Annotated in this window: 55 protein-coding genes, 1 tRNA gene and 1 pseudogene (2 of these 57 only partly in view); 31 read left to right on the top strand and 26 right to left on the bottom strand. The window is 64.5% G+C overall.

Features of this window, described 5'->3' with window-relative positions:
- The 7 genes from RCH11_RS05175 to RCH11_RS18160 form a co-directional block, all read left to right on the top strand.
- Positions 1-681: the 3' portion of an ABC transporter substrate-binding protein gene (locus RCH11_RS05175; protein ID WP_327055929.1), read on the top strand. The gene continues 1,080 nt to the left of window position 1, outside the view; only the last 681 of its 1,761 coding nucleotides appear in the window; the start codon falls outside the window, past its left edge; it ends in the stop codon at positions 679-681.
- A 77-nt stretch (positions 682-758) separates the two neighbouring features.
- Complete coding sequence (locus RCH11_RS05170) at positions 759-1,784, top strand: ABC transporter permease (protein WP_327055928.1); 1,026 nt, start codon at positions 759-761, stop codon at positions 1,782-1,784.
- 13 nt (positions 1,785-1,797) lie between these two features.
- Positions 1,798-2,829 (top strand): ABC transporter ATP-binding protein, encoded by a 1,032-nt coding sequence (locus RCH11_RS05165; protein ID WP_327055927.1) that lies wholly within the window; start codon positions 1,798-1,800, stop codon positions 2,827-2,829.
- A complete protein-coding gene (locus RCH11_RS05160; protein WP_327055926.1) occupies positions 2,829-3,815 on the top strand; it encodes an ABC transporter ATP-binding protein in 987 nt (328 codons plus the stop codon). Before RCH11_RS05165 ends, RCH11_RS05160 begins: the two co-directional genes overlap by 1 nt.
- A gap of 4 nt (positions 3,816-3,819) precedes the next feature.
- The gene (locus tag RCH11_RS05155; protein WP_327055925.1) at positions 3,820-4,377 is read left to right on the top strand and encodes a hypothetical protein; all 558 of its coding nucleotides are present in this window, start codon (positions 3,820-3,822) and stop codon (positions 4,375-4,377) included.
- A gap of 168 nt (positions 4,378-4,545) precedes the next feature.
- Complete coding sequence (locus RCH11_RS05150; protein ID WP_327055924.1) at positions 4,546-4,719, top strand: hypothetical protein; 174 nt, start codon at positions 4,546-4,548, stop codon at positions 4,717-4,719.
- Between the two features lie 83 nt (positions 4,720-4,802).
- Entirely contained in the window at positions 4,803-5,096 is a 294-nt protein-coding gene (locus tag RCH11_RS18160; protein WP_442789005.1) for an ABC transporter ATP-binding protein, read from the top strand.
- A 179-nt stretch (positions 5,097-5,275) separates the two neighbouring features.
- Here RCH11_RS18160 and RCH11_RS05145 read toward each other — a convergent pair whose 3' ends face one another.
- The gene (locus RCH11_RS05145) at positions 5,276-5,656 is read right to left on the bottom strand and encodes a hypothetical protein (RefSeq protein ID WP_327055923.1); all 381 of its coding nucleotides are present in this window, start codon (positions 5,654-5,656) and stop codon (positions 5,276-5,278) included.
- A gap of 247 nt (positions 5,657-5,903) precedes the next feature.
- Here RCH11_RS05145 and typA point away from each other — a divergent pair, with 247 nt between their 5' ends.
- The 6 genes from typA to RCH11_RS05115 all read left to right on the top strand — a co-directional run bounded on the left by typA (position 5,904) and on the right by RCH11_RS05115 (position 12,446).
- Positions 5,904-7,811: a translational GTPase TypA gene (gene typA, locus RCH11_RS05140; RefSeq protein WP_327055922.1), complete on the top strand. Its 1,908-nt coding sequence runs from the start codon at positions 5,904-5,906 to the stop codon at positions 7,809-7,811.
- Between the two features lie 42 nt (positions 7,812-7,853).
- Positions 7,854-8,300 carry a hypothetical protein gene (locus RCH11_RS05135; RefSeq protein WP_327055921.1) on the top strand — a complete coding sequence of 149 codons (447 nt, stop codon included), beginning with the start codon at positions 7,854-7,856 and terminating at the stop codon, positions 8,298-8,300.
- Between the two features lie 117 nt (positions 8,301-8,417).
- Positions 8,418-9,617 (top strand): PIG-L family deacetylase, encoded by a 1,200-nt coding sequence (locus RCH11_RS05130; RefSeq protein ID WP_327055920.1) that lies wholly within the window; start codon positions 8,418-8,420, stop codon positions 9,615-9,617.
- On the top strand, positions 9,614-9,940 hold the full coding sequence (fdxA, locus tag RCH11_RS05125) for a ferredoxin (RefSeq protein ID WP_327055919.1): 327 nt from the start codon (positions 9,614-9,616) through the stop codon (positions 9,938-9,940). Before RCH11_RS05130 ends, fdxA begins: the two co-directional genes overlap by 4 nt.
- A gap of 2 nt (positions 9,941-9,942) precedes the next feature.
- Entirely contained in the window at positions 9,943-11,052 is a 1,110-nt protein-coding gene (gene dapC / locus RCH11_RS05120; RefSeq protein ID WP_327055918.1) for a succinyldiaminopimelate transaminase, read from the top strand.
- A 92-nt stretch (positions 11,053-11,144) separates the two neighbouring features.
- Positions 11,145-12,446, top strand: a complete 1,302-nt coding sequence (locus RCH11_RS05115; protein WP_327055917.1) for a citrate synthase — start codon at positions 11,145-11,147, stop codon at positions 12,444-12,446.
- 322 nt (positions 12,447-12,768) lie between these two features.
- On the opposite strand, the gene RCH11_RS05110 is transcribed toward RCH11_RS05115, so the two are convergent.
- Together RCH11_RS05110 and dapD are read right to left on the bottom strand one after the other, a co-directional pair.
- A complete protein-coding gene (locus tag RCH11_RS05110; RefSeq protein WP_327056192.1) occupies positions 12,769-13,233 on the bottom strand; it encodes an endonuclease domain-containing protein in 465 nt (154 codons plus the stop codon).
- A 690-nt stretch (positions 13,234-13,923) separates the two neighbouring features.
- Complete coding sequence (dapD, locus tag RCH11_RS05105) at positions 13,924-14,859, bottom strand: 2,3,4,5-tetrahydropyridine-2,6-dicarboxylate N-succinyltransferase (protein ID WP_327055916.1); 936 nt, start codon at positions 14,857-14,859, stop codon at positions 13,924-13,926.
- Between the two features lie 40 nt (positions 14,860-14,899).
- Here dapD and dapE point away from each other — a divergent pair, with 40 nt between their 5' ends.
- Positions 14,900-16,003, top strand: a complete 1,104-nt coding sequence (gene dapE / locus RCH11_RS05100) for a succinyl-diaminopimelate desuccinylase (RefSeq protein WP_327055915.1) — start codon at positions 14,900-14,902, stop codon at positions 16,001-16,003.
- A gap of 308 nt (positions 16,004-16,311) precedes the next feature.
- Entirely contained in the window at positions 16,312-16,488 is a 177-nt protein-coding gene (locus tag RCH11_RS05095; RefSeq protein WP_327055914.1) for a DUF3117 domain-containing protein, read from the top strand.
- Between the two features lie 27 nt (positions 16,489-16,515).
- On the opposite strand, the gene RCH11_RS05090 is transcribed toward RCH11_RS05095, so the two are convergent.
- Entirely contained in the window at positions 16,516-17,142 is a 627-nt protein-coding gene (locus RCH11_RS05090) for an O-methyltransferase (RefSeq protein WP_327055913.1), read from the bottom strand.
- Between the two features lie 65 nt (positions 17,143-17,207).
- On the opposite strand from RCH11_RS05090, the gene RCH11_RS05085 reads away from it, so the two are divergent.
- Positions 17,208-17,600, top strand: coding sequence for a twin-arginine translocase TatA/TatE family subunit (locus RCH11_RS05085; protein WP_327055912.1), 393 nt, complete (start codon positions 17,208-17,210; stop codon positions 17,598-17,600).
- A 52-nt stretch (positions 17,601-17,652) separates the two neighbouring features.
- Positions 17,653-18,333 carry an SDR family NAD(P)-dependent oxidoreductase gene (locus RCH11_RS05080; RefSeq protein ID WP_327055911.1) on the top strand — a complete coding sequence of 227 codons (681 nt, stop codon included), beginning with the start codon at positions 17,653-17,655 and terminating at the stop codon, positions 18,331-18,333.
- 189 nt (positions 18,334-18,522) lie between these two features.
- On the opposite strand, the gene RCH11_RS05075 is transcribed toward RCH11_RS05080, so the two are convergent.
- The 3 genes from RCH11_RS05075 to RCH11_RS05065 are packed head-to-tail and all read right to left on the bottom strand — an operon-like array spanning position 18,523 to position 21,453.
- Positions 18,523-19,653 carry an Mrp/NBP35 family ATP-binding protein gene (locus tag RCH11_RS05075; protein ID WP_327055910.1) on the bottom strand — a complete coding sequence of 377 codons (1,131 nt, stop codon included), beginning with the start codon at positions 19,651-19,653 and terminating at the stop codon, positions 18,523-18,525.
- Positions 19,650-20,153 (bottom strand): DUF1003 domain-containing protein, encoded by a 504-nt coding sequence (locus tag RCH11_RS05070; RefSeq protein ID WP_327055909.1) that lies wholly within the window; start codon positions 20,151-20,153, stop codon positions 19,650-19,652. Before RCH11_RS05070 ends, RCH11_RS05075 begins: the two co-directional genes overlap by 4 nt.
- A complete protein-coding gene (locus RCH11_RS05065) occupies positions 20,137-21,453 on the bottom strand; it encodes a magnesium transporter MgtE N-terminal domain-containing protein (protein ID WP_327055908.1) in 1,317 nt (438 codons plus the stop codon). Before RCH11_RS05065 ends, RCH11_RS05070 begins: the two co-directional genes overlap by 17 nt.
- Positions 21,454-21,499: 46 nt before the next feature.
- Here RCH11_RS05065 and RCH11_RS05060 point away from each other — a divergent pair, with 46 nt between their 5' ends.
- A complete protein-coding gene (locus RCH11_RS05060) occupies positions 21,500-21,991 on the top strand; it encodes a general stress protein (protein WP_327055907.1) in 492 nt (163 codons plus the stop codon).
- Between the two features lie 39 nt (positions 21,992-22,030).
- Here RCH11_RS05060 and RCH11_RS05055 read toward each other — a convergent pair whose 3' ends face one another.
- Positions 22,031-23,503, bottom strand: coding sequence for an aminopeptidase P family protein (locus RCH11_RS05055; RefSeq protein WP_327055906.1), 1,473 nt, complete (start codon positions 23,501-23,503; stop codon positions 22,031-22,033).
- A 62-nt stretch (positions 23,504-23,565) separates the two neighbouring features.
- Positions 23,566-23,817, bottom strand: coding sequence for a hypothetical protein (locus RCH11_RS05050; protein ID WP_327055905.1), 252 nt, complete (start codon positions 23,815-23,817; stop codon positions 23,566-23,568).
- Between the two features lie 184 nt (positions 23,818-24,001).
- Here RCH11_RS05050 and RCH11_RS05045 point away from each other — a divergent pair, with 184 nt between their 5' ends.
- Positions 24,002-24,640, top strand: a complete 639-nt coding sequence (locus RCH11_RS05045; protein ID WP_327055904.1) for a TetR/AcrR family transcriptional regulator — start codon at positions 24,002-24,004, stop codon at positions 24,638-24,640.
- Here RCH11_RS05045 and RCH11_RS05040 read toward each other — a convergent pair.
- Positions 24,637-25,650 carry an endonuclease/exonuclease/phosphatase family protein gene (locus RCH11_RS05040; protein ID WP_327055903.1) on the bottom strand — a complete coding sequence of 338 codons (1,014 nt, stop codon included), beginning with the start codon at positions 25,648-25,650 and terminating at the stop codon, positions 24,637-24,639. The two genes, RCH11_RS05045 and RCH11_RS05040, sit on opposite strands and share 4 nt — an antisense overlap.
- A gap of 33 nt (positions 25,651-25,683) precedes the next feature.
- On the opposite strand from RCH11_RS05040, the gene RCH11_RS05035 reads away from it, so the two are divergent.
- A complete protein-coding gene (locus RCH11_RS05035) occupies positions 25,684-26,535 on the top strand; it encodes a PHP domain-containing protein (protein ID WP_327055902.1) in 852 nt (283 codons plus the stop codon).
- On the opposite strand, the gene RCH11_RS05030 is transcribed toward RCH11_RS05035, so the two are convergent.
- The 7 genes from RCH11_RS05030 to RCH11_RS05000 form a co-directional block, all read right to left on the bottom strand.
- Positions 26,532-27,113, bottom strand: a complete 582-nt coding sequence (locus RCH11_RS05030) for a hypothetical protein (protein WP_327055901.1) — start codon at positions 27,111-27,113, stop codon at positions 26,532-26,534. The genes RCH11_RS05035 and RCH11_RS05030 overlap by 4 nt on opposite strands.
- A gap of 45 nt (positions 27,114-27,158) precedes the next feature.
- Positions 27,159-27,329, bottom strand: coding sequence for a hypothetical protein (locus RCH11_RS05025; protein ID WP_327055900.1), 171 nt, complete (start codon positions 27,327-27,329; stop codon positions 27,159-27,161).
- Between the two features lie 141 nt (positions 27,330-27,470).
- Positions 27,471-27,692 carry a hypothetical protein gene (locus RCH11_RS05020; protein ID WP_327055899.1) on the bottom strand — a complete coding sequence of 74 codons (222 nt, stop codon included), beginning with the start codon at positions 27,690-27,692 and terminating at the stop codon, positions 27,471-27,473.
- Positions 27,689-28,084 carry a hypothetical protein gene (locus RCH11_RS05015; RefSeq protein WP_327055898.1) on the bottom strand — a complete coding sequence of 132 codons (396 nt, stop codon included), beginning with the start codon at positions 28,082-28,084 and terminating at the stop codon, positions 27,689-27,691. The genes RCH11_RS05020 and RCH11_RS05015 overlap by 4 nt, the downstream gene beginning before the upstream one ends.
- The gene (locus RCH11_RS05010) at positions 28,081-28,542 is read right to left on the bottom strand and encodes a hypothetical protein (RefSeq protein ID WP_327055897.1); all 462 of its coding nucleotides are present in this window, start codon (positions 28,540-28,542) and stop codon (positions 28,081-28,083) included. Before RCH11_RS05010 ends, RCH11_RS05015 begins: the two co-directional genes overlap by 4 nt.
- Before the next feature lie 7 nt (positions 28,543-28,549).
- Positions 28,550-28,867: a type VII secretion target gene (locus RCH11_RS05005; RefSeq protein WP_327055896.1), complete on the bottom strand. Its 318-nt coding sequence runs from the start codon at positions 28,865-28,867 to the stop codon at positions 28,550-28,552.
- A 195-nt stretch (positions 28,868-29,062) separates the two neighbouring features.
- The gene (locus RCH11_RS05000) at positions 29,063-30,532 is read right to left on the bottom strand and encodes a DEAD/DEAH box helicase (protein ID WP_327055895.1); all 1,470 of its coding nucleotides are present in this window, start codon (positions 30,530-30,532) and stop codon (positions 29,063-29,065) included.
- Positions 30,533-30,723: 191 nt separating this feature from the next.
- On the opposite strand from RCH11_RS05000, the gene RCH11_RS04995 reads away from it, so the two are divergent.
- A complete protein-coding gene (locus RCH11_RS04995; protein WP_327055894.1) occupies positions 30,724-31,443 on the top strand; it encodes a ferritin-like fold-containing protein in 720 nt (239 codons plus the stop codon).
- Between the two features lie 27 nt (positions 31,444-31,470).
- Here the strand turns inward: RCH11_RS04995 and RCH11_RS04990 are convergent, their stop codons facing one another.
- From RCH11_RS04990 to RCH11_RS04980, 4 genes and pseudogenes are all read right to left on the bottom strand, one after another.
- The gene (locus tag RCH11_RS04990) at positions 31,471-31,911 is read right to left on the bottom strand and encodes a VOC family protein (protein WP_327055893.1); all 441 of its coding nucleotides are present in this window, start codon (positions 31,909-31,911) and stop codon (positions 31,471-31,473) included.
- A 45-nt stretch (positions 31,912-31,956) separates the two neighbouring features.
- Positions 31,957-32,148: pseudogene (locus RCH11_RS18155) on the bottom strand (NAD(+)--rifampin ADP-ribosyltransferase); the annotation flags it as partial.
- Between the two features lie 21 nt (positions 32,149-32,169).
- Positions 32,170-32,460, bottom strand: coding sequence for a hypothetical protein (locus tag RCH11_RS04985; RefSeq protein WP_327055892.1), 291 nt, complete (start codon positions 32,458-32,460; stop codon positions 32,170-32,172).
- A gap of 3 nt (positions 32,461-32,463) precedes the next feature.
- On the bottom strand, positions 32,464-32,688 hold the full coding sequence (locus RCH11_RS04980) for a DUF3107 domain-containing protein (protein WP_327055891.1): 225 nt from the start codon (positions 32,686-32,688) through the stop codon (positions 32,464-32,466).
- A 108-nt stretch (positions 32,689-32,796) separates the two neighbouring features.
- On the opposite strand from RCH11_RS04980, the gene RCH11_RS04975 reads away from it, so the two are divergent.
- The gene (locus RCH11_RS04975; RefSeq protein ID WP_327055890.1) at positions 32,797-35,961 is read left to right on the top strand and encodes an ATP-dependent DNA helicase; all 3,165 of its coding nucleotides are present in this window, start codon (positions 32,797-32,799) and stop codon (positions 35,959-35,961) included.
- On the top strand, positions 35,954-39,175 hold the full coding sequence (locus tag RCH11_RS04970; protein WP_327055889.1) for an ATP-dependent helicase: 3,222 nt from the start codon (positions 35,954-35,956) through the stop codon (positions 39,173-39,175). The genes RCH11_RS04975 and RCH11_RS04970 overlap by 8 nt, the downstream gene beginning before the upstream one ends.
- Before the next feature lie 183 nt (positions 39,176-39,358).
- Here RCH11_RS04970 and RCH11_RS04965 read toward each other — a convergent pair whose 3' ends face one another.
- Positions 39,359-40,219: a LysR substrate-binding domain-containing protein gene (locus RCH11_RS04965; RefSeq protein WP_327056191.1), complete on the bottom strand. Its 861-nt coding sequence runs from the start codon at positions 40,217-40,219 to the stop codon at positions 39,359-39,361.
- Between the two features lie 128 nt (positions 40,220-40,347).
- On the opposite strand from RCH11_RS04965, the gene RCH11_RS04960 reads away from it, so the two are divergent.
- Complete coding sequence (locus RCH11_RS04960; protein ID WP_327055888.1) at positions 40,348-41,679, top strand: MFS transporter; 1,332 nt, start codon at positions 40,348-40,350, stop codon at positions 41,677-41,679.
- A 10-nt stretch (positions 41,680-41,689) separates the two neighbouring features.
- Here RCH11_RS04960 and RCH11_RS04955 read toward each other — a convergent pair whose 3' ends face one another.
- Complete coding sequence (locus RCH11_RS04955; protein WP_327055887.1) at positions 41,690-42,283, bottom strand: hypothetical protein; 594 nt, start codon at positions 42,281-42,283, stop codon at positions 41,690-41,692.
- 207 nt (positions 42,284-42,490) lie between these two features.
- Positions 42,491-43,486 carry a phosphotransferase gene (locus tag RCH11_RS04950; RefSeq protein WP_327055886.1) on the bottom strand — a complete coding sequence of 332 codons (996 nt, stop codon included), beginning with the start codon at positions 43,484-43,486 and terminating at the stop codon, positions 42,491-42,493.
- Positions 43,487-43,566: 80 nt separating this feature from the next.
- On the opposite strand from RCH11_RS04950, the gene nudC reads away from it, so the two are divergent.
- Genes nudC through RCH11_RS04935 form a run of 3 tightly spaced genes read left to right on the top strand, consistent with a single transcriptional unit; the run spans position 43,567 to position 47,644 of the window.
- Entirely contained in the window at positions 43,567-44,577 is a 1,011-nt protein-coding gene (nudC, locus tag RCH11_RS04945) for an NAD(+) diphosphatase (RefSeq protein WP_327055885.1), read from the top strand.
- Positions 44,571-46,262, top strand: coding sequence for an ATP-dependent helicase (locus RCH11_RS04940; protein ID WP_327055884.1), 1,692 nt, complete (start codon positions 44,571-44,573; stop codon positions 46,260-46,262). The genes nudC and RCH11_RS04940 overlap by 7 nt, the downstream gene beginning before the upstream one ends.
- Positions 46,259-47,644 carry an MFS transporter gene (locus tag RCH11_RS04935; RefSeq protein ID WP_327055883.1) on the top strand — a complete coding sequence of 462 codons (1,386 nt, stop codon included), beginning with the start codon at positions 46,259-46,261 and terminating at the stop codon, positions 47,642-47,644. The genes RCH11_RS04940 and RCH11_RS04935 overlap by 4 nt, the downstream gene beginning before the upstream one ends.
- On the opposite strand, the gene RCH11_RS04930 is transcribed toward RCH11_RS04935, so the two are convergent.
- Together RCH11_RS04930 and RCH11_RS04925 are read right to left on the bottom strand one after the other, a co-directional pair.
- Complete coding sequence (locus RCH11_RS04930) at positions 47,634-48,413, bottom strand: hypothetical protein (protein ID WP_327055882.1); 780 nt, start codon at positions 48,411-48,413, stop codon at positions 47,634-47,636. The two genes, RCH11_RS04935 and RCH11_RS04930, sit on opposite strands and share 11 nt — an antisense overlap.
- A 66-nt stretch (positions 48,414-48,479) precedes the next feature.
- Complete coding sequence (locus RCH11_RS04925) at positions 48,480-49,859, bottom strand: zinc-dependent metalloprotease (RefSeq protein ID WP_327055881.1); 1,380 nt, start codon at positions 49,857-49,859, stop codon at positions 48,480-48,482.
- A 103-nt stretch (positions 49,860-49,962) separates the two neighbouring features.
- Here RCH11_RS04925 and RCH11_RS04920 point away from each other — a divergent pair, with 103 nt between their 5' ends.
- The 4 genes from RCH11_RS04920 to RCH11_RS04905 form a co-directional block, all read left to right on the top strand.
- Positions 49,963-51,081 carry a YlbL family protein gene (locus tag RCH11_RS04920; protein ID WP_327055880.1) on the top strand — a complete coding sequence of 373 codons (1,119 nt, stop codon included), beginning with the start codon at positions 49,963-49,965 and terminating at the stop codon, positions 51,079-51,081.
- A 76-nt stretch (positions 51,082-51,157) separates the two neighbouring features.
- The gene (locus tag RCH11_RS04915; protein WP_327055879.1) at positions 51,158-54,064 is read left to right on the top strand and encodes a UPF0182 family membrane protein; all 2,907 of its coding nucleotides are present in this window, start codon (positions 51,158-51,160) and stop codon (positions 54,062-54,064) included.
- A gap of 36 nt (positions 54,065-54,100) precedes the next feature.
- Positions 54,101-54,177, top strand: a tRNA-Met gene (locus RCH11_RS04910).
- Positions 54,178-54,520: 343 nt separating this feature from the next.
- Positions 54,521-57,269 carry the 5' portion of a DEAD/DEAH box helicase gene (locus RCH11_RS04905; protein WP_327055878.1) on the top strand. 2,084 nt of this gene lie beyond the right edge of the window, so 2,749 of the gene's 4,833 nt are visible here — the first part of the coding sequence; it begins with the start codon at positions 54,521-54,523; the stop codon falls past the right edge of the window.

Below are 57,269 nucleotides of genomic sequence, written 5' to 3'. Positions count from 1 at the left end.
GATAAAGCCGGAGTGGTCAAGGCGTCGGGTGGTTCCAAGTGGGGAACTGCGAACGGAACCACCGTCTCCTCGGCGATCCCTGGGTTCCAGGAGACCGCGCTGAACAAGATCAATCCGAGCGGGGACATCAGCAAGGCCAAGAAGCTGCTCGCGGGGAAGACACCCGAAATCCGCTACGCCTTCCCTGACACCTCGACGGTCGCCGAACAGGTCGCCGCTGTTCTCCAGCAGGGCTGGGAGAAGGCCGGTTTCAAGGTGACGCTGGTTCCGATAGCGAAGGACGCCAAGCCCGGCTACTACGTCCAGGTGGGAACCGATCCGAAGCCAATCGATGCGTTCTTCGCCGGATGGGCCGCTGACTGGCCTTCGCTGTTCGCGGTCATTCCGCCGATCGTGCAGTCGAACCCGAAGGGCGCCACGTTCGGCGTCGGCTTCAACTACGGGTTCTACGGCAACTCGAAAGTGGACGGCCTAATCAAGCAGGCGAATAACGCCACCGACCCGACCAAGCAGCAGAAGTTGCTCAACGAGGCCAACGAGGCGGCAGCCGCAGACGGGGCGTTCGTGCCCCTGGCAAACCAGAACAACTACTTCATCTACGGGTCGAAGGTGGGCGGGTTCCTTCCGGACGTCGCATCCAGCTACTACCCCGACCTCGGCGGAATGTACGTCAAGAAATAAGTAGCAGCATCTGAAACGGGGTGGGCGCGCCACGGTGCGCCCACCCTATTCCCCGACACAGAAAAGCAAACTTCCACGTGATCGCTTTCGCCATCCGCCGTATCCTCGTCGGCATCGTCCTCCTGTTGGCGATGGTCCTCGTGGTATTCGTACTGTTTTTCGCTGCAGGTAACCCGGCTCGCGATGTGTGCGGCAAATACTGCACCCCACAGAAGCTCGCCAATATCACCCAGGTCTACGGCTACGACAAGCCGATCACCTATCAGTTCGGGCAATTCGTCAAGGGCCTTGCGGTCGGCCGTGATTATCCCGTGGATGATAAGTACCGCGAAGCGCTTCAGAAGTCGAATCCCAGCCTCGTCATTCACTGCGACGCACCATGTCTCGGCTACTCACTGCGCAGCGCCATCACGGTAAATGATGCGATCGCGAAGTACGCTCCGGTCACGATATCCATCGCCGTCTATGCATTCATTATCTGGATTGTCTTCGGGGTGCTCTTCGGCGTGATCGCGGCGGTGTTCAAGGGCAAATGGCTGGACCGCGTCATCGTTGGAGTGACCTTGGTGGTGTACGCGTTACCAACGTTCTTTGTCGGCACCTTCTTGCTTCAGTTCATCGCAATTCGCTGGAAGCTCTTCCCGTATCCTCGCTACGTCTCGATCGCCGACGGCGGTGTGTTTAACTGGCTGATCGGTTTGACTCTGCCAGCGATGACGCTCGCCCTCTTCTACATGGCTGCGTACGTGCGGATCACCCGAGCCTTCGTGCTCGAGTCGCTCTCCGAGGACTACATCCGTACCGCGCGGGCGAAGGGCTTGACCGAGCGAGTAGTGCTCTTCAAACACGGGTTACGCGCCGCGCTCACGCCGCTCTTGTCGATGGCGGGACTCGACTTTGCGGCCCTCTTGGCTGGCGCGGTCATCACCGAGGCTGTGTTCAGCTACCAAGGGCTCGGCTTGCTCGCCGTCATCTCAAACCGGAACTCGGACCTTCCCATCCTGATCGGTCTTGTCATCGTGGCGGGTGCGGCTGTGCTCGCGGCGAACATTATCGTCGACATCCTCTACGCCTTCGTCGACCCGCGCGTTCGCCTCAGTTAGGGCAGAAATAATTATGAGCAGAGCATTCCTGTCCGTCGAGAACCTCTCGGTCAATTTTCCGACGTCCGACGGAATCGTTCGTGCCACGGACGACCTGTCGTACACGCTCGAGCGCGGCCAAACGCTGGGCATCGTGGGCGAATCCGGTTCGGGCAAGTCCGTATCGTCCTCCGCCATCCTCGGTCTGCATCGCAACACGAACGCGCACGTCAGCGGCGGGATCTGGTTCGGTGGCACGAATCTCCTCGCCCTCAGCGATGACGAGATGCGGGAGCGTCGCGGCAAAGAAGTCGCCATGATCTTCCAGGATCCGCTGTCCGCCCTGCACCCCTATTACCGCGTCGGTGATCAAATCTCCGAGGCGCACCTCGCGCACAACCGTGTTTCGAAACGTGCGGCGCGGGCGCGGACGATTGAGATGCTGGCCCGCGTGGGAATCCCGCAGCCGGATCGTCGTGTCGACGATTACCCTCACCAGTTCTCGGGCGGCATGCGCCAGCGCGTGATGATTGCAATGGCGCTGATCAACGACCCGGTGCTGCTAATCGCGGATGAGCCGACCACCGCGCTGGACGTCACGGTCCAGGCGCAGATTCTCGATTTGCTGCAGGACCTGCAGAAAGAGTTCGACACTGCGCTGATCATGATCACGCACGACCTTGGCGTAATCGCCGAAATTGCAGACGATGTGCTCGTGATGTACGCGGGTCGTGCAGTCGAATACGGCTCGGCTCGCGCACTGTTGAGTCAGCCCGCGATGCCGTACACCTGGGGTCTCATCCAGTCGATCCCAGATGTCAGTCGCTCGGTTGACCTGCCCCTGCGGCCGATCCCCGGCAACCCGCCGAGCTTGCTCAACCAGCCCGCGGGCTGTCCGTTTTACGCACGCTGCGAGTACTCGAAGTTCGTGGCGGATAACCGATGCGCGACCGAGCTGCCGGAGCTCGCCCCCGCGTCCTACGGGCATCTCAAGCGGTGCCACTTGAAGGAAGAATTGTCCGTTTACGATACCCAGCTCGCCGTCGTCGAAACTGGAGCCAACTGATGGCAACTCCCCTCCTCGAGGTCAAGGACCTCGTCATGCACTTTCCTGTCAAATCCCGGAGCGTGATCTCGCGCACCGTCGGCCATGTGAAAGCGGTCGACGGCGTCTCGTTCACGGTCGCAGCCGGGCAATCTCTCGGCCTGGTGGGTGAATCCGGATGCGGTAAGACAACAACTGGTCGCCTCATCACTCGGCTTCAGAAGCCCACGAGCGGGCAGATCCTTTTCGAAGGTCGGGACATCGCTCAAGCGGGACCGCGCGTGCTCAGGCCGCTGCGCCGCGAAATCCAAATGATCTTCCAGGACCCGTACACCTCGCTCAATCCTCGCCAGACGGTCGGAGAGATTGTGGGGGCACCTCTGGTGATTCACAAGCTGGTGCCTTCGAACAAGCGCCTGTCGCATGTTCAGGAGCTGCTCGAGGTCGTTGGGCTCAATCCCGAGCACTACAACCGGTACCCACACGAGTTCTCGGGCGGTCAGCGTCAGCGTATCGGTATCGCGCGGGCTCTCACCCTTCAGCCCAAGCTCCTGGTGGCGGACGAGCCGGTCTCCGCGCTCGATGTGTCGATTCAGGCGCAGGTCATCAACCTCATGCAGGATCTGCAGCGCGAGTTCAACATTGCGTTCCTCTTCATTGCACATGACCTCTCGATCGTGCGGCATTTCTGCCCCGAGATCGCGGTCATGTACCTCGGCAAGATCGTCGAGAAGGCGCCGCGTGAGGAACTCTATGAGCACCCGAAGCACCCGTATACGAAGGCGCTTCTCTCGGCGGTGCCGAATATCGAGCAGGCGATACTAGGCGGCCGTCGGGAGCGTATCCGTCTTTCGGGAGACGTTCCATCGCCGATCAATCCGCCGTCCGGGTGCCGCTTCCGCACCCGGTGCTGGAAGGCGCAAGATATTTGTGCGACCGAGGAGCCGCTCCTGCGGAGGGTGGGCGCGGGCGCAGACGAGGCTGCCTGCCATTTTCCCGAGCAATAAACCAGTGGCGCGTCCGGCCTCAGCTCCTCGCTACACCTTTAGGGCGGCATCGGCCGTCATCACCTTCTGGGTGGGTATCGCGGCGCTCGTCGTCATCGTCGGGAGTCCGGTCGTGAATCGGGACTGGAGCGTCCTCAGCTTCACCCTCGGTCCTTCGCTAGTGCTTGCGTGGGTGCTCTGGATTGCCCTCTATCGTCCGGCGGTGCACTACGACGACGCCCGCGTCGTCGTAGTCAACATCGGGCGTCGGCACGTGCTCCCATGGGGGCATGTCACCAACGTGCGGCAGGGGATCGGCATGATCTTCGAACTGGACGCCAGCAAGCCGGTCGTCGCCTACGGCGTGCCCGCTCCGCGTCAAGCCGGCAACATCGCGAGCACCATCGATCGGCGCACCCGCCCAGCTTTCGACCTCAACCGGGATGCGGATCTGCTCGACGGAGTCCGACGCTCGGCGACTCCGAGTTCCGACCCCGTCGTATCGAGGTGGGAAGTGGTGCCACTGTCGATCGGAGCAGTACTGGTGATCGGTCTCATTATCGAGGTCGCCCTCGGTCTTTAGATGCGCGGTCTTCTCGGCAGCGAGTTGGGAATCATTTTCCAGGATCCGCTACCGTCACTGCACCCGTTCTACTCGATCGGTGCGCAGATCAGCGGGGTCTCTACCTGGTTCACAACAGGGTTTTGAAGCGCGACGCGCGAGTCGAAGCGATCCGGATGCTCGACAAGAGTGCTCATTGGTAAGCCGCGGCTGCTCGTTGCCGACGTGCCGATGACCGCGCTCGATGTGACCGTGCAGGCTCAGATTCTCGAGCTGATCAAGGAACTGCACTCCGCCGTGATTTCGGTCACGCAAGATCTCGCTGTTGGTGCGGAGACCTGCGACACGGCACGGATCACGTAGGGCGGGCAGTGCGTGGAGGATGAGCCTGTCGATGAGTTTTTTATGCGCCGGAAATGCCCTACACCTGGTGACTGCTCCGCTCCATGCCGAGAATGGACCGGGACAGTCAGACCAGGCTCACGCCGATACCCGGTCAGCTGCCGTCGCTGATCAACGTCCCGACGGGCTGCGTCTTCAACATCCGGTGCCCGGGGTCTCGAAGTATTTCCCGGGTGGGGACAGCGGGCTTTTCGGCCGCCGTGGTGAGTCGATCAAAGCGGACGACGGATGCGGTAGATCCAGCACCGGTCGTGTTGTCAGCGAGCTACTCGAACCCAGGTCTGGTGAGATCAGCTTCAAGGGGCGGGATAGCGCCGGCCTCAAGCCGCGGGAAATGAAGTCCCATCGGAGCGGCGGGACCGCATTCTTCCCACTGGGCCTACCGAGCCCGAGTAATCCGCCATCGGGCTGTGTTTTTCACACCCGCTGCCGCACCGACGCGCCGGCATTGGAGGAGAAGTCGCCCGGACGCCAGGTCAATTGTCACTTCGCGGCTTCGCGAGCCGGCCTGACGGCGCTACTGAAAACGGTGCCGCAGAAGATCCTCGATGAGCTGATCGTGCCCCTGCAGTTCGCCGGTCGATTCGCAGGTCTTCTTTCCCAGGAAGACCGACCACGCGACATCCGTGGGAAGGAACGGCTCGAGCGCATACGCCGTCGTGAACATCGAGGAGGCGAAGGTGATGCTCGCCCGGGTGGGGGCGGTGAACCCGGGGGTCTGCGCCCTGTTTGATCCGTCCAATCCGCGTCTCGTCGCCGGATACACGACGATCAAGACCTCGGCGCCGCTCGCGGTCAGCAGCTCGGCATCCTGCAGAAAATCGACGCGGTGGTCTGGGCGGATGGCTACGGGGTTCCGCTCTGCCAGTTTCCGGCGGTCACCGCACTCAACAACCACGTGACGGGAGCCTCGCCGTCATCGCTCTCGCCGAACCTGCTGTGGAATGTCTGCGACTGATCGCCGGTTGGTCAAGAGGCGGCCAGGATCCGATCCCTGCAGAGGGAGCCTGCACGAGGTAGACTAGGGAGTGCGGAGCACCACTGACGTGATTCTGCCGTCACGATTGCACCCGAATGCGGTTCTCCCGCACGGCGGTTCTGTTGCTGGCCTCCCTCCTTCTCGAGACAAATCTGGACGTATACCTATGGCAATCGCCACCCGTAATGACCTGCGCAACGTAGCGATCGTCGCTCACGTCGACCATGGCAAGACCACACTGGTGGATGCCATGCTGCGCCAGACCAACTCTTTCGCGGCACATGCGCATCTCGAAGAGCGCGCCATGGACTCGAATGATCTCGAGCGCGAAAAGGGCATCACAATCCTCGCGAAGAACACCGCGGTCTCCTACTCCGGCGTCCACGCTACCGATGGCCCGATCACCATCAACGTGATCGACACCCCCGGCCACGCCGACTTCGGCGGAGAGGTCGAACGCGGTTTGAGCATGGTCGACGGCGTCGTTCTGCTCGTCGACGCGAGCGAGGGCCCGCTGCCGCAGACCCGTTTCGTGCTGCGCAAGGCACTCGAGTCAAACCTGCCCGTCATCCTGCTGGTGAACAAGACGGACCGTCCGGATGCCCGCATCGACGAGGTCGTCACCGAGAGCCAGGACCTCCTGCTCGGCCTGGCCAGCGACATGTCTGACGACTATCCCGACCTCGACCTCGACGCAATCCTCAACGTGCCGATCGTCTACGCCTCCGGACGCAACGGAGCCGCCAGCTGGAATAAGCCCGAGAACGGCACGCTGCCCGACAACGAGGACCTCGAGCCGCTGTTCGACGCGATCCTTCAGCACATCCCTGCGCCGCGCTTCGACGACGAGCACCCTCTGCAGGCGCACGTCACCAACCTCGACGCTTCCCCGTTCCTCGGTCGCCTTGCCCTGCTGCGTGTCTTCAACGGCACCATTAAGAAGGGCCAGACCGTCGCCTGGGTCAAGCACGACGGATCTGTGCACAACGTCAAGGTCACCGAGCTGCTCATCACGCGCGCCCTCGACCGTTTCCCGACCGAATCCGCGGGGCCAGGGGACATTGTCGCCGTCGCCGGCTTCGAGGACATCACGATCGGTGAGACGCTCGCCGATCCCAATGACGTACGCCCGCTGCCGACCATCACGGTCGACGACCCGGCCATCTCGATGACCATCGGCACCAACACCAGCCCGATGATCGGCAAGGTCAAGGGCCACAAACTCACCTCCCGAATGGTGAAGGACCGCCTCGACCGCGAGCTGGTCGGTAACGTGTCGATCAAACTCGTCGACATCGGACGCCCGGATGCCTGGGAGGTTCAGGGCCGTGGCGAATTGGCCCTCGCCATCCTCGTCGAGCAGATGCGACGCGAAGGCTTCGAGCTCACCGTCGGCAAGCCGCAGGTGGTCGTCAAGCGGGTCGACGGCAAGATTCACGAGCCCTTCGAGCACCTCACTACTGATGCCCCGGAGGAGTACCTCGGCGCCATCACGCAGCTCCTCGCCTCGCGCAAGGGCCGCATGGAAGGCATGTCGAACCATGGCACCGGTTGGGTTCGCATGGAGTTCGTCGTGCCGTCTCGCGGACTGATCGGCTTCCGCACCGAATTCCTCACCATCACCCGCGGGTCGGGCATCGCCAATGCCGTATCGCACGGCTATGAGCAGTGGGCCGGCGAGATCACCACACGCGTGAACGGCTCGATCGTGGCCGACCGCGCGGGTGTCGCCACCCCGTTCGCCATGGTGGCCCTTCAGGAGCGCATGTCGTTCTTCGTCGAGCCGACCCAGGAGGTCTACGAGGGCATGGTCGTCGGTGAGAATTCGCGAGCCGACGACATGGATGTGAACATCACCAAGGAAAAGCAGCTCACCAACATGCGCCAGTCCACCTCGGACACGTTCGAGCGGATGACGCCGTCGCGCAAGCTCACGCTCGAGGAGTGCCTCGAGTTCGCCCGCGAAGACGAGTGCGTCGAAGTGACCCCGGAGTTCGTGCGCATCCGCAAGGTCGAGCTCGCTGCCGGTGACCGCGCCCGCCGCGTGTCGCGCCTGAAGAAGCAGAACGCGTAACTGCACTTGGGTGAGACATGTCCCCGGCCTTAGGCTGAAGGCATGTCTCACTTGGTTAAGCGCATCACGGTTCCCATTGCCCTCGCGCTGGCACTGCTGGCGGGCCCGGCGCTTGCTGGATGCTCGGTACAGAACCTCGTTCACGATGTCACCGGGGGCAAAGTAGACGTTCCGGGAAAGAGCGTGCCGAAGGATTTCCCGGGCGAGGTGCCGCTTTCCTCCGGCGAGGTGCTTTCCGGCGCCGGGGTGGGAGACGCGAAATCGAAGATCTGGAACGTGAGTGTGCGCGCCAAGGGCAACACGGCTATCGATGAGGTGCTCACGACACTCACCTCCGCGGGCTTCACCTGCAAGACGCTGACCGCGACCACGGCGGATGGTGGTGCACTCGTCGGAGACAAGGGCAAGCTCAACGTTGCCGTCGTCGAGATCAAGGACGATAAGGGCTTCGTGCTCAACTACACCGTCACGAGGGGCGACGGCAAGTAGAGCCGATCATTCCAGCGGCACTGCGCCCCGTTCGCTTCTCCACCCGATTCGTGGGTATCGCGAAGTCGCCCGGCGCCCGATGTCAGCCCGGCATCCTCTCTGGGGTAAATTCGGCAGGTGGAATCAGATCGCAATACCGGTGACCCCTTCCCGGTCGAGCGCGTGCTCTTCGTTCACGCACACCCCGACGACGAGAGCATCACGACCGGTGGCACGATGGCGCTGTTGGTCGAGCGAGGGTCGCAGGTCACCCTTGTCACCTGCACTCGCGGCGAACGGGGGGAGGTAATCCCTGCCGATCTGGCCGGGCTCGAAGGAGACGGGGCCGCCCTCGCCACCGTTCGCACGGAGGAGTTGGCAACAGCGCTAGCGGCGCTCGGCGTCGTCGATCATCGCTTCCTCGGCGACCCCGATGCCCGCTGGATCGAACGCGAGCCGCGACGCTACACGGACTCCGGCATGCGCTGGGGAGACAACGGTGCCGAGCCCGCTGAGTCTCTCGCGGCAGATGCCTTTTGCGCCGCAGATTTCGGGGAGGTTGCCGCCGATCTGGCGGCAGTGATCGACGCCGTGAAGCCGGGGGCTGTGATCAGCTACGACTCTCATGGTGGCTATGGGCATCCGGATCACGTCAGGGCGCACGCCGCCGCCCGGCGCGCTGCCGATGTCATGGGAGTTCCGTTCTGGACTGTCGACACCGATGTCGAAAGCTCGTCCCTGCGCGTCGACATCTCCGCCGTGCTCGACCGCAAGACCGCCGCACTCGCCGCTCATCGCACCCAGATCGTGGTCGCGGGGGACCGGTTCTCGCTGTCGAGCGGGCCCAGCCGCCCGATCGATCGCACGGAGGGCTTCACGCGTCTCCACGCCGCAGCGCCGGGCGCGGTGCCATGGAAAGACCAGGGCGTGGCGATCAGGGGTGCCGCGTGGGTTCTCTCCGCCATCGTGGGGGCGTCGCTCGGCGGGGTCGCGGTGGTCAACCACCAGTTCGCGCCGCAGATTCTCGGTGGCACGCCACCGGTCGGCGTCATCATCTCCTTGCTCATCATCGCCGCGCTGCTGGTCGGTCTCCGCATCGTCTTCTCCGGGCGTGCAGAGACCGGATGCGCCGCTGTGGGGCTCCTTGTCGCCATCGGCCTGCTCTCGGTGCGATCGACCGGGGGGTCGGTGCTCGTGCCAGCCAACGCGGCCGGGTACGTCCTTACTTACGGTTCTCTCGTGATCGCGGGTCTCGTACTCGCGTGGCCGAAGTTCGGTACCTTTTCGCGGGATAGGCTGGGATTCAGGACTGAATCGAAAGGATCGACCCGAACGTGACATATGTCATCGCCCTCCCGTGTGTGGATGTCAAAGATCGAGCGTGCATTGACGAATGTCCCGTCGATTGCATTTACGAGGGTGACCGCATGCTCTACATCCACCCCGATGAATGCGTCGACTGCGGCGCGTGTGAGCCGGTCTGCCCGGTCGAGGCCATCTATTACGAAGACGACGTACCGGAGCAGTGGGCCGAGTACTACAAGGCGAACGTGGAGTTTTTTGACGACGTCGGCTCCCCGGGCGGAGCGGCGAAGATCGGCGTGATCCACAAGGATCACCCCATTATCACCGCACTTCCACCCCAGGTTCCCGCGGCGTAGCGGTGGCCTTCAGCCTGCCCGACTGGCCCTGGGATGCCCTCGCACCTTATGCGGCTCGGGCCAGGGCGCATCCACAGGGTGTAATCGACCTGTCCGTCGGATCCCCTGTCGATCCGACTCCAGCGATCATCCGGGAGTCGCTCTCGGCGGCGACGGATGCCCACTCCTATCCGCTGACCGCCGGAACTCCGGCACTCGCCGAAGCGATCGTCGACTGGTTCGGTCGTCGTCGAGGGGTCGGAGACCTCAGCGTCGCAAACGTGATGCCGACGATCGGCTCGAAGGAGTTTATCGCCGGGCTCGCACTCTGGCTTGGGCTCGGCCCGGGGGACATTGTGGTCCAGCCCTCCCTTGCCTATCCCACCTACGCGGTTGGCGCTGCGCTCGTGGGCGCAACCGTTTTTTCGAGCGATGATCCGGTCGAGTGGCCGGAAAGCACGCGGCTCATCTGGATCAACAGCCCCGGTAATCCGGACGGACGCATCCTCTCGGTGGAGCAGCTGGCCGCGGCAGTCGCCCGTGCGCGCGAAATCGGTGCTGTCATCGCCAGTGACGAGTGTTACGCCGAGCTCGGCTGGGACGACGAGTTCGACGCGACTGCGACTCCGAGCATCCTCGATCCTCGGGTCACCGCGGGGGATCACGCCTCAGTGCTGTGCGTCTGCTCGCTCAGCAAGCAGTCAAACCTCGCGGGTTACCGTGCCGGCTTCGTGGCGGGCTCCAGCGCCCTCATCGGGAGGTTGCTCGCGGTGCGCAAGCATCTCGGCATCGTTCCGCCAGCGCCCATCCAGGCGGCGATGATCACCGCCTTGGGTGACGACACCCACGTGCGTGCCCAGAAAGCCCTGTATCGCTCACGGCGGGACCGTCTCCGGCCCGCGCTCGAACGCGCCGGATTGCGCATCGAGCACAGTGAAGGTGGCCTCTATCTCTGGGCCACATCGGGGCAAGACGCGTGGGCCACGGTGGGTCACCTGGCCGATCTCGGTATCCTCGTCGTGCCTGGCACGTTTTATGGGGCAGGGACGTCGCAGCACGTGCGGGTGGCCCTCACCGCTTCCGACTCAGCGATCGATTCGGCCGTGGATCGGCTGGCCTCCGCCCAGTTTTAGCGACTCCCTCTAATTAACGGACTAATTCCTTGGTTGATGCGGCTGTCGACTCCGGTGTCAACCCTGTGGCGGGAGCCAATTAGGCTGTAGTCGTGAACGCTGCCGCCAATGACCCTGCCGCCGACAAGGCCACCCTCCACTTTCCGGGCGGTACCGCCGAGTTCCCGGTTGTGATGAGTGTGGATGGCGCATCGGCGATCGACATCTCTACGTTTACGCGCCAAACGGGGTACACGACTCTCGACCAGGGCTTCGTCAATACTTCGGCAACAAAGAGCGCGATCACCTACATCGATGGCGACAAGGGCATCCTGCGGTATCGCGGTTACGCGATCGAAGATGTCGCCGCCAACTCCACCTATCTCGAAGTGGCCTGGCTGCTCATCTACGGCCAGCTGCCTTCTGTCTCGGAGCTCGAGGAGTTCGAGGACCGCGTGCGTCGCCACACCCTCCTGCACGAAGACCTGCGCCGCTTCTTCGACGCCCTCCCGCTCAATGCCCACCCGATGTCCGTGCTGTCGAGCGCTGTCTCGGCCCTTTCCACGTTTTATGAAGACTCGCTGAGCGTGCACGACCCGGAGCAGGTCGAGCTGTCCACCATCCGTCTGTTGGCCAAACTGCCGGTCATTGCGGCCTACGCCCACAAGAAGAGCCTCGGTCAGGCGTTTCTCTACCCGGACAACTCGCTGAACTTCACCGACAACTTCCTCAAACTCAACTTCGGCACGATGGCAGAACCGTATGAGGTAAACCCGGTGGTCGCGAAGGCGCTCGAGCGACTGCTCATCCTGCACGAGGACCACGAACAGAACGCGTCCACCTCCACGGTGCGACTGGTCGGCTCGACCGAGGCCAATATGTTTGCGTCCATCTCGGCCGGTATCAACGCCCTCTATGGCCCGCTACATGGTGGGGCCAACGAGGCCGTGCTCAAAATGCTCGGTGAGATTAAGGAGTCGGGCGAGTCGGTGGAGAAGTTCGTCGAGCGCGTCAAAAACAAGGAAGAGGGCATCCGTCTAATGGGCTTCGGCCACCGGGTGTACAAGAACTTCGACCCTCGCGCCAGGCTCGTCAAGGAAAGCGCAGACGAGGTGCTTGCTGCCCTTGGTGTGAAGGATGACCTGCTCGACATTGCCAAGGAACTCGAGGCCGTCGCCCTTGCCGACGACTACTTCATCGAGCGCAAGCTTTACCCCAACGTCGACTTCTACACCGGCGTGATCTACAAGGCCATGGGATTCCCGCCGCGGATGTTTACCGTGCTCTTCGCGATCGGGCGCCTGCCCGGCTGGATCGCACACTGGCGTGAGATGAACAATGACCCGTCCACCAAGATTGGTCGCCCGCAGCAGCTCTACGTGGGAGAGCCGCGCCGGGACTGGCCAGCGCGCTAGGAGTCTGTGCGTCTGTCGCTTCATGCTCTCCCGCGGCCCCGGATGCCCCGCACGCTGTGAGCCTGGTGCGCGCCGTTGCGCTGTATTCCGTCGCAACTGTCGCCGTCGCGCTCGGCGCCGTGCGCTCGCGCTGTTGCGCTCGCGCCGTGCGCTCGGCGTCGTTGCGCTCGGCGTCGTTGCGCTCGCCCCGTTGCAAATGCAGGATCGCACGAGACAGTTGCGGCTGGTGAGCCTCATCCGCCCCACCAGTCACACGGCATCCTGCATTTCACACTGCACACGTGACGGCCGGCCTTCGAACCGGCGCATGTCTGACCGTTTTCTAGGCGTGCAGGCGGTGATCCCCGTGGCCGACCGCGGCAAGGATCGCCGCCTCGACCGAGGGCCAGTTGTGCATTACCTGGCTGTAGCTGAAGTGCAGCACCCGGTAGCCGAGTGCAGTGAGCCGCGCGTCCCGGATCCGATCCCGTTCGAATGCCGACGGGTCTGAGTGGTGCTCTCGACCGTCGACTTCCACGACGAGTCTCTCGCCGATCACCAGGTCCACGCGCAGCCCCGGTGCAAGTGTCACTTGAATTCGCACGCGCAATCCCACTGCACGGCATCGAAACCGACTGAGGGACTCGATAATCGATTCGGATCGCCCGTCGACATCCGCCAGTTGTAACCGAAGTCTCAGAGGTAGGTTCGCCAATTCACGCAACCACGCTCCACGACTGATCAGGCCCGCATGAAGCGCACTATCGACCGCTGCCACGACGTATTCGGGTGATTCGCAATGGCACATGTCAAGGAGGCAGGTCAACGGTGACTCCACGAATGCGCTTCCCGCGCGGGGAGGTCGCCAGTGGATGACGGCGCCAGCTTTGGGCGTGAGTCGGCGACCCATGTCGGAAGGGTCACGAAGACGGGATGCAGTGGGGGAAACGGCAATGTGAATTACCCCGGTTGAGCGCATCGAGAGGCCGAAAAAGGCCGCACCGCTCACGCAGGTGAGTCGCCCACCCACACGCCACGCCGCGAGGTTGTCCGTGGGCTCGAATGACGAGGCATACCACCCTTGCCGCACGCGCACGATCGTGCCCCGGTGAACAGCTGCTGCCAGGGCGCGGCCGGTCCATCCCATTCGGAGGAGTCGGAAGGTGGGTGCCACTCCGCCGAGTGAACGAATGCAGGCGAGGAGTTCCATGAAGACGAGAGTGGGGTGCTTGCGTGCGCTTCTTCATTCGGCGCGGGATATCTGTGGAGAGCCTGCTTTCACCAAGATTGGGGGAGGAGCCGTCGTTGGTTCAATTTCGTGCGAAATGCAGGACTCCCCGTGACAGGTGTGGCACTTGAGGCTCAGCCGTATCATCCGTCACGGCGAGTCCTGCATTTCGTGCAGGGCGAGCAAGTGCAGGCATTCAGGCGTGCAGGCGTGCAGGCGTGCAGGCATGCAGGCATGCAGGCGGGCGGCACGCGCACGGCGACGTCAGGCTCAGGCGTGCAAGGCGGCGTTCAGCTGGATGCCGCGGCCACTACGCGCGAGCACCTCGACGGCGCCCGTGAGGGAGTTGCGCCGAAACAACAGGCCGGGCACGCCGGAAAGCTCAACGGCCTTCACCGTGCGAGGAGCCTCCCCGAGCACGGTCAGCTTCGTGCCAGCCGTGAGGTAGAGCCCAGCCTCGACGACCGAATCGTCGCCGATCGAAATGCCGATGCCAGAGTTCGCACCGAGTAGCGCCCGCTTGCCCACCGTGACGCGCTCGGTGCCGCCGCCCGAAAGCGTACCCATGATGGATGCGCCACCGCCGACATCCGATCCGTCGCCGATGACGACGCCCTGCGAGACCCGCCCCTCGATCATCGACGATCCGAGCGTGCCCGCGTTGAAGTTGACGAAACCCTCGTGCATCACGGTGGTGCCGGGAGAGAGGTGGGCGCCGAGGCGCACGCGCGAGGCATCCGCGATGCGCACCCGGTCGGGCGAAACGTAGTCGGTGAGACGCGGAAACTTGTCGATCGAGTGCGCTGCGATCCCGAGTCGCTGCAGGGTGAGACGTTGGTCGGCGTAGTCGAGCGGATGCACCGGGCCGGCGTTCGTCCAGGCCACGATCGGCAGATGGGCGAAGAGCCCGTCGAGGTTGATCGTGTTCGGCTGCACGACGAGGTGGCTGAGCAGATGGAGGCGGAGGTAGGCGTCGGGGGTGGACGCCGGCGCGGCATCAAGCTCGATCTGGACCATCGCGAAGTCGATCGTGACGTTGCGCCGCGCATCGCGGCCCACGACGGAGGCGAAATCCGCCGGAGCGATGTGCGGATCGCGCCCAGCGGGGAACGAGCCAAGCGCGGGAGCGCGGAACCAGGTGTCGAGCACCGTACCGTCGCCGGCGATGGTCGCGAGTCCGTAGCCCCAGGCTGCTCGATCAGTCATGGCTCAAGATTAGCGAGCGGGTGACTTATAAACTGACCGCATGCCCGCCGCCGACACCTCCGTTCCCGTGATCGACTTGACGGCATCCTCGATCGACATCACCGGTCAGCTCTGTGACATCGAATCGGTCTCGGGCGACGAACGACGCATCACTGACGCGATCGCGGCCGCTCTCGCCCCGTTCGACCACCTCGAGATCATCCGGGATGGCGATGCGATTGTCGCCCGCACATCCCACGGTCGCAGCCACCGCGTGGTGATCGCTGGGCATACGGATACCGTTCCGCTCAACCACAACCTGCCGACCCGGTTCGAATCCGAGGCCGGCGTCGACTACCTCTGGGGACGCGGCACGGTCGACATGAAGGCGGGGGTGGCAGTGCAGCTCAAGCTCGCTGCTGAACTCGTGGATACCGCCGTCGACCTCACCTGGATCTGGTACGACAACGAGGAGGTGGCCTCCGACCTCAACGGTCTTGGTCGACTCGCCGCACACCATCCCGGGCTGCTCGCCGGCGATTTCGCGATTCTCGGAGAGCCGACGAACGCTCTCATCGAGGGGGGCTGCAACGGTACGATGCGTGTCGAGCTTCGCACCTCCGGCGCGCGCGCCCACTCGGCCCGAGCCTGGGTCGGCGTCAACGCGATCCATACTGCGGCACCGATCCTCGACATCCTCGCCGCGTACGAGCCCCGGTCGATCGAGGTCGATGGCCTCGTCTATCGCGAGGGCCTCAACGCCGTCGCCATCGTCGGCGGAGTGGCCGGCAATGTGATCCCCGACGAGTGCGTCGTGACGGTGAACTACCGGTTCGCGCCGGACAAGATCGGCAGAGAGGCGGAGGCCTATCTCCGTCAGGTATTCATCGGCATCGACCTCGTGGTCACCGACAGCGCGGACGGCGCCCGTCCCGGCCTCGACGCCCCGCTCGCGCAGCAGTTCCTGGCAGCGGTCGGCGGGGAGGCCAGGCCAAAGTACGGGTGGACGGATGTCGCTCGCTTCTCTGCCCTCGGCATCCCGGCGATCAATTACGGGCCTGGCGACCCACTCCTCGCCCACGCGGACGACGAGCGCGTGCCCGTCGCCCAGATCACGGAGTGTGAACAGTCACTGCGGGCGTGGCTCGAGCAGCGCCGATTCTGACAGCGCCGATTCTGACAGCGCGAATGCTTCGGGAGTGATCACCACCAGCCTGCTGCTGTACGTTCCAGGAATCCAAACGGCGAGCCCCTGGTCTGGCGCGCATCCGTCGTCTCTCGCCTTCGCCCAGTACTGAAACAGCCTCTGGCACTACATCGTCGCGGTGAGCGGATTTCCGGCGAAGCTTCCGCGGACGGTGGGTCGACGGGTACGACTGGACACCCCCGTAAACGTGTGGGGGGAGCCCCCGTTTTCAGGTTAGCGCCCAGTTGCGGGATAATAGAAAGTCATTCCACGAAAGGGGATCCATCATGGCAGCCATGAAGCCGAGGACCGGAGACGGACCAATGGAGGCTGTTAAGGAGGGTCGCCTCATTATCGTGCGCGTGCCGCTCGAAGGTGGGGGCCGCCTCGTCGTTTCGGTCAACGATGCCGAGGCAAAAGAGCTGCACGACGCGCTTGCCGGGGTAGTCGTCGCGGCAAACTAGGTCCGCTGCGCTGCCCGGCCAAGCCGTCTACAACTTGGTGAGCTGGAGAAGGCCGTCACCCACCGGTGACAGCGCGCTAATCACGGCGGGAGATTCGGCGATCTCCGCGAGAAGCGATCGAAACCTGGTCACCGTGTCGTCTCGCTGCGCCGGGTCGGCCACGCGGCCGCGCCAGAGGGCGTGAGCGACAAGCACAGTACCTCCCGTGCGTACGAGCCGTAGACCGTGCTCCACATACTGGATCACGGACTGCGGGTCGGCATCCACCAGGACCACGTCGTAGGACTGCTCGTTCATCCGGGGCAGCACGTCGATGGCACGTCCCGCGATGAGCCGAACCCGGTTCGCCGGGATACCCGCTTCGAGGAACGCTTTTTTCGCGGACTGCTGGTGGTCCAGTTCGAAGTCGATAGAGGTGAGGGTAGCGTCGGGGGCACCCGAGAGTAGCCAGAGTCCGCTCACGCCGACGCCGGTGCCGATCTCGATGATGTTCGTTGCGGCTGTCGCGGCGGCGATCACTGCGAGCTGGGCACCCATCGCCGGGCTTACCGCATCGATTCCGAGTTCGATCGAATGCAGTCTCGCTTGCGCTATTTCGGCGCGTTCGAGGATGAAATCCTCTGCGAACTTCCAGCTCAACTCTTTGTCTGCCAATTTTGCTCCTCGTTCACAGCCCAGCGTAGGCGAGGGTTTGCGGCTGGGAGCGTTAGTCTGAACGGGTGTTCGGCGGCCTGACTATCGACAAGTTCCTCGTGATCCTCGTGATCGCGGTCTTTCTGCTTGGCCCGGAGCGCATCCCGCACTACGCCGCTCAGCTCGGTCGCCTGGTGCGAAGCATCCGCGACATGGCGGATGGCGCCAAGGAGCGGTTGCGCGAGGAGATGGGTCCGGACTTCGATGACGTGGACTGGAAGAAACTCGATCCCCGCCAGTACGATCCGCGCCGTATAATCCGGGAGGCGCTTCTCGAGGACCCCAACGATCGGGTAGACGTGCCGCTGACCATCGTCCAGCCGAGCGGCGAATCTGCCTACGCGAAGCGCAAGCGACTGATGGCGGAGAGCGGCGGTGCCCTTCCGGCAATTGCTCCCTTCGACACCGAGGCGACCTGACCAGCCCATCGACATCCGGCGCGGTCCCAGATTTGGCCCCTAGAGTCCTGCTATGACTGAATTAGAAGGATCTGTCGTACTCGTCGTCGGGGCGTCTGGGGTGTTGGGCGCGGAGATCGCACGACTTCTCGAAACAAAGGGCGCGACGGTGGTGCGCGCCGGACGCAATCCAGATCACTTGGCCGGTCCGGACACCTTGCTTGGCGACCTCACCGACGAAACCGCAGCCGCGACCCTCGTCGCCGCGGCTGTGAGCGCCCACGATCGGCTCGACGGAGTCGTCATCGCCGCGGGCGTTGTGGCATTCGGTCCTGCCAGTGAGGTCACGGATGAGACGCTCCGTCGGCTCTTCGAAGTCAATGCCCTCGCGCCGATTCGATTGATCCGAGAGGTGTCACCGCATCTCGCAGCATCCGCCACCGCCGGTGGTAAACCCTTCATCGTGACAATGAGTGGAATCGTGTCCGAGACTCCGACGGCGGGACTCGCGGCCTACTCTGCCGCGAAGGCGGCGTTGGCGGCCTTCGTGCAGGCCGGATCCCGCGAGCTGCGTCGCTCGGGCATCCGGGTATTGGACGCCCGTCCCGGGCACACCGAGACCGGCCTCGCGACACGGGCAATCGCCGGGACTGCCCCGGCATTCCCGCCAGGCCTCGATCCCTCGGCTGTGGCGCAACGGATCGTCCGTGGAATCGTTGACGACGAGAAGGACCTGCCAAGCGGCGCGTTCTGAGTGGTGCAGCTACCACCCGTGTCGGCCTTGGCGCAGCGCGGTGCCTGAACGGCGGGACAGCGTTCGCACCCATCAGCGCGGCCACGAGTGACACCCGCGCCGAAACTTGCGGGCGCACGTGTCACCGAGCGACGCAAAGCGTGCGGTCGGGAGTCGGGAGCTGGTGCCGGATGCCGGTCGGCCAGTTGGTCAGCTGACGCTGAACCCGAGCTTTCGGCCAGCAAGGCCCCGTCCGCGGCCGGCGAGCTGGTCCGCCACCGCGAGAATGGCCACGGATGCCGCATCCCGCGGGTCTGTCAGCACGATCGGTCTCCCCGCGTCGCCCCCTTCGCGCAGTGCGACGCTCAGCGGTATGGCGGCGAGTACGGGCACTGGCTGTTCCTGGCCGACCGAGAGTCGCGCCGCGACATCCGCCCCGCCGCCCGAGCCGAAGAGCTCAAGTATTGAGCCGTCGGGTTGAACCAGCCCGGACATGTTCTCGATGACGCCGATCACCCTCTGGCCCGTCTGGCGCGCAACGGTCGCGCTTCGTTCGGCTACCTCGGCCGCAGCCCCCTGCGGGGTGGTGACGACAATGACTTCGGCGTGCGGCAGCAACTGTCCGAGTGAGATTGCCACGTCGCCGGTGCCCGGAGGCAGGTCAAGCAGCAGAATATCCAGGTCACCGAAGTACACGTCCGTGAGAAACTGCTGGATCGTGCGGTGCAGCATCGGCCCACGCCAGGACACGGCGGCGCTGTGCTCCACGAACATTCCGATCGAGATCACCTTCACGCCGTAGTTGATGGGCGGAAGGATCATCTCGCCCACCTTCGTGGGCTTCGCTCCGGAGAGCCCGAGGATTCCCGGAATCGAGAACCCGAAGACGTCAGCGTCGACGAGGCCAACAGCCAGTCCGCGCGCCGCGAGCGCGACGGCGAGATTTGCCGTGATCGTCGACTTGCCGACACCCCCCTTGCCGCTCGTTATGGCGATGATTCGGGTGAGCGAATCCGGCCCGAATTGCAGGTCACGCGATCGTCCACCCCGCAGCTTCTCGGTGAGGGCCGTGCGTTGCTCTCGTGTCATTATGCTGACATCAACCGTCACTGACGTCACGCCGGGCACGGATGCTGCGGCCTGACGCACGTCGCGCTCGATGGTCTGAGCTGCGGGGCATCCCACGATCGTCAGCGTGAGGCCGACCACCACGGCTCCAACCGCTGAAGCGGTGATGCTCCCGATCATGTCCAATTCGGTGACCGGCTTGCGGAGTTCGGGGTCGATCACCCGGGAGAGGGCGTTCCGCACCTCTTGGTCGAGGTCGGTGGGCGCGCTCACCCTGCGGTACCGCCCTGCTTCCGATCCCTGTCCAACTCCTCGAGAATGGCCCGAAGCTCAGCACGAATGAAGTCCTTAGATGCGAGTTCGCGCACCGCGAGCCTCAGCGAGACGACCTCGCGAGCGAGGTATTCCGTGTCGGCGATGTTGCGTTCTGCGCGCTGGCGATCCTGCTCGAACTGAACCCGGTCACGGTCGTCCTGGCGATTCTGCGCCAAGAGAATGAGCGGCGCGGCGTAAGAAGCCTGCAGCGAAAGAATGAGCGTGAGCAGCGTGAAGTTCGTGATGCGCGGGTCGAACTGCGTGCCCGAGGGCGCATAGCTGTTGAAAGCTAGCCAGATCGCGACGAATGCGGTCATTCCGAGAAGGAAATAGGAGGTACCCATCGCGCGGGCGAAGCCTTCGGAAAATCGACCAACGCGATCCTGGCCGCCCATGCGGGGAACGAAGCGATTACGCAGCCCCTTTGGGGTGTCGAGAGAGTCAGATCGACGAGCCATTGAGTGACCTCCTTGCGGCAGATGGGACTACGGGGATCGTGCTGGTGTCGGCAGTCGCCGGCGCAGGATCGTCGTCGTGACTTCGCCAGTCATCGGGCAGGAGGTAGTCAAGGACATCGTCAATGGTCACCACCCCGACCAGTCGGTGGTTGTCGTCGACAACCGGGAGGGAGACCAGGTTGTAGCTCGCAAGGGTGCGGGCGACTTCTGCGGCGGACGCGCTCGCCTTGACCGGTTCGAGCTTCTGGTCGAGCAGGGTACCGAGACGTTCCATGGGCGGGTAGCGCAGCATCCGCTGAAAATGAACCATTCCGAGGAACTGGCCGGTCGGCGGTTCGTAGGGCGGGAGCGTCACGCAGACGGCTGCGCCGAGGGCTGGCGCGAGTTCGTGGCGGCGAATCAGGGCGAGGCCCTCGGCCACGGTGGCGTCGGCAGAGACGATGATCGGCTCCGGCGTCATGAGACCCCCGGCGGTGTCCGGCGCATAGGCGAGAAGCATTCGTACGTCTTCGGCCTCTTCGGGCTGCATGAGGTCGAGCAACACTTCGCCCCGCTCGTCGCTGAGTTGCGCGATGAGGTCGGCCGCATCATCCGGCTGCATCTGATCGAGCACATCGGCGGCACGGGCGTCGTCGAGCTGGTTGAGGATGTCGACCTGCTCGCTTTCCGGCATCTCTTCGAGCACATCGGCGAGGCGTTCGTCGCTCATTTCCTCCGCGACCTCGAGCATCCGCTGCTCTGGCAGGTCCAGCATCGCATTGGCGAGGTCGGCCGGCAGCAGATCTTCGTAGGTGGCGAGAAGCTGGGTGGCAGATTGCGGGGCGCTTGTGGAGCGCTCGCGCACGCCGGCCCAGGAGGAGAACACCGTCTGCCCCTTGGCAAACGGTGAGGCGCTGGTCTTGGGCCGACGGAGGAAGAGCTCGGTGACGGCCCACTCGCCGGGACCGCTCGCCTCGATCGCCACATCCTCGATTGTGGCACTGCCCGACTTGTCGACGAGGGTGACCTCGCGGCCGAGCATCTCGGCAATCACCCGAACTTCGCCGCCGCGCTGTTCGAATCGACGCATGTTGATAAGTCCGGTGGTGATGACCTGGCCGGAACCGAAGCTCGTCACCCGGCCGATCGACAGGAAGACACGACGCTTGCCCGGCACCTCCACGATCAGGCCGACGACGCGGGGCGGTTCCTTCTGCCGGTACACCACCAGCACGTCGCGCACCCGCCCGACCTTGTCACCGGCGGGGTCGAAGACGGAGCACCCGGCCAGTCGGGCGACAAAGACTCTTGCGGCGCTCACAGATCTAACTTAGACCGTGCGGACGCACGGAGAGGATAATGGAGTCATGACCAACCAAAGCCCTCTCGCACGCCGTGGCCGTCTCATCCCGACCCTCCCGAAGGGCGATGTGCTCGGCACGTATGACTCATACTTCGACGCCCAGGCGGTGGTCGACCGTCTTGCCAAAGCGGACTTCCCGGTCAAGCAGGTCTCAATCGTAGGAAGCGATCTCAAGACCGTCGAACGGGTCACCGGCAAGCTCACGTATGGGCGTGCAGCGGGTGCGGGAGCGGCAAGCGGCGCGTGGTTCGGACTCTTCATCGGCGTGCTCTTCACCTTCGGCGGCACCAGCACGGTGGTGCAGTACGTGATCGCGGCGATCATCATCGGTGCCGGCTTCGGCGCTCTCTTCGGTGTCGCGGCAACAGCCGTCACCCGCCGCACGCGCGACTTCACATCTACCCACCAGGTGCTCGCCAGCCGCTACGAAATTGTCGTGGACCCCAATCTGCTCTCAAAGGCACAGGACGTATTGTCGCGGCCCGCTGCAAGCTAGCGGGAGCGTACCGACCCCGAAGGCAACGCGGCCGCTCGGTCAGCGCAGCCAGGCCTCCACGTCATCCGCGGTGCGAGGGATTCCGATCGACAGGTTCTCTGCGCCCGCCTCGGTGACCAGGATGTTGTCTTCGATACGTACCCCGATGCCACGGAACTCCTCGGGCACAGTGAGGTCGTCGGGCTGGAAATAGAGCCCTGGCTCGATGGTGAACACCATCCCGGCCTCGAGCACGCCGTCGAGATAGAGGTCGCGCCGGGCCGCTGCGCAGTCGTGCACGTCGAGGCCGAGATGATGCGAGGTACCGTGAACCATGTACCGCCGGTGAAACTGGTTCTCCGGCTTCATCGACTCCTCCGCACTCACCGGCAGAAAGCCCCACTCTGCGGTCTTCTTGGCAATGACTCCCATGGCGGTCGCATGGATTTCACGGAAGCGGATGCCGGGTCGTACGATCGCAAACGCGGCATCGGCTGCCTCGCGCACGGTTTCATACACGAGCCGCTGGGTCTCGCTGAACACTCCGCTCACGGGAAGAGTGCGGGTGATGTCCGCGGTGTAAAGGCTGTCGAGTTCGATGCCGGCATCCATCAGGATCAGGTCACCCGGCACGACCGCGCCGTCGTTACGAGTCCAGTGCAGGATGCAGGCGTGCGCTCCCGAGGCGGCGATCGTGTCGTATCCGACCGCGTTACCCTCCGCGCGTGCGCGACGATTAAAGGTTCCCTCCACGAGGCGCTCACCACGCTCATGGGCCACGATGGCCTCACGATCTGCGATCACGTCATCGAAGCCCTTCTTGGTGGCGGTGACAGCGCGGCGCAGTTGCTCGATTTCGTAGGCGTCTTTGACCAGGCGGAGTTCAGAGAGGTCACGGGCGAGTGCGGTGTCGGCGTCGATCTCGAGGCTCTCAGCATCCGCCGAGAGCAGTCGACGTCCGTCGACCTGGTCGGTGAGATCACGATCGCCCTCGCGCAGGATTATCGTATCGGCGTCGACGGTGTCGAGCACTCGCTCGAAGTCCGCCAGGTCAACGGTGAGCAGGCCGAGGTCGTGCGACACCTGGGCTAGCGAGGGACGGGGACCCGTCCAGAATTCGCCGATCTCCGGGTTCGCATAGAACTCGTCAGAGTCGCGGCCAGCCGCCTTGCGGAAGTACAGAGTGGCGTCATGGCCCGCCACCGTCGGTTCGAGCACGAGCACACTTCCGGGTACGGAGTCGCTTGCCCAGCCGGTGAGGTGGGAGAACGCCGAGTGGGCACGATAGGCGTAGTCGGTGTCATTTGAGCGGACTTTGGCCGCACCTGCCGGGATGAGCAGACGCTTACCCGGATAGAGCATTGAGATCCGTGCCCGTCGGGCGGCCGCCCACTCGGACTGTTCGCGCGGCCGGGGGTCACCCTCGGTGCGTTCGGCCCAGTCGGACGAGATGTATTGCCTGAAGATGTCGGAGACGGGAACTGTAGAGCGATTATCGGTCGCGCGGGGCGCGGATGCATTCTTGTCGGCCATGCATCCATTCTCCACCGCGGCGGCAATCACCGTGGCGAAGCGCTCGCATTCAGCGAGTGAGGTCAGCTTGCCTTGCGGTGCGGATGCGCGCGGAGTCCGAACGGCCACAGCGGCTTTGGCGGTACGAGCGGCTCACGACTCGCCGTCGAGCGGGCAACGTGATCGAACGATGAGACCGGCGCAGGAAGCTCCGAATCGTCGAGAGTGATCATTCCGGTGTCGAGCGTCTTGCCCTGAATGCGCGCCACACCATTGATGAACCGCACCTCATCGGCAATGGGGGAACTGCTGAGGATGTCCTCGAAACTCTTCATTGCTGTACCCCTGCCCGTGTGCTCGTCACCTCTGATATAAATGTGAACAGTTCAACAGAGACTGCACGGTCTTGTCTATGACTCGCCGTGCTCCTTGACGAACGACGATGAAGAGAGTACTAAGACACGAGTGCGCACTGGCAGGTCGAAACAGACCCCGCAAACCTGATCGGGGATGAAAGTCATGTCAAGCGTTGTCTCGAACTCGGCGGTCCCGGCTGCTGCGTCGCCCGTCCGTGCCCCGGCTTTCGCTGACACCCACGAACGCATCATCGAAGCCAGCTGTCGCTTGTTCAGCCGCCGGGCGGTGCGGGATGTCGCGATGGACGAAATCGTCGTCGCATCCGGCGTCGCCAAAGCCACGCTCTACCGACACTTTGCGACCAAAGACGAGCTCGTGCTCGCCTTCCTCGCTCGGAGAGAAGTGGACTGGACTTTTGGCCTGGTCGAACACGGCGCCCGCTCTCGCTCATCAGACCCCGAGGGGCGGCTGCTCGCCATCTTCGACGTCTTCAACGACTGGTTCCAGCGCGATGACTTCGAGGCATGCTCCTTCATCCACGTGCTGCTGGAGATGGGCGCCGATCACCCGCTCGGTCGTGCGAGCACTGTCTATCTCGCAAACATCCGCACAGTGGTGAGTGGACTTGCTGCGGAAGCCGGGCTGACCGAGCCCGAGCAATTCGCGCGGTCCTGGCACATCCTGATGAAGGGATGCATCGTGCAGGCGGCCGAGGGAGATCGCCTCGCTGCCCGTCGCGCACGCGCCCTCGGTGAGCTGCTGATTGCGGCGAATCGAGCCGCAGGGTGCGAGAAGGGCTAAAACGCCGGACGCAGCCGCACGACGATTGGCCGATGGTCGCTGCCCGCGCTATCGAGGTTCTGCACCACCCGCATCCCGAGAACTCTCCAGTTTTTCGTCGTCATCACATGGTCGATCGGCGCACCGAGGAGCGCGGGAATGCCGGTGGGCCAGGTTCCCACTGCTGCGGAGTTCGCGCGGAGGGCGGAATCTGCGCACGCCCCTACGGTCATACCGGGTGCCGTACCCAGACCGGCCAGGTGGTCGAGAGTGGCGTTGAAATCGCCGGCCAGGATCACATTTCCCGAGGGGCAGGCACCCGCGAGCCAGTGCAGGTCCCCATTCCAGTTCTTCAGTTCACTCGGCAGCGGGGCCACCGGATGCGCGGCGACGATCCTCGGACCGGTTCCGCTGTCGGGCACCATCACGAGACTCGGAAGGGTCGAGGTCGATCCGGCTGCCTCATCGAGGTGATAAGTACCGAGAGTGGTGCTGATGAGTACCGAGGTGGAGCGCGCCGGGGAGACATGCCCATGCGCAACGGTGTGCGAGACCATGGGAAGCCCCGCCGCCGACATCCGCTCGGCCACGGCCTTCGCTGTCGCCTCGGTTGTCTCGGGGAGGGCAACGATGTCCGCGTCGGAGTCGATGGCGAGCGTCGCGATCACGTCGGGTCCCGGTGCGCCGCCGAGGGTGTTCCAGGCGACGACCGTGACGTCCGTCGCCGCTCGAGCGGGCAGCGCGTTGCCGCCAAAGCCACGGCTGGTGAGCACGGCAGCGTTGAGAAGGATGAAGACCAGCGCGAGTGCCGAAATGCTCAGGCCGAGGCGCCGGAAGCGTCGGCTCGCCGTCGCTAGCACCAAGAGCACGACGAGGAGCGCGGCGGCACCAAGCGCCGCGGCCCCTCGGAATGACGCGAGCTGGGCGATGCCGGCGACGCGCTGGAGCCAGAAGAGCTGCGGCCAACTCAGCACGAGCACGGTCGCCGCGAGAACGATCAATAGGAGAGCGGCGAGCAGGCGGCGAAACATCGTGCCCCAGACTAACCGCAATAGAGTTGCAGGATGCCCGGACCGATCGACCTGCACACCCACAGCAGCGTCTCCGACGGTACCGAGACCCCGACCGAGCTGGTGAAAGCGGCAGTCGCCGCGGGTCTCGGCACGGTGGCGATCACCGACCACGACTCGACGGCGGGTTGGCAGGAAGCCTTCGCCGCAGCATCCGGGACCGGCCTGACCGTGATTCCGGGAATGGAGCTCAGCACAAACTACGGTCCCGCGAGCGTCCATATGCTCGCCTACCTGTTTGATCAAGCGGATGCGACGATCATCGCTGAGACAGCGAGGATCCGTGACGGGCGGATGCATCGCGCCGAGCGCATCGTTGAACGCATCGCAGTCGACTACGACATCACCTGGGAAGAGGTTCTGGCCCAGTCGGTGGAGGGTGGCACTCTTGGGCGGCCACACATCGCAGATGCGCTCGTTGCAAAGGGGCTGGTGAGCGACCGCAGCGCGGCGTTCGAGAGCATCCTGCACTGGCGGAGCGGCTATTACGAGAAGTATTACGCACCCTCACCCCTCGACGGCGTGCGGATGATCGTCGCTGCCGGCGGAGTGCCGGTCCTGGCGCATCCGGCCACGCAGGGTCGCTACCGGGTAATTGAGGAGCGCGCGATCGCAGAACTGGTGGCTGCCGGCCTCTTCGGTCTCGAAATCCACCACCGTGACAACACTGAAGACGGCAAGGTGCGCCTGTACGAGCTCGCCGCTAAGTACGACCTTGTGGTCACTGGCTCAAGCGACTATCACGGCGTAGGCAAGCACAACCGGCTGGCCGAGAACACGACGGAGCCAGAGGCCCTAGCGCGCATTGTGGCGGCCGGTACGGGATCGGCACCCCACCGCGGCTAGTGCGTGCCGTGCCGATCCGTGCCGTCCCGATCCGTGCCGAGCACCCACGCGCCGGTCAGCACGATGTTGTCCATCAGAAGCAACAGTTGCGGCTCGATGGACACGTGCGGGCTGGAGAAGCTCAGCAGGCAGAGACCGCGCAGGTCGGAAAACTCGAGCCAGTAGTCGACCAGAAGCAGTGGGGTCTCGGATGCCCCGAGCTCGGCCGCGCCGGCACCGACACGCGAGTGTCGGATGAACGGCCCAGCGAGCGTCTTGGCCCCCACGAGTTCCGCCTCCGCTTCGAGGGTGGACCGCAGTCGTTCGGTCATGCGGTCGAGATGGCTCACATCGCCGATAGCCGGACCGAGGGCATGCCAGTACATCGCAACGTTGAGCGCGAGCGCCGCAGTCTCGTTGCGCTGCAGCAGGTAGGCGAGAAAGCGACCGCCGGCCGAGATGGCCCGCTCACAGCTCTGCCGCAACCAGCGCTCGAGTTCGGCGCGCAGCACGGGGGCGGGCCCGAGGGCGGCCAGCTGCTGGCGCACCAGCTGTGACACCTGCTCGTCACGCACCGCGGCATCCTCAAGCTCGATCACAAACCATTCGCGCGAAAGTGCAATGTCGAGCCCGACAACAGTCGATTACCGCGGGTCGAGCGGCAGTGTGGCCTCTTCGAGGCTGCCACCGGGGGCCGACGCCACCCAGGCGACATCGTCGTCTCCCGGCTGGGGCTGGAGGGACTGCAGCACGTCATCGACGATCGCCATCATCGGATGCGGGCCGGCCGGATCGAAGACCACTCGTTCGATCACGGTGCGGTACTGCTCGAGGAAGGGGGTGAGAGACTGCCCGCGCTGGAGTGCGAACTCCCGGTCGGGGTTGTCGGCGAGGTAGGCGGCAAGGGTTTCGGTCGACGAGAACAGGCAGAGCTCGTAGGGGGTGGGTCCGTCGGGTTATTCCGACTCGAAGACGCGCACCTGCAGCTCGCCTTCGGGCGTTCGGATCTGCGGCACGACGACGTAATCGTGACGGAGCGCCTGACCGATCGCCGCGACATCCTTGGCCGCAAGAGCCGCGGCGAGCGCGGCCGATCCGACCTCGGTCGTGCGGTCGATGAGAATCTCGCCACCAGCGTCGCCGTCAGCTCGGCGCCGATCGTCTCCGGAATCAGTCATGGAGTTTCCCCTCGGCCGGCCCCTGGTGATTCGAAGATAGCCTGCATCCGGCCGGCTGCCTCCAAGTCGGCGGCTCCCTCAAACTCTCCGAGGTCGGTGAAATGACGGCTCGAGGTGCCTTTCGCGCTCGCGCTGCTGTCGAGGGATCCGTCGACAGCATAGAGTTCGATGCTCGCCCACCACCCGGTCTTCAGCACCGATTGCGCGCGGATTCGCACGCAGTAATAACCCGGCTCGAGGCCCGCGCCCGCAACCTCCACGCGGGCCCAGAGGAGTGCGAGGTGGTCGTCGACGGGGGCGCTGATATTGAGTTCGGCGACCCCGGTGCCAGGACCGCGCCCGTAGACCGCGATCGATAAGGGGAAGGCAAGAGCGCTGACCGGATTCTTCATCGCAACCGAATCGGTGTGTCCGACAGCACGGTGATGCCCTTTGACGGCCCGAACGGCCCGGGGATGATGTACTCCGGCGCGCCGCCGTGGACGCGGTAGACGGTCTGGCCCGGTTTCAGGTCGGCCACCGGCTTGGCAAGCAGCCGCTCCGAGTCGGCGAGCTCCGACGGCTTGAGCCGGATCACCTGGCGGACAGTGAGCTTTTCGGCCTGTCCTGCTGCGATCTCCACTCCGGCTTTCGCGTTGATTCGCGCGACATCCGTGATCACCGACAGCAGGTCCTTTCCCCACTTGTCCCACCAGCTGCCCTTGAGGCCGTCGTACTCCGTGATGGCATGGATGTCGTCGATGGCCGACTGCGCCGCCCGGTCCCGCGCCGACATGGCGTCGTGCACACGGCCCTGCGCGTTCGCGAGGTGAGCGTTGGCTCCCGCGGCATCCATGCCATCACGGAGCACGACGGCCTCATCGAGCGCCCGCCGGGGTTGCCGGCGTTGCCGGGGTATCCGTCAGCGCCTTTCCGAGCTGCTGGTCGGTCTGTTCGAAGGCGTCAGCGATCGCAATCGATGTCTTGGAGAGGGTGTCGATGTCGTCGACCATGGACTCGCGCGTGTCGTCCCACTCGTGGGCGAAATCCTTCACGGCGTCTTCGAGTTCGGAATGACCGACGGCTCCGGCGATCCGATCACTTCGCGTGTTGGCGTCCCGGAATTCCGTCGCGATCGACGAGAGGTGACTGCCGAGGTCGCGCACATCTGCGGGGTTGAGGCTGAGATCCGGCACTTGGTCCTTTCCGATCAGCGTGCATCAGAAGAATACGGGCGGGCGCCGGACCGGTCGATGGAGAGGACTACCCGTGCTCGGGGAGTCGTCGAGTTCTGCATGGATTTCTCGCAGGGGATCTTCGCGGGGGATCTTCGCGGGGGAGTCGCACTAAAGGGTGGCTCTGCTTGGATCGGCGAAGATTCCGCCGAGTCCCTACGCGGCAGGAGGGGTGTTGCCGGTACCGCCACGACGCGAACGGGTGCGACGGCGACGCGTCGGCGAGGTGCCGTCGTGTGTTCCGCCGCCCTCGGCGCTTTCGCGCACGACATTGGTCGATCCCTCGGCGCGTTCGCGCGGCGGGCGTGCGCCGCCGGTGCGGCCGGTTCCGCCGTGGTCGCCGGAGCGACCACCGCGGTCCCCGGTACGGCTGCGGTCTCCGGCGCCATCACGCGAGCCACCATCGCGGCTGCCGCCCGAGCGACCGCCACGGTCGCTGTCGGCGGGACGGGGTTCGCGCGCCCGAACTGGACCGGCAGAGGCGAGACGCCCCTTGGTGCCCTCCGGGATGTTGAGGTCGGTGAAGAGATGTGGCGACGAGGAGTAGGTTTCGACCGGTTCCGGCTGGCCCATGTCGAGAGCCCTGTTGATGGCGGCCCACTTGTGCATGTCGTCCCAGTCGACGAAGGTCACGGCGATGCCGGTCTTGCCCGCGCGCCCCGTGCGCCCGGCGCGGTGAAGGTACGTGTCGTCGTCATCCGGAATGGTGTGGTTAATCACGTGGGTCACATCGTTGACGTCGATGCCGCGAGCCGCGACATCCGTGGCGATCAGGATGTCCTTCTTGCCGGCCTTGAACGCGGCCATCGCCCGCTCGCGCTGCTCTTGGTTGAGGTCGCCGTGCACGGCGGCGGCATTGAAGCCACGGTCGTTGAGCTCTTCGACGAGTTTGGCAGCGGCGCGCTTGGTCCGGGTGAAGACGACGGTCTTGCCGCGGCCCTCGGCCTGCAGGATGCGGGCGATGACCTCGTCCTTGTCCATCGAGTGGGCGCGGTAGACGACGTGCTTGATATTGGCCTGCGTGCGTCCCTCATCCGGATCCGTCGCGCGGATGTGGATGGGTCGGTTCATGAAGCGACGGGCGAGCGCGACAATCGGGCCGGGCATCGTTGCGGAGAACAGCATGGTGTGACGGGTGGGGGAGGTCTGGGCGAAGAGCTTCTCGATGTCGGAGAGGAATCCGAGGTCGAGCATCTTGTCGGCCTCGTCGAGCACCATCACCGTGACGTCCTTGAGCGAGAGCATCCGCTGGCTCGCGAGGTCGAGAAGGCGGCCGGGGGTTCCAACGACAACCTGCGCGCCCGCCTTGAGCTGCTCGACCTGACCCTCGTAGGCCTTGCCACCGTAAATCGCGGCCACCTGCGTGCCGCGATTGGACGCTGCAAGGGTGAGGTCTTCGGCAACCTGAACGCACAGCTCACGGGTCGGCACCACAACGAGCGCCTTGACACCGGGCTCGGGGTTCAGGCCGAGGGATTGCAGAAGGGGGAGACCGAAGCCGAGCGTCTTGCCCGTGCCGGTCTTGGCCTGGCCGATGATGTCCTGGCCACCGAGTCCCATGGGGATCGTCTGCACCTGGATCGGGAAGGGTTCGATAATGCCCTTGGTGGCGAGTGCGTCGACCATATCCTGGTCGATATTGAGATCTGAAAAAGTTGTAATGATTAATGCCCTGTCTACAAGCGGCTACGCCCGCTTTGACCTGGGGCGTGCTGAGCCTCCACCAGAAATGGGAGGCATTGATCATAGTTTAGCCGCCCGCCACTTCGGAGCGGTTTTCGGGGCGGCCAACGGCCTGTCGCGGATAGGCTGTGCCGGTGGCCTTCTTGATTCCCCGACGCCCTCGGCGCACTAATGTTCCCCGGTTGAAGCCGCGGCGCGAGTCCGTTGCGCAGGTTGATCGCGTCGATCTCGCTGAACTGACCCCGGAGCTGCTTCCCTATCTAGGACAGGCCGCCTATGTGCAATTGGCGCTCTTCGAGACCCTCGGCCATGCCGTGAGCGTCGCGCCCACAGCGGCCTCAAAAGTCGCGGTCAGCCGGGTCGCGGCACTTTCGCTGGCGAAGCACCACGGCCTCGCCGCCGAGATCAAAAGGCTCGGACATGAACCGGGACCGACGATGGCACCCTTTGCCGCTCGAATCGATGAGTACGCCCGAATCACCCTCGGGGCGGACTGGTACGAGATGCTCGTGACCGCGTATCTCACTTCCGGGCTTCTCGGTGACTTCCAGCGTCAGCTCGCGTCCGGCCTCCCGGCGGACGCGAGGGCGCGCATCATCCCGCTGCTGTCAAGCGACGACGGCCATGCCCTGCTTATCGACGAGCTGCGATCGGCCATTGACGCGAACCCGAGGCTCGCCTCCCGGCTGGCCATGTGGGGGCGTCGTCTGGTGGGGGACACCCTTCTCATTGCGCGGTCATCCCTCGCGAATGTCGGTCACTCCCGTCGCGATGAAGCCCGCCTCGAGCCGGTCTTCACCGAACTCATCGCCGCTCACACGCGCCGGATGGATGCGCTCGGCCTGACCGCCTGAGCAGTGCGGGCACGTCGGCCGACTGCGTCACCCGATCTGTTCGGCCAGGGCGACGATGATGCCAGCAGGCCCGCGGAGGTAACAGAGCCGGAAGCTGCTCTCGTAGTTCGCCACCTCTCCGAGGAGTTCGGCGCCGTGGCCGCGGAGACGGTCGACTGTGCCGTCGATGTCGTCGACCGCGAACATGATGCGATGCAGGCCGAGTGTGTTGGGCGGCGGGTTCTCCGGCTCGGTGGCCACAGAGACGGGGGAGTGGTACCTGGTCAACTCCACCGCGCTATGACCGTAGGGGGTGCGCATCATCGCGATCTCGCTGCGGATGCCGCCGAGCCCGACCGTGAGGTCCGCCCACGGTCCCTCGATCTCCGCCCGGCCCTCCAGCTCCAAGCCAAGCTCGGCGAAGAAGGCGATTGCTGCATCGAGGTCATCGACGACGATGGCGACGTTGTCCATCCGCTGAACTGTCATGTGGCTGATCGTAGTGAGCGCCGTCAGTCGGCGAGCAGTGCGCTGCTAGTCGTAACTGACCGCGAGGCGCCGGCCTTGCAGGTCGGCGAGGCAGTCTCGTATGGCCTGAAGCCGATCGGGGGAGAGTCCCACCCGACGCTCGAGCTCAGCCTCGATCTCCACTTGCTCCCGCGTGCGGTACGAGCGGGTCGGATCGCCGGGGAATTTCTTATCCGTGACGTTGCGGCAGTCGATTGACGGTTCCGTCGGCGAGTGACTTCAGGCGCGGCTGAGCTTCGTCAGCAGTTCTGCGTCGCTGGCCCTGCGCTGACGACCGAGGAACGCACTGGCGAGAGCGGCGACAATGCCCGCCACCGCCAGGCTGGCCACCCATATCCACCCGCCGTCAAACTTCAACCCAACCCAGGTGAGCGCGGCCCAGACGACGGATGCTGCGATCGCACCAATCGCGGGAACGAGCAGTGCGCCATGCGTGTCGCGCCGGGGCAGCGCGTATCGCGCCGCGAGGCCGAGGACGACACCGCCGAGCGCCACGAAAAGCAGCTCCATTTCTCAGGCCACGAAGCCGACTCGGCGGGACTCTTCCGACCCGATCTCGAGATAGCCGAATGTCGCGACGGGAACGACGTACACGTTGCCCTTCTGGTCGACGAGCCTGAAGAATTTGGAGTCTGCGGCGAGGGCCGCGATGACGATGCCCTCGACTTCCGCCGACGACTGCGATGACTCGAGGTTGATCTCACGGGGGCTGTTGGTGATGCCGATTCTTATGTCCACTCGCTCAGATTACGACAGTTGTCGCACCGCTAATCTCCCCGTTCTCTTTGGGCGCAACCAAACACCCTACGGCAGGGCGGTGTCGCCGGCTCGCGCTACGTTGGGGCCATGGCGATCACGGGGTTCCGGCGGGAGATGTCGTCGCCCTCGCGCCCACGTCCTCGTGAGCTCGATGCGTCACAGCGGGCGGTGCTCGACCTCCCCGACGAATGCTCTGCCGCGATCATCGGGGCGCCAGGGTCGGGGAAAACCGCGACCCTCATCGAGCTGGTGGCCCACCGCGTGGAGCAGCGGGGCTTTGCGCCGGAGGAACTTCTCGTGCTCACGTCGAGCCGCACGACGGCGACCCGGCTGCGGGACATCCTCGCCCTGCGACTCACGGTACCCACCAACGGGCCCATCGCCCGCACGGTCAACTCGCTGGCCTTCGAAATTGTCGGAAATGCCGCCCGCAGCGCCGGTGTCGAAGCTCCCCGCCTCGCGACCGGCGGCGACCAGGACAGCGACATTGCCCAGCTCATCGACGGACACCTCGAAGACGGATCGGGTCCGGCCTGGCCAGAACAGCTCACCCCGGAGGTGCGCCGACTGCGCGGATTCCGCACCGAGCTTCGTGAACTGCTCGGACGCTCCACGGAATACGGTGTCACTCCCGAACGCCTTCGCGCTCTCGGTGCTGACCGTGACCGGCCGGAATGGGTCGCGGCGGCCGACTTCTTCACCGACTACTTCTCGGTCGTCAGCAGCTCCCGCTCCAACCAGCTCGACTCGACCGAGCTCGTACAGTTCGCGATCGCGGCGCTAGGGCGGGGCGAGGGCGGAGCATCCGTCGACCGGCTGCGTCTCGTTATCGTGGACGACCTGCAGGAGGCCACTCGATCGACCATCGGGTTGCTCGCAGCCCTCGCCGACCGGGGTGTCTCCGTGATCGTATTCGGCGACCCGGATGTTGCGGCCAACGCCTTCCGCGGCGGAGAGCCCGACGCCCTCGCCCGGCTCGGCGTTCTGCTCGCTCTCCCGAGTCTCTCCACCCTCACTCTTTCCACCGTGCACCGCCAGGGCGAGATACTGCGCGGTTTCACCCGGAGGATCACGGAACGCATCGGCACTGCTGGCGTGTTCGGGCAGCGGGAGGCGCAGGCGGCGCCCGCTGCCGACACCACTCCTGCTGCCGTTCTTGCTGGCTTGTCGGATTTCGCCCCCGTACTCAGCATCCTCGCCGAGAGCCCAGCGCGCCAGTGGGCGGGCATCGCCCGCCAACTGCGCGAGCGTCACCTGCTCGGTGGTATCGCCTGGAATCGGATGGCCGTCATCGTGCGAAGCGGATCGCAGGTGCCCCAGATTGCGCGGGCACTCGCGCTCGCGGAGGTGCCGACCCGAACTGCGGTCGGGGGACGGGCGCTGCGAGACGACCATTCCGCTCGCGCGCTCCTCACGGTCGTCGATGTGGGAGTCGGGCGCACCGCACTCGACCCGGTGATCGCCGCTGGCCTTCTCCTCGGACCCTTCGGTGGCCTCGACAAACTCGCTGTGCGCCGGGTGCGTCTCGCCCTCCGCGCCGAGGAACTGGCCGGGGGAGGCAATCGATCCAGTGACGAGCTGCTCGTCGAGGCGCTCGAGGCGCCGGGGAGGTTTGCCACTATCGACCATCGGGTCGGGCGCAACGCCGATCGCCTTGCCCGTACCCTCGATGCCATCGGGGTCGCGGCATCAGAGGGTGCGACCATCGAGGAACTGCTCTGGTTGGCCTGGGACCGCAGCGGTCTCGCCCCGGACTGGTTTGCCCGTGCCACTAGCGCCGGTATTGCGGCCGACGAGGCGAATCGCGATCTCGACGGTGTTGTCGCGCTCTTCACGGCGGCGAAGCGCTTCGTCGAGCGCCAGCCCGGCAGTACGGCGGGGATTTTCCTCGACGGAGTACTCGACGCCGAGGTGCCGGAAGACACGCTCTCGCCGCAATCCCTGTCAGACGCGGTGCTCGTCACCACTGCCTCCGGCACGGTCGGGCTGGAGTTTGAGATCGTGGTCGTCGCCGCCCTGCAGGATGGGGTCTGGCCGAACCTCCGCCTGCGCGGGTCGCTGCTCTACCCGCAGGAGCTGGTTCGGGTGATGACCGGGTTGGGCGACGTCGCTCTCGACGAACGGCGACAGGTACGCGACGACGAGCTGCGGATGTTCGCGCTCGCGGTCTCCCGCGCGCGCCAGCAGGTCATCCTCGCCGCCGTCGACAACGAGGACGAATCCCCGAGCGTTCTGTTCTCGCTCGCCCCGGCCGATGCGCCGGTGGTCGACACCGCAGCCCTCCGACCGCTGTCGCTTCGCGCACTGACCGGTCGACTGCGGCGGGAACTCGTGCAGGAGAGGCGCACTGGAGCGGAGCGGGCGGCCGCGGCATCCGCCCTCGCTCGCCTTGCTCTCGAACGGATTCCCGGCGCCGATCCCGAGGACTGGCATGGGCTCGTGGAGGTGTCGACGACCGATCCCGTGTTCGCGGATGACGAGCAGGTACCGGTTTCACCGTCGCGACTTGAGGCCTTCGAGGACTCCCCGGTTGACTGGTTCATCGACTCTGTCTCCGGCACCCAGTCGAGCACCGCGATGGGGCTTGGCACCATTGTGCACTGGGCGATGGAGACGGCAACCGATTCGACCGTTGAGGCAGTGTGGGGAGCGATCGAGGCGCGGTGGAACGAGCTCGCGTTCGAGTCTCCCTGGCTCGCCGAGCAGCAGAAACGGGCGGCCAGGCTGCTTGCGGCGGGCGTGGCCGAGTATCTCAGAGACTTCGCCAGGGAGGGCAAGACTCTCATCGGTGCCGAGAGTCGTTTCTCGATCGACCTCGACCGCGCCACCGTCAACGGCTCGATCGATCGGGTGGAGCGCTCGCCCGACGGCTCGGTCGTGATCGTAGACCTCAAGACAGGCACTCCGATTGTGACGCAGCCGAAGATCGACGCGCATCCGCAGCTCGGCATATATCAACTTGCCTACGTTCAGGGCGTGCTTGACGAGTTTCTCGACGAGCTCGGGGAACACAGGTCCGGTGGCGCGAAGCTGCTCTTCGTAAAAAAGGGAACGCGCGGCAAGCTCTACCGCGAGGGCACGCAGGCGGCGCTCGACGGGGAACAGCTCGAGGGATTTCGCCTGCGCATTCGCCAGGCGGCGATCGGCATGGCGGCGGCGGCCTTCGACGGCGCACTCGATCTCGATGCCTGGGGATCCTTCGATATCGGTGCGAAGAAGCTGCATCGCGTGAGGTCAGTGGCCAGTGACTGAGCCGGACTTCGACACGGATTCACGCTACATTTCTGCCGACGACATCGCGGATGCCCTCGACCGCCCACGCCCGACCGCCCAGCAGCGGCGGGTGATCGAATCAGCCCTCGCCCCTGGGCTCGTTGTCGCGGGTGCGGGAAGCGGCAAGACCGAGACAATGGCCAACCGCGTGCTCTGGCTGCTCGCGAACGGAAAGGTGAGAGCGGGCGAGGTCCTTGGCCTCACCTTCACGCGAAAGGCTGCGGGGGAGCTCTCAGTGCGTATCCGCCAGCGCATCGCCGAACTGCACGACGCCGGTCTGCTCGCCGAGGACTACGACGAATTCGATCCGCCGACCGTGGCAACCTACAACTCGTTCTCCAACCGCATCTACCGCGACAACGCGATTCTGCTCGGGCGGGAAAGTGAAGGGCCGGTGCTCGGTGAGGCATCTGCCTGGCAGCTCGCTCGCTCGCTCGTGATCGAATCGACCGACGACCGCCTGCCCGGTCTCGATAAGAGCGTCGATTCGGTGACAAAGGCAGTGCTCACCCTCGCTCACGCGGTGAGCGAGAACCTGGTGGACCCGGTGGCGGTCTCGACTTTTGCGACCAAATTCGCCGCGCTCGTCGACCTGCCACCGAGCGGTCGGGGTGCCTACGAAGAAGTCGTCGGCCTTGCCAAGACCGTGGGAGCCCTGCCCGTTCTCCTTGAGCTCGCGGAGCAGTTCGCTGATACCAAAGCGCGGCGGGGTTTTGTCGAATACTCCGACCAGGTTGCCCTTGCGCTGCAGATCGTTCGAGACGTTCCCCGCGTCGCGGACGAATTGCGCGAGCAATACCGGGTGGTGCTGCTCGACGAATACCAGGACACGAGCGTGGTGCAGACCTGGCTGCTCTCCGAGCTCTTCGCCGGGCTGCCGGTGATGGCGGTCGGCGACCCCAACCAGTCGATCTACGGATGGCGCGGCGCGAGTGCCGCGAATCTCGACGGCTTCGCCCGGCAGTTCGGCGCGAGCGCTGATGGCCACTTTGCGCTCACGACGTCGTGGCGCAACGGGCACGATATTCTCGCGGTCGCCAACGCGATCGTTGAGCCCTTCCGCAACGACCGCGCAGCGACGAGCGACCCTGCGGCGCGAACCACCGTCGATCGCCTTGAGGCCGGGCCAGCGGCATCCGCTATTCCGGTGCAGATCATCGTGGAAGAGACACTGCCAGAGGAGGCGGAGGCCGCGGCCCGGTGGCTGAAGACGCGTTTGTCCGTGCCAACCGGCGTCGCCCCGCCGACCGCCGCGATGCTGTTCCGTGCGCGCAAGACGCAGGGCGCGTTCATCGAGGCGCTCCGCCGCAACGGCGTGAAGTTCCATGTACTCGGTCTCGGCGGGCTCATGGCGGAGCCGGAGATCGCCGACCTGGTGTCCGCGCTCGCGGTGGTGAACGATCCGACCGCCGGATCGGAGCTGGTGCGGCTGCTCGCCGGTTCGCGCTGGCGCATCGGCGCGAAAGACCTGCACGCTCTCGGCCGGGTCGCTTCCTGGCTGCGTGACCGGGACTACGCCCAGCGCGCCCTTGACGACGACGTGAAGGAGGCGTTGCGGGCATCCGTCGCCGAGGCCGAGGGGGGATCGATCGTCGATGCTCTCGATTTCATCGCGACGGCGCGACCGGGCCATTCCCAGCTCGAACGGTTCAGTGAGGTGGGGCTCGAGCGGCTGCGGGATGCCGGCCGCACCTTCGCCCGGCTGCGCTCGCGGGCGGGACTCGACCTGCTCGACTTCGTCACCTTCGTCGAACAGGACCTGCTGCTCGACATCGAGGTCGCGGCCAACGAGACGCGATCGCTCGGGGCGGCGAATATGGAGGCTTTCTTCGACGCGCTCGGCGGATACCTGACTGTGGACGATTCGGCCAGCCTCGGGGGATTCCTGTCCTGGCTGCGGGAGGCGGAGTGGCGAGACAACTTGACGCCGCGGCCCGAGGATCCAGAGCCCGGTACGGTGCAATTGCTCACGATCCATGGGTCGAAGGGCCTGGAGTGGGACCTCGTGGTGGTGCCGCGCCTGGTCGAGAGCGAGCTACCTGCGTCGCCGCGCGAGGGGTCAAATGGTTGGCTGGCATTCGGGGCGCTGCCCTATGATTTTCGCGGTGATGCGGCAGAACTACCGGTCTTCCACTGGACGACTCCGAGCACTCGCAAGGAGCTGCTCGACAGCCGGAAGCTGTTCACCGCCGAGGTTCGCGAGCGGCACGACCACGAGGAGCGGCGTCTGGCCTACGTCGCGGTGACGCGCGCCAGGCATTCGCTGCTCCTCACCGCTTCGTTCTGGGCGACCCAGACGAGCCCGCGGCATCCGAGTCCATTCCTCCGCGAACTCGAGAGCGGGGGCGTGATCGGCGAGTTGCCGCTCCAAAGCGAGCATGCCGAGAACCCGCTCGGCGCCGAAGCGAATCTGTTTCGCTGGCCGCTGGATCCCCTTGGTGGGCGTCGTACGGTGGTCGAGGCCGCCGCACGACTGGTGAGGGAGGCCGTGCCGGGAGCGGAAGCGGTGTGGCAAACAGAGCTAACGCTGCTGCTGGAAGAGCGGCAACGGCGAATCGACGCCACCGGCCTCGTGGAGCTGCCGACCCGGGTATCGGCCTCGCGATTCAAGGATTTCGTGAGTGATCCGGCCGCGGTGGCGGCGTCCCTTCGCCGCCCGATGCCGGAACGGCCGTATCGCGCCACCCGGCTCGGCACGCTCTTCCACGAGTGGGTCGAGCAGCGCTACGGCGTGCACGGCACGGCCGAGGAGCTGGATGCCGTGTCGGGGGAGATCGACGGCAGCGAATCCGAGGCTCCGGGCGCCGTCGACCCCGACGGACTTGCGGCGCTGAGAGCCACCTTCGAACGCTCCGAATTCGCCACCCTCACTCCCGAAGAGGTGGAGATCGAGATCCACCTGATCCTGGACGGCGAGGTGATCGTGTGCAAGCTCGATGCGGTTTACCTCGTCGACGGGCGCTACCGGGTGGTGGACTGGAAGACCGGAAAAGCTCCCCGGGATGCCGCGGACCTCGAGTCCAAGCAGCTGCAGCTCGCGCTGTATCGGCAGGCCTTCGCCGAGTGGAAGGGTATCGACCCGAGCCTGATCGACGCGGTCTTCTACTATGTGACCGATGACCGCGTCATCCGCCCCGAGCGTATCTACGACCGCGGCGAACTCGTGGCACTCTGGCGCACGATCGCTCGCTGAGTACTTCGCTGATCTGGCCGTCGGCGCCCACCTCCGCGTCCTCGAGTGACACTCGCGCCCGAAGGTGTGGGCGCACGTGTCACTCGAGGGCGCGGAGACGGTTGTTTTGCTCGCGGGTGCCTCACCGTGACACCTGGCGACCGGATGACTGCCGCGCGACTGGCGCGGCTCCCCGAGAGCCGCCTACACCGTGGGAGCGACCTGGCTCTGCCGGGCGACGATCGCACCGGCAAGCGCGTCGATCGGTTCGCGGGCGGATGTCGGATTGTCAAGCAGGCGAAAGTCGATGTCGCCAAGCTCCGGCAATTCGACAGACGCCGGAAGCTGCATGAGATCGGGCGGGATGAGGCTTTGCGGGAATGCGGCGATACCGATTCCTGCACGAGTGGCCGCGAGCACCCCGTTGATTTCGCGCACATTGCAGGTGATGCGCCATGTGCGCCCCACCGACTCGAGCGCGGTGATCGCCGCCGTGCGACTGAGGCTCGGCGCCTGATAGGTGATGAGAGGCACGGGCTGCCCTGCTTCGACGCTGAGGTTTCGGTGCCCAACCCAGACGAGGCGATCACGCCGCACGAGTCGGCCACCAGGGATGTCCGGCTCCTGTTTCACGAAGACGAGGTCGAGTTGGCCGGCGAGCAGTCGGCGGGTGAGGAATCCGCTCTGGTTGACCGTGAGTTCGAGGTTGATGTGGGGATAGAGCTGGCGGAAGTCGCGCAGGATCTGCGGCAGCTGGGTGAGGGCGAGGTCGTCGGCCGATCCGAAGCGGAGACGCCCGCGCATCGCGGAACCCGTGAAGTAGCTGGAGGCCTGGTCGTGCGCGGCGAGGATAGAGCGCGCGAAGCCGAGCATCGCATCCCCGTTGTCGGTGAGACGCACCTCACGGGTGTCGCGGAGTACGAGAGTGCGGCCGGCTGCACCCTCGAGTTTGCGGATCTGCTGGCTCACGGTCGGCTGGCTGAGGCCAAGCAACTGTCCGGTGGCCGTGAAGTTGAGCGTCTCCGCGACCGTGACGAAGGTGCGAAGCAGCACGGGGTCGAACATCCGTCCCCCAGTCATTGATAAATCGAATGTGACTTATAGCCCTGATTCTATTCCTGAATGACTTGTCATCCCCGTAACGTGGAAACGACCATACGAAACCAGTCGAGCAGTGCAGGACTTTGATCCGCGTGACCACCGAGACATCTACCGCCATCCCGCCCACCGAACCGATCCCCGTGTTGCTCGAACGACCGCGCTGGCGCGACACCTTTGATTCACTTCGGGTGTTCAACTACCGCCTCTACGTGATCTCCCAGGTGCTCTCCAATACTTCCGGGTGGATGCAGAAGATTGCGACCGACTGGCTTGTCAATGAATTGACACACAATGTTGCGCTTGTGGGAGTCACCGTCTTCCTCCAGTTCGCGCCAGTGCTGCTCTTCGGGGTCTGGGGCGGTGTCCTCGCCGACCGTGTGGACAAGCGACGGCTGATGATGGTCACCCAGTTCACGACGGCGCTGCTCTGCGCTGTACTGGGGGCGCTCACAATCACCGGGGTCGTGGTCGTTTGGCAGGTATGGGGTGTCGCCTTCCTGCTCGGAATGGTCGCCGTGGTCGAGGGGCCGGCACGCTCGGCCTTCGTGAACGAAATGGTCGGACATCGTCGACTGCGCAACGCGATCAGTCTCAATGCCTCGATCTTCCACCTGGGCGGCCTGGTCGGGCCAGCCATCAGTGGAGTTCTCATCGTGCTCGTGGGATCGGGTTGGTCGATCAGTGTCAACGCGGTCGCGGCGGTAGTGGTGGTGGTCACCCTTGGCTGCATGCGAGGCAGGGAGCTGCTGGCCTCGCCCCGTGCCATCCGCTCCAAGGGACAGATCCGTGAGGGAGTGAGGTACGTGATCGGCAAGCCGACCATCTTCTGGCCGATGGTGATGCTCGCCTTCGTGTCGACTTTCGGGATGACTCTGCCGGTGCTGCTCGTCGCTTTCGCCGACAACGTGTACCAGACCGGCGCGGCCGGCTACGGGCTCTACAGTTCAGCGGCCGCTGTTGGGGCCCTCACCGGTGCCGTGCTGTCGACGCGGCGGATGAACGTGCGACTGCGCACGATCATGTTCGCGGCTGGCCTGTTCGGACTGGCGCTCATCCTCGCCGGAAACGCCCCGTGGGAGCCGCTCTTCCTGATATTCCTCGTCAGCATCGGCGTTTCCCGGCTGCTCTTCGCGACCGCGGCAGAGTCGATCGTGCAGCTTTCTACCAACCGTTCGATCCGCGGTCGGGTCATGTCGCTCTACTCGATGGTGATGCTCGGCGGTCAGGCCATCGGCGGTCCGATCAGCGGTGCAATCGCCCACCGGTTCGGGGTGGAGGCGGCGATGACGGTTGCTGGTGTGGTACCGGCGCTCGCCGCTATCGTGATTGCGATCGTCCTCGCCCGAAGCGGCAAGCTCGCCCTCAGGATCCGACTGAAGCGGATGCATCCGCTCGTCGCCATCGTGCGAGGCCGCGTTCGCTAGCCACGGTGCGCTACTTGGCGCAGTACAGCGTGCGCTGAGAATCCGTCATCGGCCCGTTGTGGGGCAGTACGATCCCCGAATTTGGCTGGGTGGTATCGGGCCCTTCGATAGTCACGGGCGCGGTGTACCAGTAGTAATGACCGTAAAAGCGGTTGGCGAAGTGGAGCTCCCAGGTACCGGTGACCCGGCTCATTGCAGTGGCCTTCGTGACATAGCCAATGTTGCCCTGGGGTATATGGACCGTAACGGCGCTTCCGGACGTTTGGCTCGTTGTCCAGGTGTGGTTGTAGTTGACTTCGATGGCGACTTTGTAGATCTCCAATATGTCGGCAGAGCCCGTGATCGACCCCCCGACGCTGTCGCTGTTGGTCTTCGTCTGCGACCAATTGATCCACGCATCGACCGGGCGACGGTCGCAGTTGGCGACGGGTGTAGATACCACCTCCTGATCACTCAGGAATGGCTCGTTGCTCGTCGGCGTGAACTTGCAGTAGTCCGCTGTCGCACACAGCGCAAGTAGTTCTTCGGTGGTGGGAGTATCTGCGGCCTGTGCCGCAGATACGGGGATGACAGTGAGCAGCAACGCTCCGATCGCACTGGCCACCAAGGCAATTCGAGTGGTTTTCATAACTCGTCCAATCCGCACATCGTGAATCTCATCGCTCGGCCGGTTTGCGGCCTCAGTTCGAGGCTAGAACGATCAGCACGCAGATACGGGGATCAGCTGAATCGGAGCCGAACGTTAGTCAATCGGACAACGTTGGGGGCTCATCTCGCCGCAGACTTGCGTGAAACCCGCGGGAGTGACACCCTACGCGCGGCGGTCGCGGTCGAGCATCGCCTCGACCTCTTCAACGGCCATCACCGGCATGGTGTTGTGGCTGAGGGTTTGGTCGAGGTCGTTCTGAACGGTGTCTACGAGACCGTGCAGCATCTGCACCGCGTCGTCCACGATCTCGGTGCTGCGCTCCTGGGTGCCGTGCAGAAGCCACTTGGCGATCTCGAGTTCGGCATAGAGCATTGCGCGATGTTTCACCTGCCGGTCGCTCGAGCCCCTGGCTTCGTTGTAGGCATCGAACGCAGTCTCGGCCACGTACTCGCCGCGTGCGCTCAATAACCAGTAGAGGTCGCGCGCCGGGTCACCCACGCTGAGAGACTGCCAGCCGAGCAGGCCGGTCACCTCGTCGTCGGAGGTGAGGAACGAGTCGGCCGAGAGGCCTCCGTTGATCACGGTCGGCGCGAACTGCCAGAGAGGTCCGTCTTCGGTGGCCTTCTCCCAGCGTCCGAGAAGAGCGGCTGGCACGAGGTTCGTCGCGCTCGCGCGATCCATAATCGTGATTGTGGACTGCAAGATCTCGACCGGGCTGTGCACGGGAAGGCCGGCATCCGCTACGAAGCTCGTCGGGAGGGTGTGGATCGCGGCGATCGCTCGACCGAGGGCGGGCGCCAAGGGACTCCCTTCGGCAATGCCAGCCAACTCGAGCGGTGATCCGAAGACGAAGTCGTAGACAACGGCGCGGGTTCCGCCGATCGGGGTCTGGCCGGCGAAATTGGACACCGCGAAGGGGAGTCGCGCGCGCACTCCGGTGCTCAGCGCGCGCAGTGCGACGAGGTCTGCGGACTGCTCGGCCTCGGCGCGTTCCGAGGTCGGGACACGGACGATCCAGTGCCTGCCGTCGCGCGTGTTGAGCAGGGCGGACTCGAAGTCACCGCGGGCGCCCGACCCGAAACCACTGGCCGACGTGACGTCGAGACCGGCAACGGCTGCGGTCGCGAGCGCGGCTAGAGTGAGGTGGGATCTGGCCATACCTCTTAGGGTAGGTCGTCCTCCAGCGGCCGGTGTCGAACGCCACGCCATTCCCGCTCCCTTCGATGATTGGTGCCTCGATGCCTGCCGACGCTGAGTCGCACAACTCCGAGCCAGACTGTGCCGTGCCGCCGACGTATCTCATGCCGCTTCCCGCCTCGGCATTACCGCTCTCCCGTCACGGCCTGGATCGCGACTACCTCGCTCGCAGCGCCCCTGACCTCTTTGAGTCTCTTCGTCTCAATCCGCGGATGCGTCAGCTCGTGCTGTGGAAAAATAGGGCGCTGCTCGGCGCCGGGGGCGAGCTCGACCTGTTGCCGCACGACACTGAACTGGATGCCACCCTCAGGCTGTACCTCGGACTATCCCTCGAGCCGGACCACCAGGGAGATCCCATCATTGCCGTGATCGTGGACGACGACGCCGCGAGCACCCTCGCGCCGCTTGAGTCGGACCCGGGGCAGTCCCGCTGGGGTGACCTGCGCGCGCTGGGCAGCTCGTTCAGTGACAGCGATGCTGGTCTCTTCACCGCCGCGCTGGCGCTCGCCAACTGGCACGACTCTCATCAGTTTTCCCCGCGTACCGGCATGGCGACTATCGCGGGCCAGGGCGGTTGGGTTCGAACGGACGTCGAAAGCGGTCGCGAGGTCTTCCCCCGCACCGACCCGGCCATCATCGTCGGAATTGTGGATGCCGAGGACCGCCTGCTGCTCGGCCACAACGCGATGTGGCCGGCCAACCGCTACTCCCTCCTTGCTGGTTTCGTAGAGCCGGGGGAGTCACTCGAGAGCGCGGTCCTGCGCGAGGTGTTCGAGGAGTCGGGCGTGCGTATTGTCGACCCGGTCTATGTTGGGTCGCAGCCCTGGCCGTTCCCGGCATCCCTCATGCTCGGTTTTATCGCGAAGGTCGACCCGGATGTTGAGTCAACCCTCACCCCGGATGGTGCAGAAATCCTTGATCTGCGCTGGTTCAGCCGCGACGAGCTGACAGCATCCCTCGACGATATCGGCCTTCCCGGCCACACCTCGATCGCGCGGGCGATCATCGAGCACTGGTATGGCGGCCCGATCGCCGACCGTCGCGAGTGGTGACCTCGGCCGACTCCCTGCTCGAAGCCCTCGACGACGAGCAGCGCATCGCCGCGCAGACCCTGCTCGGGCCCCTCTGCATGCTCGCCGGTGCCGGCACCGGCAAGACTCGGGCCATCACGCACCGCATCGCCTACGGCGTCGCCACCGGTGTCTACGCCCCGGATCGGGTGATGGCCCTCACCTTCACCTCCCGCGCCGCGGCGGAGCTTCGCGGGCGGCTGCGCCAACTCGGTGCCACCGGCGTTGCCGCGCGCACCTTCCATGCCTCCGCGCTCTCGCAGCTCGGTCACTTCTGGCCGGAGGTGATCGGTGGGCAGATGCCCCGACTGCTCGACAGTAAGGGACGGGTGATCGCCCAGGCCGCCGAGACCCTCCGGCTCAAACTCGACACTGCTACGTTGCGGGATCTCGCCGCCGAGATCGAGTGGCGCAAGGTGTCGCGGCTCACCCTCGACCAGTACGCGGCCGTGCTGCCCCAGCGCACCGTGCCGTCATCCCTCGACGCTGACAAGATGGTCGCGCTGCATCGCGCCTACGAATCGGTGAAGGATGAGCGCCGGCAGCTCGACTTCGAAGACGTGCTTCTCGCGACGGCCGGCATGATCGAGGCCGAACCGCGGGTCGCCCAGCAGGTGCGCGAGCAGTACCGCTTCTTCGTCGTCGATGAATACCAGGACGTCTCGCCCCTCCAGCAGGCGCTGCTCGACCTGTGGCTCGGAGACCGGCAGGATCTTTGCGTGGTCGGCGATGCGAGTCAGACGATTTACTCCTTCGCGGGGGCATCCGCTGACTTCCTTCTCGGCTTCCCGACCCGCTTCCGCGAGGCGGCGGTGGTGCGTCTCGAACAGAACTACCGCTCGAGTGCTCCGATCGTCGGCATGGCGAACCAGCTGATGCGCGGCCGTGCCGGTGCGCTCGCTCTTCGCGCGTTGGTCGGCGTGCCGGAGGCGGCAGGGAAGGCTCTGCCGACGGTGACGAGCTACCCGAGCGAGGTCGCCGAGGCGCGCGCGATCGCGGCACAGGTGGCCGCAGCGATCGCGACCGGTACCCGACCGCAGGATGTCGCGATCCTCTTCCGAATCAACGTGCAGTCGGCACCTCTCGAGTCGGCTCTCACCGACGCCGGAGTGAGCTTCCAGCTTCGCGGTGGTACGCGGTTCTTCGAGCAGCAGGAGGTGAAGCAGGCGCTGATGATGCTCAAGGGCGCTGTCGTCGGGGCGACCTTCGAGCCCCTGTTCAAGACCGTGAGTGATGTGTTGCGCTCCCTCGGCTGGACCCAGGATGCTCCCGAGGTGCGGGGGGCGGTACGCGATCGGTGGGAATCTTTGAACGCGCTGATGGGACTGGCCGAGGGATCTACCGCGGGAACTTCTCTCAGGTCGTTCGTCGACGAGTTGTTCGAGCGATCGGCCAGCCAACACGAGCCGACGATGGCCGCGGTGACTCTTGCCACCCTGCATTCGGCGAAGGGCCTGGAGTGGGACACGGTATTTCTCGTTGGCCTGAGTGACGGCTACGTACCGATCACCTATGCCAAGTCAGAACAGGCTGTGGAGGAGGAGCGGCGCCTGCTCTATGTTGGCATCACCCGTGCTCGTCGTCGCCTTCATCTGTCCTGGTCATCGGGTGGTTCAGGACGCGGGCCCGAGCGCCGCGCGTCGCGGTTTCTCGCCGGACTTTCGTGAGCACGCCCGCGGTTACGGAGGGTATCTTCGGCGGCCGGTACCTGTGGGTGACCATCGGAAGCAGTGCCCTCGTCTTTCTCGCCGCCTTCGAATCGCTGGCTGTGACCACGATCATGCCGGTGATCAGCCGGGATCTCGACGGCGGCACCCTGTATGCCCTGGCTTTCGCCGGACCGCTGTCGGCGGGGGTCATCGGCATGGTGATCGCGGGAAACTGGTCCGACCGCTCCGGGCCGATCCTGCCGCTCTATTTCTCCGCCGCGCTGTTCGCCCTCGGTCTTCTCGTGGCGGGGAGCGCGCCGAACATGGGAGTCTTCGTCGTGGGTCGCCTCGTGCAGGGCCTCGGGAGCGGGGCAATGACGGTCGCGCTCTATGTGGTCGTCGCCCGGCTCTATCCGGCCGTGCAGATGCCGCGAATCTTCGCAAGCTTCGCCGCCGCATGGATCGTGCCGTCGCTCGTCGGTCCGTTCATCGCCGGTCTCGTGGCCGAGTTGTGGGGTTGGCACTGGGTGTTCCTCGGGGTGGTCGGGCTCGTGATCGCGGCGACGGCGATACTCACTCCGGCGACGCGGATGTTGCGGCTCCAGCCCCGGCAGCACAGCGAGACCCCGTGGAACATTGGTCGGATCGGCTGGGCACTGCTGGCGGCCATGGCGGTGCTCGTGGTTAATCTGTCCGCCGATCTCGACGGCGTCGCCGCCGTGCTCGCGCCGCTTGTGGCGATAATGGTCGCGGTCGTGGCGGTGCGGCCGCTCCTCCCGCGCGGGACGCTCCTCGCCCGTCGTGGCTTGCCGACGGTGATCCTCCTGCGCGGCCTCGCCTCGGCGTCTTTTCTCGGAGCGGAGGTGTATCTGCCCTACCTCCTCGTGCAGCAGTACGCCTTCTCGCCCACGTTCGCCGGCCTCGCGCTCACCGGGTCCGCTCTCGCCTGGGCGGCGACATCCTGGCTCCAGGGTCATCTCGGCGACCGCCTTCGCCCCGAGATCGCGATGAGCGTCGGTATGTGGCTCGCGCTCGGAGCGGTGATTGTGGCGTGCGTCTCGGCGGCGCTACACCTGCATCCGGCGGTCATCATCGTCGGCTGGGTGGTGGGCGGCGGAGGAATGGGGCTCGCCTATCCGCGCACCAGTGTCATGACCCTTGGGCTTTCGACGGCAGCTCAGCAGGGTTTCAACAGCTCCGCACTCTCGATCTCCGACTCGCTCGGCGCCGCCCTAGCCCTCGCCGTCATCGGGGTTGTGTTTAGCGCGCTCGCCCGGATCGACATGAATTCCGCCGCGGGCTCTGTGGCCTTTGCTGGCAGCTTTGGCATCGGCGTGCTGATCGCGATCGCAGCCGTGTGTGTTGCGCCGCGGGTGGTGCCCGCACGGCTCAGGCGGTGAGCGAGGCGCACCCGCACTCCGGATGACTGCCCCACTCGCGCAGCATCCGCTCCCCACTGCCCGCGTCGATCTCGATCGTCGTCAGCGGTTCGATCCGGTTCACGATCCGGCGCGCGAGGATCAGGCGTGCGACTGTCGCCGCAACCTCTGCCGCCACGAGGGATGTCTCGATGCCGCTGCGTCGGTGCCAGAGTTGAGAGGCTATCGCTGGCCAGGACGGGTCGGAATCGGTGCGATGGAGCTCGAGACAGTAGAGACACGGACCGGTTCCCGGTCTGATGATCGGCCCGACGCGCACGACTTCGTCGCCGAAAACCACCGCGAGGTGAGGGATGTCGCGGCGCAACCAGCGGCCATGAACCTCCGGCTCGATCACATAGTGGGCCACGATCACGGCAATTTCCGGGCTCGCATCGGGCTCATCGGCCAGCACAGCCATGCCCGATCCGACGAGGAGCCGCTTCACCAGTTCCGCTGTCTCGCCGGTGCCGATGACAACCGCCGTTGCCGGTGCCCGCGGGGGTGCCGGATGCTCCAGTGCCGGATCGAGCGCGCGGATCAAAGCGTCACAGGCGCCGTCGGGTAGCCCGGCCGAGCGGCCGATCATCTCGGCTCCCGATCGGCTCACTCCCGTTACGAGCGCGGCGATCACCAACTCGTCGGCGTGCGAAACGGCCTCGAGCACCACGCGGGGTCGATCAGTGCCGAATTGAAGGCTCTGCGGCGTGCGCCACAGCAGCGGAAACCGGGGGTCAAGTCGGAGCACCATGTACGGAATGATGCACTGCCGGCGCGATCAACGTCGCTCACCGTCCACAGGGCAGGCGGGGCCGCCCTACTTGCCAGGATCCCCGGCGCTGTCGTTGCCGGCTTCGTGCGGGCGATCATCGCGGTCGTCGTTGAGCAGATCTTCGATCGCCTGGTCGATGTCGTCTGCCGCGGCAGACGGTTCACCGAGTCTCACGATGAGAGCGGCCGGGTCGTCGATGTCGTCAGAGGTGGGGAGTAGGTCGGGGTGAGACCACAGGGAGTCACGCTTTTCATCGCCGAGCTCGTCGGTGATCTTCTGCCACATCGAGGCCGCTTCACGCAGTCGCCGTGGTCGTATTTCCAGGCCAACGAGAGTGGAGAATGCGGACTCCGCTGGGCCGCCGGCAGCGCGTCGACGTCGAACGGTCTCAGCGATGGCATCGGACTTCGGAAGGCGGACGGTGGCCTGGGCCGTAACCACATCGACCCAGCCTTCAATCAGGGCGAGCACCGTCTCCAACCGACCGAGAGCTGCGAGTTGGGATTCCGATTTCGGCGGAATGAGCGCCCCGCTCACCATGGCCTGGCGCAACTCTTCGGGATTGGATGGGTCGAAGTCCGCAGCGAGCTGCTCGAGTCGATCGGTGTCGATTCGGATCCCCTTGGCGAATTCGGTGATCGACGTCATCAGCTGCAGCCGCAACCACTTGGCGTGGCGGAACAGGCGTGCGTGGGCGAGCTCTCGAACCGCGAGGTAGAGCTGTACCTGGTCCTGTTCAATGTCGAGACCGGCGCCGAAGGACGCGACGTTCTGCGGAAGGATCGCGGCCTGCTGGTCCCCGTCCTTCGTGGAGCCGAGCAGCGGGATTCCAATGTCGCCCCCCGAGACCACTTCGCTGGCGAGTTGGCCGACTACCTGCCCGAGCTGCATCGCGAACAGGGTGCCGCCGACGTTGCGCATGAGCTTCGATGCACCCTCGATCATTCCGGACATTTCTTCGGGTGCCTGGTCGCGAAGCACCTGAGTGAGCGAATTGGCGATGCTGAGAGCCACGGGCTCGGCGAGCTGAGTCCAGATCGGCATGGTGGCGATGATCCACTCGGGGCGGGACATGAGACGGGGAGTCGAGGTCAGCTCTGAGACGTAGGTAGCCTCATCGAGCCAGAGCGCCGCTATATGGAAGGCCTGCTCGAGCGAGGAACGTTCCGCCGGGGTCGTTGCCACCACATCCTGCGCCGCGAGCGTTTTGGCCTGCTCGAGTGCGAGATCCCAGTTGATGCCGTCGCCGCTCGAGCGCATCGCGCTCTGCAACTGGGCGATGAGGTTGCGGATCATCTCCGGGTCGTTGGGGAGCCCGGCGGCACTGGCGAGGCGCGCGGGATCGATGTCTCCGTTTCCGGAGAGGAACTGGCTCAGCATGTCGCGGAATTCATCTTCCGGGTTCTGGGCCGAATCTTCAGGCATGGCAACTACGCTAGCGGCTGCGCGCTGCGTGCGGTGTGTGTATCCAGTTCGTCCCGTCAGGCTGCTCTGCGCCCGTGGCGAACAGTGTGCAGAAAGGATCCCGGTGGCACTGTTCATCGATGACCGCGACCTCCTGTCACCCTCCTCGTCGGGACGTCGTTTCACTCGGGTCGGGTGGGTGCTTCTGGCGGCCGCGGTATTCAGCACCCTCGCCTTCACGCTCGTACCGGCACCGTACGTGATCGAGCAGCCGGGGCCCGTCTTCAACACCCTTGGAACGGTGCTCAACGGCAGCAAGCAGGTGCCGCTCATCCAGATACCCGGGCAGAAGACGTACCCCACCGGCGGCGCCCTTGACATGCTCACCGTGAATATCGGCGGCAGTCGTGAGCAGCCGCCGAGCTGGTTCGAGGTGGCACAGGCTTACCTTGACCCGAGCAAGGCGGTGCTGCCGGTGGACGCCGTCTACCCGGCGGGCACCTCGCTGGAGCAGTCGAACGCCCAGGCGAACGTCGACATGCAGAACTCGCAAAAGGATGCCGTGGCAGCGGCACTCACCTCCCTCGGCTACACCCTCCCCGCCGCCCTCACCGTGGGGGGCCTTTCGCCCCACTCGCCCTCGAGCGGCATCCTGCAGAAGGGTGACACGATTGTGAGCGTGGACGGGCAGACTGCCGACAGCGTGCTCGGACTGCGGGCGATCATCGCCAAGAGCGGCGCAGGCGCACCGGTGAGCATCGGCATCGAACGCGGGGGAGTAGCCCAGACGGTCACGGTGACACCGGAGCTCAGTTCCGGAGCGGATGCCGTGCCAGTCATCGGTATCTTCCCGGCCATCGTCTATACCTATCCATTTGAGGTGAAGATCCAGCTCGAGAATGTGGGCGGGCCAAGCGCCGGCCAGATGTTCGCGCTCGGTATCATCGACAAGCTCACCCCGGGAAAGCTCAACGGTGGGGCGACGGTTGCGGGCACCGGCACGATCGACGGCGCGGGAGTCGTTGGGCCCATCGGAGGCATCCGCCAGAAGCTCTATGGCGCGCGCGAGGCCGGGGCCACCTGGTTCCTCGCACCGTATTCGAATTGCGATGAGGTGACCGGGCATATCCCGAGCGGAATCCGCGTTCTCGCGGTCAAGACGCTCAACGACTCGCTTGCGGCGTTGAAAGCGATCAAGAATGGCTCGAGCACGAGTGGTCTTCTCGCCTGTCCCACCCGCTAGCAGCGGGGGCGGCCTCCCAGACCATGCCCCTTAAGATAGAAAAGCACAGCATCCGCCACAAGCCAGGAGCAGTCTCGTGACGTCCACCCCCACTGAAGAACGCCGACCGGCATCGCGATCGAGGGTAACCCTCCTGATCACGCTCGCCGTTGTTGCGGTCCTCGTCATCCTCTTCTTCATCTTCGCAAGTCTCTACACCGACTGGCTGTGGTTTGAGCAGCTCGGTTTTCTCAAGGTGCTGACCACCCAGTGGGTTGCGAGCACGGTGATGTTCTTCATCGGATTCGTGGCCATGGCCGCTCCGGTATTCGCCAGCATTCAGATAGCATTCCGCGGTCGGCCGGTCTACGCAAAGCTCAATGCGCAGCTCGATCGCTACCAGCAGGTGATCGAGCCTCTTCGTCGCCTTGCGATGGGAGGCATCCCCGCAATTCTCGGCCTTTTCGCCGGAGTCGCGACCTCATCCCGCTGGCAACTTGCTCTCGAGTGGATCAACGGCGTGCCCTCAGGCAAGCTTGACCCCCAGTTTCACCTCGATGTTTCCTTCTATCTCTTCGCGCTGCCGTTCTACCAGGCCGTCGCCGCGTTTGCCTCGGCTGTCGTGCTCATTTCGGCCATCGCAGCGATCGCAACCAGCTACCTCTACGGAGCACTGCGCTTCAACGGCCGCGAGGTACGCATCTCGCGCACTGCGCGTATTCAGCTCGCCGTCACCGGCGCGGTCTACCTCCTCCTCCAGGCGGCGAGCATCTGGCTTGACCAGTACGCCACGCTCAGCACCAAGACCTCGAGCACGCTGTTCGAGGGGGCGTCATTTGCCGACGCTAACGCGGTCATCCCCGGACGCCAGATACTCGCAGGCATCGCCGCCGTCGTGGCGATCCTATTCGTCATCACGGCGGTCATCGGACGCTGGCGCTTTCCCCTCATCGGCACCGCGTTGCTGCTGGTGAGCGGCCTGCTCATTGGATCGGTCTACCCCTGGGTGATACAGAAGTTTCAGGTGGAGCCGAACGTGCGCACGCTCGAAGCTCCTTATATCCAACGGAACATCGATGCCACGAGGGATGCGTACGGCGTCGCTGGCGTGCAGGAAGAGGCCTACTCGGCCAAGACAGATGCCAAGCAGGGTGCGTTGCGCAACGACGCCGAGACCACCGCGAGCATCCGCATCATCGACCCCGCGGTGGTATCCGCTGCCTTCGGCCAGCTCGAGCGCATCAAGCAGTACTACCAGTTCAACAAGTACCTGGATGTGGACCGCTACACGATCAACGGAAAGTCGCAGGACACTGTGATCGCCGTTCGTGAGCTCAACCAGTCCAACACCAACGCGGCTCCGAGCTGGTACAACAACACGCTCGTCTACACCCATGGCTATGGTGTGGTCGCGGCCTATGGCAACCAGCGCTCGACCGAAGGCCTCCCGGTCTTCCTGGAGTCGGGCATCCCGGTGACCGGCGCGCTCGGAACGTTCGAGCCGCGCATCTACTTCGGGGAAGAGTCTCCGCAGTATTCGATCGTCGGTGGCTCAAAGGGGGGAAGCAAAGTTGAGCTCGACTACCCCGCGGGGGACTCGAACGCCAACCAGAACGCCACAACGACCTTCGCGGAAAATGGCGGGCCGAAGCTCGACAACCTTTTCAAGAAGCTCATCTATGCCGTCAAGTTCCAGTCGGAGCAGATCTTCCTTTCCAACGGCGTCAATGACAAGTCGCAAATCTTGTACACCCGTAATCCGGCGGATCGTATCCAGAAGGCTGCTCCGTACCTCACCCTCGACAGCGACCCGTACCCGGCCGTTGTGGACGGTCGCGTGAAATGGATTGTGGACGGCTACACCACGACCGCAAATTATCCGTACTCGGCTGTGCAACAACTCAGCAATGCGATCGCAGATACCTACACGCCAGCCCCGCAGCTTGCGCTGGATGATGTCAACTACATTCGCAACTCTGTCAAGGCCACTGTCGACGCCTATAGCGGCAAGGTGACGCTCTACGCCTGGGACGTCAAAGATCCGATCCTCAAAACCTGGCAGAAGATTTATCCGTCAACCGTGAAGCCGATCAGCGAAATCTCGTCGGACCTCATGAGCCATGTGCGCTATCCGGCCGACCTGTTCAAGGTGCAGCGGGAGATCCTCGGTACATATCACGTGACCGACCCCAGCACCTTCTACTCCGCCAGCGACGCGTGGGTCACGCCGAACGATCCGACCAAGGAGGCCGAGATCGCGAAGCTTCAGCCGCCGTACTTCCTGACGATGAAGCTTCCTGGTGCCACGAAGCCGGCGTTCTCGCTCTACTCCACCTACATCCCGAGCTCGAAGGGTGCCGGCACTAGCAATATCCTCACCGGCTACCTGGCGGCGAATGCGGACGCCGGCAAGGTAAAGGGCGAGGTCGCGTCCGGCTACGGAAAGCTCACCCTTCTCGCCCTCCCGAAGCAGAACTCGGTGCCCGGCCCGGGCCAGGTGCAGAGCAACTTCAATACCGATACCGCGGTCGCTAATCAGTTGGCTCTGCTTCAGCGGGGTAACACCAAGGTCGACCTTGGCAACCTGCTGACCGTGCCCGTTGGGGGCGGTCTGCTCTACGTGCAGCCGGTCTACGTCAAGTCAAACGCGGAGACGAGCTATCCGATCCTGCGCAAGGTCCTGGTGTCTTTCGGTGACAAGGTTGCATTCGAGGACACTCTGGACGCCGCGCTCAACACTCTGTTCGCGGGAAACTCAGGCACGAGTGCGGGTGATGGCGGAGTGGCTCCAACACCGTCGCCGTCGCCGTCTCCGGGCACCGGAACAGGCACGGCTCCCGGCACTGGTGTGCCGAGCGCGGAGCTCAAGGCTGCTCTCGCTGACGTGCAGTCCGCTCTCACCGCCCGTGCTGCCGCCCTCAAGAGTGGAGACCTCGCAGCCTATGCCACGGCGGATGCTTCGCTCGTGACGGCACTGAATAAGGTGTTCGCTCTCAACAAGTAAACCGACCTCCAACCCCGTGGTAGGCTCTTTATGTGCCGCGGGGTGGAGCAGTTCGGTAGCTCGCTGGGCTCATAACCCAGAGGTCGCAGGTTCAAATCCTGTCCCCGCAACCAGTAATTGAAAGGGCCCTGTCATGGACAGGGCCCTTTTCCATTCCTCCTGACTACACCTTTGACTACGCTGCGGTCGAGTGTGCGGCGAAGCGTGCGAATCCATCGCCGCTGTCGGGACCAGCGTTCATTAGCGCGGCGACATCGACCGCGACGCGCGGGTTCGAACAATGCCCCGACGGAGGCAATCGCGGACGGCATGCTCGATGCGCGCGTGAAGCTGCCGTTCGTTCAGTCTGGACAGGTCGTCGGACAAGTTCGCGGACTAGCCGACTGGCACGCCGAGGTCGTCGGACCCACTCGCTAGATTGAGCTTGAGGCTTCCCCAGACGAATTGAGTGCATCTGTGTCGAACGACGACGTACAAGTCAGCAGTATCCAGGATGTGCTTGAGCAGTACCGCAAGGTCGCGTTCGATGAGTACGACAAGGGCGCGCACTTCGAGCGCCTGATGGAGGCGTTTCTCCAGACCGAGCCTCAGTACGAAGCGCTCTACGACGAGGTATGGCGCTGGACGGAGTACCCCGAGCGCGGCATTCGCACCGACACCGGGATCGACCTGGTTGCGCGAAACCGCGACACCGGGGACCTTACGGCGATCCAGTGCAAGTTCTTCTCACCGAAGACCACCGTCACGAAGGCGATGCTCGACTCGTTCCTCTCCGCCTCAGGCAAGAACACTGCAGAGGGAACCCCGGAGTTCGCATCCCGGCTTATCATCTCGACATCGGACACTTGGGGTAAGAATGCCGAGGATGCGATCCTCGATCAGTCGATCCCGGTCGAGCGACTTCGTGTCCAAGACCTCGATGAATCCTCAATTGACTGGGCACAGTTCGTATGGAGTAAGCCCGATAAGCTCGCGAAGAAGAAACACAAGTCGCCGTTCGACTACCAACGGTCTGCAATCGACGATGTGGTCACCGGCTTCGGTGAAAATGATCGCGGCAAGCTGATCATGGCGTGCGGTACGGGCAAGACCTTCACATCGCTCAAGCTGGTCGAGGAGGTTGTCCCTCTCGGTGGCACGGTCCTGTTTCTTGTTCCGTCGATCGCGCTGTTGTCGCAGACACTCAAGGAATGGACGATCGAGGCGGAAGCCCCACTACGTTCGTTCGCGGTGTGCTCGGATGTGTCGGTCGGCAAACGGCGCACGGACGAGGACATCCCGGTAACTGACCTTGCGTTCCCCGCAACGACCAACGCCACGGGGCTGGTGAAGCAGTTCACCCAGGGCGATGGCTCCGACCGCATCACAGTCATCTTCTCGACCTACCAGTCGCTTCCGGTGATCTCTAAAGCGCAGCGTCTCGGGCTGCCCGAGTTCGACTTGATTGTCTGCGACGAGGCGCACAGAACGACCGGCGCTGCGCTGGCTGAGGACGATGAGTCCGCGTTCATGAAGGTGCACGACCAGGGCTTCGTCGAAGGCAAGCGTCGCCTCTACATGACGGCAACGCCGCGCATCTTCGCGGATGGCACCCGCAAGAAGGCAGACGAACTTGGGGCGAAGCTCGCAGACATGGACGACGTGACCATCTATGGTCCGGAGTTTCACCGTCTCGGGTTTGGCGAAGCGGTCAACATGGGTCGCCTAACTGATTACAAGGTGCTCGTACTCGCAGTTGATGAAGGTTTTGTCGCTCGGGAGTTTCAGTCGCTCATGTCGAGCGATGGCTACGAATTAGCGATGGAAGACACCGCCAAGATTGTCGGAACGTGGAACGGGCTCGCGAAGCGCTCCGTGATCCCCGGCGAGTACGGCGATGATCCGTCGCCGATGACCCGCGCGGTGATGTTTGCCAAGGACATCAAGACCTCTAAGGCGCTGTCATCGACGTTCCAGCAAGTAGTCGAGGGTGAGATCGAGCGCTTGGCGAATATTGGCGAAGACACTTCTGGGATGCTGCACGCTGAGTCACATCACGTCGACGGCACGCAGTCGATGCTCGTGCGCAACAAGGAACTCGACTGGCTGAAAGCGCAGTCGCCGGAGAACACTGTCCGCATCCTCTCGAACGCGAAATGCCTTTCCGAGGGAGTGGACGTTCCCGCGCTTGACGCGGTGTTGTTCATGAACCCGCGCAAGTCGGTCGTGGACGTGGTGCAGTCCGTTGGTCGCGTCATGCGCAAGATGAAGGGCAAGAAGTTCGGCTACGTCATCCTGCCGATAGGTGTTCCGAGCGGTGTCGCTCCCGAGGATGCGCTAAACGACAACGACAAGTACAAAGTGGTCTGGCAGGTGCTCCAGGCTCTTCGTGCGCACGATGAACGGTTCGACGCCGAAGTCAACAAAATCGACCTCACGAAGAAGACCGACCGACTCATAGTCGATGTCATCGGCACCGGGAGCGCGCGCGGCGATGACGACGACGAAGCCGACGTAGCGAAGAAGGGCGCTGACAAGATTCATGCCCAGACAACCCTCGATTTCTCCAAAATCGAGGCATGGCGGGACGCAATCTTGTCCAAGATCGTTCAGAAGGTAGGTGAGCGCCGTTACTGGGAGAACTGGGCTAAGGATGTCGCGGCGATCGCTGCAGCTCACACGACCAGAATCGAAGCACTCGTCAACGGTGACAACAAGCTCATCCGCGATGAATTCGCGGCGTTCACCGAAGGGCTGAGAATGAACCTCAACCCAGACATCAGTGCCGACGATGCAGTTCAAATGCTCTCTCAACACCTCATCACGCAGCCGGTATTCGACGCACTCTTTGAGGGATACGCGTTTAGCGAGAGCAACCCGGTATCGCAGGTAATGAACGCGATGGTCGCGGTACTCGATGGCGAGAACCTAGAGAACGAGACGAGGACCCTCGACAAGTTCTACGAAAGCGTCCGGAACCGCGCTTCAGACATTGACGACGCGGGCGCAAAACAAACAATCGTCAAGGAGTTGTACGAGAAGTTCTTCTCGACTGCATTCTCGAAAACCAGCGAGAAGCTCGGAATCGTCTACACGCCGAACGAGATTGTGGACTTCATCATTCACAGCGTCAACGACGTGCTTCGCGATGAGTTCGATGCGACTCTCTCCGACGAGGGCATCCACGTCCTCGACCCATTCACGGGCACCGGCACGTTCATGGTCC

The organism is Glaciihabitans sp. GrIS 2.15, from assembly GCF_035984695.1.
GTDB lineage: Bacteria > Actinomycetota > Actinomycetes > Actinomycetales > Microbacteriaceae > Lacisediminihabitans.
The sequence above is the reverse complement of the archived record's forward strand: the minus strand, read 5'-3'. Positions and strand labels throughout refer to the sequence as shown.

What these genes read in the sequence shown, in the direction of transcription:
- RCH11_RS04975 (WP_327055890.1), top strand. Translation starts at nt 32,797, where the DNA reads ATGGCGATCACGGGGTTCCGGCGGGAGATGTCGTCGCCCTCGCGCCCA.
- RCH11_RS05070 (WP_327055909.1), bottom strand. Translation starts at nt 20,153, where the DNA reads ATGGCTCGTCGATCTGACTCTCTCGACACCCCAAAGGGGCTGCGTAAT.
- RCH11_RS05095 (WP_327055914.1), top strand. Translation starts at nt 16,312, where the DNA reads ATGGCAGCCATGAAGCCGAGGACCGGAGACGGACCAATGGAGGCTGTT.
- RCH11_RS05055 (WP_327055906.1), bottom strand. Translation starts at nt 23,503, where the DNA reads ATGGCCGACAAGAATGCATCCGCGCCCCGCGCGACCGATAATCGCTCT.
- RCH11_RS04965 (WP_327056191.1), bottom strand. Translation starts at nt 40,219, where the DNA reads ATGTTCGACCCCGTGCTGCTTCGCACCTTCGTCACGGTCGCGGAGACG.
- RCH11_RS05035 (WP_327055902.1), top strand. Translation starts at nt 25,684, where the DNA reads ATGCCCGGACCGATCGACCTGCACACCCACAGCAGCGTCTCCGACGGT.
- nudC (WP_327055885.1), top strand. Translation starts at nt 43,567, where the DNA reads ATGCCTGCCGACGCTGAGTCGCACAACTCCGAGCCAGACTGTGCCGTG.
- RCH11_RS04985 (WP_327055892.1), bottom strand. Translation starts at nt 32,460, where the DNA reads ATGGAGCTGCTTTTCGTGGCGCTCGGCGGTGTCGTCCTCGGCCTCGCG.
- dapD (WP_327055916.1), bottom strand. Translation starts at nt 14,859, where the DNA reads ATGACTGATCGAGCAGCCTGGGGCTACGGACTCGCGACCATCGCCGGC.
- RCH11_RS04950 (WP_327055886.1), bottom strand. Translation starts at nt 43,486, where the DNA reads ATGGCCAGATCCCACCTCACTCTAGCCGCGCTCGCGACCGCAGCCGTT.
- RCH11_RS04990 (WP_327055893.1), bottom strand. Translation starts at nt 31,911, where the DNA reads ATGACAGTTCAGCGGATGGACAACGTCGCCATCGTCGTCGATGACCTC.
- RCH11_RS18160 (WP_442789005.1), top strand. Translation starts at nt 4,803, where the DNA reads ATGCCGAGAATGGACCGGGACAGTCAGACCAGGCTCACGCCGATACCC.
- RCH11_RS04930 (WP_327055882.1), bottom strand. Translation starts at nt 48,413, where the DNA reads ATGGTGCTCCGACTTGACCCCCGGTTTCCGCTGCTGTGGCGCACGCCG.
- RCH11_RS05050 (WP_327055905.1), bottom strand. Translation starts at nt 23,817, where the DNA reads ATGAAGAGTTTCGAGGACATCCTCAGCAGTTCCCCCATTGCCGATGAG.
- RCH11_RS05110 (WP_327056192.1), bottom strand. Translation starts at nt 13,233, where the DNA reads ATGTGCCATTGCGAATCACCCGAATACGTCGTGGCAGCGGTCGATAGT.
- RCH11_RS05165 (WP_327055927.1), top strand. Translation starts at nt 1,798, where the DNA reads ATGAGCAGAGCATTCCTGTCCGTCGAGAACCTCTCGGTCAATTTTCCG.
- RCH11_RS05080 (WP_327055911.1), top strand. Translation starts at nt 17,653, where the DNA reads ATGACTGAATTAGAAGGATCTGTCGTACTCGTCGTCGGGGCGTCTGGG.
- RCH11_RS05160 (WP_327055926.1), top strand. Translation starts at nt 2,829, where the DNA reads ATGGCAACTCCCCTCCTCGAGGTCAAGGACCTCGTCATGCACTTTCCT.
- RCH11_RS05000 (WP_327055895.1), bottom strand. Translation starts at nt 30,532, where the DNA reads ATGGTCGACGCACTCGCCACCAAGGGCATTATCGAACCCTTCCCGATC.
- dapE (WP_327055915.1), top strand. Translation starts at nt 14,900, where the DNA reads ATGCCCGCCGCCGACACCTCCGTTCCCGTGATCGACTTGACGGCATCC.
- RCH11_RS05020 (WP_327055899.1), bottom strand. Translation starts at nt 27,692, where the DNA reads ATGACTGATTCCGGAGACGATCGGCGCCGAGCTGACGGCGACGCTGGT.
- RCH11_RS05060 (WP_327055907.1), top strand. Translation starts at nt 21,500, where the DNA reads ATGACCAACCAAAGCCCTCTCGCACGCCGTGGCCGTCTCATCCCGACC.
- typA (WP_327055922.1), top strand. Translation starts at nt 5,904, where the DNA reads ATGGCAATCGCCACCCGTAATGACCTGCGCAACGTAGCGATCGTCGCT.
- RCH11_RS05040 (WP_327055903.1), bottom strand. Translation starts at nt 25,650, where the DNA reads ATGTTTCGCCGCCTGCTCGCCGCTCTCCTATTGATCGTTCTCGCGGCG.
- RCH11_RS04925 (WP_327055881.1), bottom strand. Translation starts at nt 49,859, where the DNA reads ATGCCTGAAGATTCGGCCCAGAACCCGGAAGATGAATTCCGCGACATG.
- RCH11_RS05045 (WP_327055904.1), top strand. Translation starts at nt 24,002, where the DNA reads ATGTCAAGCGTTGTCTCGAACTCGGCGGTCCCGGCTGCTGCGTCGCCC.
- RCH11_RS05135 (WP_327055921.1), top strand. Translation starts at nt 7,854, where the DNA reads ATGTCTCACTTGGTTAAGCGCATCACGGTTCCCATTGCCCTCGCGCTG.
- RCH11_RS05015 (WP_327055898.1), bottom strand. Translation starts at nt 28,084, where the DNA reads ATGAAGAATCCGGTCAGCGCTCTTGCCTTCCCCTTATCGATCGCGGTC.